General features: G+C 45.0%; 49 protein-coding genes (1 of these 49 running past the window's edge). 40 read left to right on the top strand and 9 right to left on the bottom strand.

The window, feature by feature from the left end; translation table 11 throughout:
• Positions 1–993: the 5' portion of a lipoprotein-releasing ABC transporter permease subunit gene (locus MJ764_RS07700; protein WP_239326003.1), read on the bottom strand. The gene continues 258 nt to the left of window position 1, outside the view; the window shows 993 of its 1,251 coding nt (coding positions 1–993); its start codon is at positions 991–993; its stop codon lies off the left edge, out of view.
• Positions 994–1,591: 598 nt separating this feature from the next.
• Here MJ764_RS07700 and MJ764_RS07695 point away from each other — a divergent pair.
• Together MJ764_RS07695 and MJ764_RS07690 are read left to right on the top strand one after the other, a co-directional pair.
• The gene (locus MJ764_RS07695) at positions 1,592–4,369 is read left to right on the top strand and encodes a flavocytochrome c (RefSeq protein WP_239326002.1); all 2,778 of its coding nucleotides are present in this window, start codon (positions 1,592–1,594) and stop codon (positions 4,367–4,369) included.
• A 59-nt stretch (positions 4,370–4,428) separates the two neighbouring features.
• The gene (locus MJ764_RS07690; RefSeq protein WP_239326001.1) at positions 4,429–5,379 is read left to right on the top strand and encodes an FAD:protein FMN transferase; all 951 of its coding nucleotides are present in this window, start codon (positions 4,429–4,431) and stop codon (positions 5,377–5,379) included.
• 62 nt (positions 5,380–5,441) lie between these two features.
• Here the strand turns inward: MJ764_RS07690 and hisC are convergent, their stop codons facing one another.
• The 5 genes from hisC to MJ764_RS07660 form a co-directional block, all read right to left on the bottom strand.
• Positions 5,442–6,503, bottom strand: coding sequence for a histidinol-phosphate transaminase (hisC, locus tag MJ764_RS07685; RefSeq protein ID WP_239326000.1), 1,062 nt, complete (start codon positions 6,501–6,503; stop codon positions 5,442–5,444).
• Between the two features lie 86 nt (positions 6,504–6,589).
• The gene (locus tag MJ764_RS07680) at positions 6,590–8,125 is read right to left on the bottom strand and encodes a SulP family inorganic anion transporter (protein ID WP_275415286.1); all 1,536 of its coding nucleotides are present in this window, start codon (positions 8,123–8,125) and stop codon (positions 6,590–6,592) included.
• A gap of 30 nt (positions 8,126–8,155) precedes the next feature.
• A complete protein-coding gene (locus tag MJ764_RS07675) occupies positions 8,156–9,343 on the bottom strand; it encodes a 5-(carboxyamino)imidazole ribonucleotide synthase (protein WP_239325998.1) in 1,188 nt (395 codons plus the stop codon).
• A gap of 482 nt (positions 9,344–9,825) precedes the next feature.
• Complete coding sequence (locus MJ764_RS11645; protein ID WP_420853942.1) at positions 9,826–10,434, bottom strand: ricin-type beta-trefoil lectin domain protein; 609 nt, start codon at positions 10,432–10,434, stop codon at positions 9,826–9,828.
• A 29-nt stretch (positions 10,435–10,463) separates the two neighbouring features.
• Complete coding sequence (locus MJ764_RS07660; protein WP_239325997.1) at positions 10,464–11,411, bottom strand: class I SAM-dependent methyltransferase; 948 nt, start codon at positions 11,409–11,411, stop codon at positions 10,464–10,466.
• Positions 11,412–11,825: 414 nt separating this feature from the next.
• Between MJ764_RS07660 and MJ764_RS07655 the strand changes: the two genes are divergently transcribed.
• From MJ764_RS07655 to MJ764_RS07620, 8 genes are all read left to right on the top strand, one after another.
• The gene (locus MJ764_RS07655) at positions 11,826–13,145 is read left to right on the top strand and encodes a DEAD/DEAH box helicase (RefSeq protein ID WP_239325996.1); all 1,320 of its coding nucleotides are present in this window, start codon (positions 11,826–11,828) and stop codon (positions 13,143–13,145) included.
• Positions 13,146–13,439: 294 nt separating this feature from the next.
• On the top strand, positions 13,440–13,580 hold the full coding sequence (locus MJ764_RS07650; RefSeq protein WP_239325995.1) for a hypothetical protein: 141 nt from the start codon (positions 13,440–13,442) through the stop codon (positions 13,578–13,580).
• A gap of 307 nt (positions 13,581–13,887) precedes the next feature.
• Positions 13,888–14,427: an RNA pyrophosphohydrolase gene (locus MJ764_RS07645; protein ID WP_239325994.1), complete on the top strand. Its 540-nt coding sequence runs from the start codon at positions 13,888–13,890 to the stop codon at positions 14,425–14,427.
• Between the two features lie 128 nt (positions 14,428–14,555).
• The gene (locus MJ764_RS07640) at positions 14,556–16,541 is read left to right on the top strand and encodes a DNA topoisomerase IV subunit B (RefSeq protein WP_239325993.1); all 1,986 of its coding nucleotides are present in this window, start codon (positions 14,556–14,558) and stop codon (positions 16,539–16,541) included.
• 680 nt (positions 16,542–17,221) lie between these two features.
• Positions 17,222–17,584 (top strand): roadblock/LC7 domain-containing protein, encoded by a 363-nt coding sequence (locus tag MJ764_RS07635; RefSeq protein WP_100091445.1) that lies wholly within the window; start codon positions 17,222–17,224, stop codon positions 17,582–17,584.
• A gap of 442 nt (positions 17,585–18,026) precedes the next feature.
• Entirely contained in the window at positions 18,027–18,530 is a 504-nt protein-coding gene (locus tag MJ764_RS07630; RefSeq protein ID WP_239325992.1) for a PAS domain-containing protein, read from the top strand.
• A 13-nt stretch (positions 18,531–18,543) separates the two neighbouring features.
• Positions 18,544–19,278, top strand: a complete 735-nt coding sequence (locus MJ764_RS07625; protein ID WP_239325991.1) for a phosphate/phosphite/phosphonate ABC transporter substrate-binding protein — start codon at positions 18,544–18,546, stop codon at positions 19,276–19,278.
• Between the two features lie 898 nt (positions 19,279–20,176).
• Positions 20,177–21,574 carry a DHA2 family efflux MFS transporter permease subunit gene (locus MJ764_RS07620; protein ID WP_239325990.1) on the top strand — a complete coding sequence of 466 codons (1,398 nt, stop codon included), beginning with the start codon at positions 20,177–20,179 and terminating at the stop codon, positions 21,572–21,574.
• A gap of 265 nt (positions 21,575–21,839) precedes the next feature.
• Here the strand turns inward: MJ764_RS07620 and MJ764_RS07615 are convergent, their stop codons facing one another.
• A complete protein-coding gene (locus MJ764_RS07615) occupies positions 21,840–23,234 on the bottom strand; it encodes a nucleobase:cation symporter-2 family protein (RefSeq protein WP_239325989.1) in 1,395 nt (464 codons plus the stop codon).
• 224 nt (positions 23,235–23,458) lie between these two features.
• Here MJ764_RS07615 and dapA point away from each other — a divergent pair, with 224 nt between their 5' ends.
• The 12 genes from dapA to MJ764_RS07555 all read left to right on the top strand — a co-directional run bounded on the left by dapA (position 23,459) and on the right by MJ764_RS07555 (position 33,858).
• Complete coding sequence (gene dapA / locus MJ764_RS07610; protein WP_239325988.1) at positions 23,459–24,334, top strand: 4-hydroxy-tetrahydrodipicolinate synthase; 876 nt, start codon at positions 23,459–23,461, stop codon at positions 24,332–24,334.
• 46 nt (positions 24,335–24,380) lie between these two features.
• A complete protein-coding gene (gene bamC, locus MJ764_RS07605) occupies positions 24,381–25,526 on the top strand; it encodes an outer membrane protein assembly factor BamC (protein ID WP_239325987.1) in 1,146 nt (381 codons plus the stop codon).
• Between the two features lie 874 nt (positions 25,527–26,400).
• Complete coding sequence (locus MJ764_RS07600; RefSeq protein WP_239325986.1) at positions 26,401–26,643, top strand: hypothetical protein; 243 nt, start codon at positions 26,401–26,403, stop codon at positions 26,641–26,643.
• Between the two features lie 198 nt (positions 26,644–26,841).
• Complete coding sequence (locus tag MJ764_RS07595; RefSeq protein WP_239325985.1) at positions 26,842–27,081, top strand: NGO_0222 family membrane protein; 240 nt, start codon at positions 26,842–26,844, stop codon at positions 27,079–27,081.
• On the top strand, positions 27,071–27,685 hold the full coding sequence (locus MJ764_RS07590) for a non-canonical purine NTP pyrophosphatase (RefSeq protein WP_100114554.1): 615 nt from the start codon (positions 27,071–27,073) through the stop codon (positions 27,683–27,685). The genes MJ764_RS07595 and MJ764_RS07590 overlap by 11 nt, the downstream gene beginning before the upstream one ends.
• Positions 27,678–28,877, top strand: coding sequence for a radical SAM family heme chaperone HemW (gene hemW / locus MJ764_RS07585; protein WP_239325984.1), 1,200 nt, complete (start codon positions 27,678–27,680; stop codon positions 28,875–28,877). The genes MJ764_RS07590 and hemW overlap by 8 nt, the downstream gene beginning before the upstream one ends.
• 43 nt (positions 28,878–28,920) lie before the next feature.
• The gene (locus tag MJ764_RS07580; RefSeq protein WP_239325983.1) at positions 28,921–29,307 is read left to right on the top strand and encodes a RidA family protein; all 387 of its coding nucleotides are present in this window, start codon (positions 28,921–28,923) and stop codon (positions 29,305–29,307) included.
• Between the two features lie 64 nt (positions 29,308–29,371).
• Positions 29,372–30,205 (top strand): symmetrical bis(5'-nucleosyl)-tetraphosphatase, encoded by an 834-nt coding sequence (locus MJ764_RS07575; protein ID WP_239325982.1) that lies wholly within the window; start codon positions 29,372–29,374, stop codon positions 30,203–30,205.
• Between the two features lie 239 nt (positions 30,206–30,444).
• A complete protein-coding gene (locus MJ764_RS07570) occupies positions 30,445–31,017 on the top strand; it encodes a hypothetical protein (RefSeq protein ID WP_239325981.1) in 573 nt (190 codons plus the stop codon).
• A 235-nt stretch (positions 31,018–31,252) separates the two neighbouring features.
• Positions 31,253–31,786 carry an ATP-dependent protease subunit HslV gene (gene hslV, locus MJ764_RS07565; RefSeq protein ID WP_100091456.1) on the top strand — a complete coding sequence of 178 codons (534 nt, stop codon included), beginning with the start codon at positions 31,253–31,255 and terminating at the stop codon, positions 31,784–31,786.
• 59 nt (positions 31,787–31,845) lie between these two features.
• Complete coding sequence (gene hslU / locus MJ764_RS07560; RefSeq protein ID WP_239325980.1) at positions 31,846–33,183, top strand: ATP-dependent protease ATPase subunit HslU; 1,338 nt, start codon at positions 31,846–31,848, stop codon at positions 33,181–33,183.
• An 84-nt stretch (positions 33,184–33,267) separates the two neighbouring features.
• Positions 33,268–33,858, top strand: coding sequence for a biotin transporter BioY (locus tag MJ764_RS07555; RefSeq protein ID WP_239325979.1), 591 nt, complete (start codon positions 33,268–33,270; stop codon positions 33,856–33,858).
• 103 nt (positions 33,859–33,961) lie between these two features.
• Here the strand turns inward: MJ764_RS07555 and MJ764_RS07550 are convergent, their stop codons facing one another.
• Positions 33,962–34,300 carry a P-II family nitrogen regulator gene (locus MJ764_RS07550; protein ID WP_239325978.1) on the bottom strand — a complete coding sequence of 113 codons (339 nt, stop codon included), beginning with the start codon at positions 34,298–34,300 and terminating at the stop codon, positions 33,962–33,964.
• A gap of 166 nt (positions 34,301–34,466) precedes the next feature.
• Here MJ764_RS07550 and purL point away from each other — a divergent pair, with 166 nt between their 5' ends.
• The 16 genes from purL to MJ764_RS07470 all read left to right on the top strand — a co-directional run bounded on the left by purL (position 34,467) and on the right by MJ764_RS07470 (position 52,715).
• Positions 34,467–38,402 carry a phosphoribosylformylglycinamidine synthase gene (gene purL, locus MJ764_RS07545; protein WP_239325977.1) on the top strand — a complete coding sequence of 1,312 codons (3,936 nt, stop codon included), beginning with the start codon at positions 34,467–34,469 and terminating at the stop codon, positions 38,400–38,402.
• A gap of 19 nt (positions 38,403–38,421) precedes the next feature.
• Positions 38,422–38,928 carry an S-ribosylhomocysteine lyase gene (gene luxS, locus MJ764_RS07540; RefSeq protein ID WP_239325976.1) on the top strand — a complete coding sequence of 169 codons (507 nt, stop codon included), beginning with the start codon at positions 38,422–38,424 and terminating at the stop codon, positions 38,926–38,928.
• A 387-nt stretch (positions 38,929–39,315) separates the two neighbouring features.
• Complete coding sequence (gene nrdA / locus MJ764_RS07535; protein ID WP_239325975.1) at positions 39,316–41,595, top strand: class 1a ribonucleoside-diphosphate reductase subunit alpha; 2,280 nt, start codon at positions 39,316–39,318, stop codon at positions 41,593–41,595.
• A 95-nt stretch (positions 41,596–41,690) separates the two neighbouring features.
• A complete protein-coding gene (gene nrdB / locus MJ764_RS07530) occupies positions 41,691–42,824 on the top strand; it encodes a class Ia ribonucleoside-diphosphate reductase subunit beta (protein WP_239326038.1) in 1,134 nt (377 codons plus the stop codon).
• Between the two features lie 61 nt (positions 42,825–42,885).
• Complete coding sequence (yfaE, locus tag MJ764_RS07525) at positions 42,886–43,203, top strand: class I ribonucleotide reductase maintenance protein YfaE (protein ID WP_239325974.1); 318 nt, start codon at positions 42,886–42,888, stop codon at positions 43,201–43,203.
• Positions 43,204–43,277: 74 nt separating this feature from the next.
• Positions 43,278–44,009 (top strand): pyridoxine 5'-phosphate synthase, encoded by a 732-nt coding sequence (locus tag MJ764_RS07520; RefSeq protein WP_239325973.1) that lies wholly within the window; start codon positions 43,278–43,280, stop codon positions 44,007–44,009.
• A 23-nt stretch (positions 44,010–44,032) separates the two neighbouring features.
• A complete protein-coding gene (acpS, locus tag MJ764_RS07515; protein WP_239325972.1) occupies positions 44,033–44,419 on the top strand; it encodes a holo-ACP synthase in 387 nt (128 codons plus the stop codon).
• Positions 44,416–45,204, top strand: coding sequence for an NUDIX domain-containing protein (locus MJ764_RS07510; RefSeq protein ID WP_239325971.1), 789 nt, complete (start codon positions 44,416–44,418; stop codon positions 45,202–45,204). Before acpS ends, MJ764_RS07510 begins: the two co-directional genes overlap by 4 nt.
• Before the next feature lie 93 nt (positions 45,205–45,297).
• Complete coding sequence (locus tag MJ764_RS07505) at positions 45,298–45,738, top strand: hypothetical protein (protein WP_239325970.1); 441 nt, start codon at positions 45,298–45,300, stop codon at positions 45,736–45,738.
• Between the two features lie 84 nt (positions 45,739–45,822).
• The gene (locus MJ764_RS07500) at positions 45,823–46,113 is read left to right on the top strand and encodes an accessory factor UbiK family protein (protein ID WP_239325969.1); all 291 of its coding nucleotides are present in this window, start codon (positions 45,823–45,825) and stop codon (positions 46,111–46,113) included.
• Positions 46,114–46,124: 11 nt separating this feature from the next.
• Positions 46,125–47,621: a YifB family Mg chelatase-like AAA ATPase gene (locus MJ764_RS07495; RefSeq protein WP_239325968.1), complete on the top strand. Its 1,497-nt coding sequence runs from the start codon at positions 46,125–46,127 to the stop codon at positions 47,619–47,621.
• Positions 47,622–47,719: 98 nt separating this feature from the next.
• Positions 47,720–48,427, top strand: coding sequence for an SPOR domain-containing protein (locus MJ764_RS07490; protein ID WP_239325967.1), 708 nt, complete (start codon positions 47,720–47,722; stop codon positions 48,425–48,427).
• A 33-nt stretch (positions 48,428–48,460) separates the two neighbouring features.
• Positions 48,461–49,156, top strand: coding sequence for a thiol:disulfide interchange protein DsbA/DsbL (locus tag MJ764_RS07485; RefSeq protein ID WP_239325966.1), 696 nt, complete (start codon positions 48,461–48,463; stop codon positions 49,154–49,156).
• Positions 49,157–49,264: 108 nt separating this feature from the next.
• Complete coding sequence (locus MJ764_RS07480; RefSeq protein WP_239325965.1) at positions 49,265–50,083, top strand: undecaprenyl-diphosphate phosphatase; 819 nt, start codon at positions 49,265–49,267, stop codon at positions 50,081–50,083.
• Positions 50,084–50,234: 151 nt separating this feature from the next.
• Positions 50,235–51,386 carry an ATP phosphoribosyltransferase regulatory subunit gene (locus MJ764_RS07475; protein ID WP_239325964.1) on the top strand — a complete coding sequence of 384 codons (1,152 nt, stop codon included), beginning with the start codon at positions 50,235–50,237 and terminating at the stop codon, positions 51,384–51,386.
• A gap of 36 nt (positions 51,387–51,422) precedes the next feature.
• Complete coding sequence (locus MJ764_RS07470) at positions 51,423–52,715, top strand: adenylosuccinate synthase (RefSeq protein WP_239325963.1); 1,293 nt, start codon at positions 51,423–51,425, stop codon at positions 52,713–52,715.
• A 205-nt stretch (positions 52,716–52,920) separates the two neighbouring features.
• Here MJ764_RS07470 and MJ764_RS07465 read toward each other — a convergent pair whose 3' ends face one another.
• Positions 52,921–54,063, bottom strand: coding sequence for a D-alanyl-D-alanine carboxypeptidase family protein (locus MJ764_RS07465; RefSeq protein ID WP_239325962.1), 1,143 nt, complete (start codon positions 54,061–54,063; stop codon positions 52,921–52,923).
• Positions 54,064–54,265: 202 nt separating this feature from the next.
• On the opposite strand from MJ764_RS07465, the gene ilvA reads away from it, so the two are divergent.
• Positions 54,266–55,801, top strand: coding sequence for a threonine ammonia-lyase, biosynthetic (gene ilvA, locus MJ764_RS07460; protein WP_239325961.1), 1,536 nt, complete (start codon positions 54,266–54,268; stop codon positions 55,799–55,801).
• Positions 55,802–56,393: 592 nt separating this feature from the next.
• A partial coding sequence (locus tag MJ764_RS07455) for a two-partner secretion domain-containing protein (RefSeq protein ID WP_239325960.1) occupies positions 56,394–57,671 on the top strand: 1,278 nt, incomplete at its 3' end.

Raw genomic sequence — 57,671 nt, 5'->3', positions numbered from 1 at the left:
GAAAAATCCGGCTACTGCCCCCTGAATCATAAAAATGCGCATTACGCCTCCCGGAGAAAGTCCCAGTGTGCGCAATATAGCAATATCAGCCTGTTTTTCAGTCACAGCCATCACTAAAGACGATACCAGATTAAAGGATGCTACAGCAATAATTAACAACAGAATAATGAACAGTATGCGTTTTTCCATCTGCACCGCATCAAAATAGCTGCGATTCTGGAAAGTCCAGTCGCGAATCCAGATCTCATTCCGTAGTTTTACCGGTACAAATTTTTGAACCATAAAGGGTGCATTCTGCGGATCAGCCAGCTTCAGGCGTACACCGCTCACATTATTCCCTAGCCGATACAGTTTTTGCGCATCGGTGATATGGGTTAAGGCAAGCGTATTATCCACCTCATAAATCTTCGTTTTAATCACACCTACCAAAGTAAACTGTTTTAAACGCGGCACCATGCCGGCTGGTGTTACATTGCCATCTGGCGTGATTACAGTAACCTTGTCGCCAATATTGGCACCAAGCCCGTCAGCGAGGTCTTTACCCAAAAGAATACCAAACTCACCCGGTTTAAGACTGGCAAAACCATTTTTAGGCATTCCCTGACCATAATCAGCAACATTACTTTCCTGTGCCGGATCAATCCCGCGAATTTGCACGCCACGTACTTCACCTGCATTAGCCAGTAATGCCTGATCAGCCACATAAGGTGCCGATCCCACCACCTGAGGATTATCTTTTACCAGCTTCTGTAAATCCTGCCAGTGCTGATCCAGACTGTTTTCATAAAATCCCATTTCAGCATGAGGAGCCACACTGAGTAATTGATTACGGATTTCTTTTTGAAAACCACTCATCACCGCCAATACAACAATTAATGTTGCTACGCCAAGCGCGATACCAGCAATCGATACCACAGTGATGAATGACATAAACCCATTACGTTTCTTGGCGCGTAAATAACGTAAGCCAATCCATGTTTCAAGAGATGCCATGAGTGCTATATTTCAATAGAAAAAACAGATTGTACCTGAGCACGGCAAGCAACGTCATGTTTGTGTCTCATTGTGCAATTGTTAATATTTGTTAGAAAAATAAACTCACTCTCTCTGCACATGTTAAAAATCATCTCATTACAGCCAAATAAATAATATAACCATATGAAATTTATATATTTTGAATATTTATATCAATATTAGCAAACTTAAAACCAATACTGCTACCCTTAGATGTAGCAGCAATATTCTTAATTATTTTATTCTGTCAGAAAGCGCCTATACATAGCCAGATATCAGAAAATGCATATTTCCAATGCAATATTACGCAGGATACGTCTGCTGTCCTAACCAGAAATCTAATCCTAGCAATCAATCAGCAGAAAGACATATATGACAATACCCAAAAATATATTCATTTATAAACTATCTACTTTACCAGATTTAACCAGCTAAATTTGACACGTATCAATACAATAAATTAAATACATGCCTTTGTTATATTTATACATTTTATTCAATAGATAAGCTCTCAGGTTTTACGCTACCATGCGCATATTTCTTTTTTATACCAAGTTTTGATTAATTAGCATTGAATATGAATAATCCATCTTCTCCCCTTTTTAATCCGCTTACCTTACCCAACGGTGTTGTACTAAAAAACCGTCTGGTGATGGCGCCCATGACTACCTGCTGTGGCTTTTATGATGGTACTGTTACTGATAACTTGATTGATTATTATCGGGAGCGTTCTGGCAGTATAGGCACAGTAATTGTTGAATGCGGCTATGTAGATGCACTAGGGCCAGCCTTTCCCGGTGCAATAGGTATTCACAACGATGACTGCATTGAAGGCCTGAGTCAGTTGGCCGCCGCCATAAAAGAACGCGGATCCAAAGCGGTTATACAAATCTATCATGGCGGGCGTATGGTAGAGCCCCAGCTAATCGGCGGCAAGACACCTATAGGTCCCAGTGCCATCGCTATTCCACGACCGAATGCAACTGCACCGGTAGCCATGACAGCCGGTGAAGTTGAAGACATGATTGGTAAATTTGGCGAAGCGGCACGGCGCGCAATTGCCGCAGGTTTTGATGGTATTGAAATTCACGGTGCCAACACCTATCTGATTCAGCAGTTTTTCTCACCTCATGCCAATCAGCGGCAGGACAAATGGGGCGGCAGCCGCGAAAACCGTACCCGCTTCCCGCTGGCAGTGCTGGAAATCAGCCGGCAGATGGCACAGAAACATGCCACTAGCGAATTTATTATCGGTTACCGGTTCTCACCGGAAGAACTGGAAGTGCCGGGTATTACCTTTGAAGATTCCCTATTCCTGCTAGATAAACTGGCTCAAGCCGGTTTAGACTATGTCCATTTTTCCATGGCGGCCACATTACGCCCATCCATTATTGACAGCAGCGATGAAACCCCATTAATTGATAAATACATGCAGCTACGTTCTGCCACACTGGCCAAAATACCGGTTATCGGCGTGGGTAATGTCGTGAATAAGACCGATGCAGAAACCGCAATGGCACATGGCTATGATCTGGTTGCGGCCGGAAGAGCCTGTGTAGCTTATCCTGACTGGGCTGAGCGTATTCAGAGCCAAAATGATTTACAGCTATCCATGAATAGCGACCAGCGGGCTAACCTGTGCATACCAGAACCATTATGGCGTTTTCCCCTTATTCACAGCATGGTACGTGAAATCAATACGAAAAAATTCCATGCCGGCACTTATCAGCAAACCGTTAGTGACGATTTTGACAATAAATTCGTTATCAATGTTGAGCTGGGACAGGACTTTATTAAAGACCTGTCACTGGTCAATACCGAACAACTGGATCACGTTTCCATTCGTAATTTTAATGAAATCAAAGAGCGTATTCTGGCCGCTAACAGCCCATATGTAGATGCAATCAGTGGTGCTACTTCACAATGTGATGCATTTAAAAAAGCAGTTACCAAAGCCATATCTACTTCTTACAAAGTGGCCACCATCGTCGAAGGTGGCGATGCTGATGACAAATCCTGTGATGTAGTTGTAGTGGGTAGTGGTGGAGCCGGTCTGGCCGCAGCCATTGAAGCACATGATAAAGGTACTTCAGTTATCATCATTGAAAAAATGCCGGTCACTGGTGGTAATACCAACAAAGCCTCAGCCGGCATGAATGCAGCGGAAACCCGTTTCCAGCAACAGGCGGGGATTATCGACCATAAAGAATGGTTCTATAATGAAACGCTTAAAGGCGGTAAAAACAAAAACAATCCGCAATTATTGCACTATTTTGTCGAACATGCTCCGGCAGCGATAGATTGGCTGGATGAAAAAGGAATTCAATTAAATAATTTAACCACTACCGGCGGTATGAGTGTAGACCGTACCCATCGCCCAGACAGTGGCGCAGCCGTTGGTGGTTATCTGATTAGTGGCCTGCTGAAAAACATCAATGATCGCGGCATTGAAGTAATGCTCGATACCTCTGTTACTGATATTGAAATGAAAGATGGCCGTATTAACGCAGTAATGGTGTGCGACGAAGAAGGCAATGAACAACGCATCAGCACCAAAGCAGTCATTGTCGCAACCGGCGGCTTTGGTGCCAATGCACAGATGGTTACACATTACCGGCCTGATTTAGCTAATTTTGTTACCACCAACCATAAAGGTGCCACTGGTTCAGGCATTGCACTGTTACAGAAAATCGGTGCCGGTACTGTCGACATGAATGAAATACAGATTCACCCCACAGTAGAACAAAATACAGCCTATCTGATTTCAGAATCCATTCGCGGTGGTGGTGCCATTCTGGTATCGCAGTACGGTAAACGCTTTGTCAATGAACTGGATACGCGTGACAAAGTTTCCAACAGCATTATTGCCCTGCCTGAACATTATGCTTACATACTGTTTGATGAACAAATTCGAACTGAAAACAAGGCAGCAGAAACTTATATCAGCAAAGGACTGGCAGTACAAGCTACCTCACTAGCAGAACTGGCCGATAAACTGAACATCAATGCCGAGAATCTTGCCAACACTGTAGAATGCTATAACCATTTTGTAGAACAGCAACATGATGAAGATTTCGGGCGTACTACCGGCATGCGCCACCCATTAAACCGGCCATCCTTTTACGCTATTCAGATTGCTCCGGGCATCCACCATACCATGGGCGGTGTAACCATCAATACCAACACCGAAGTACTGGATACCCGTGCACAGGTTATTGAAGGCGCCTATGCTGCAGGTGAAGTAGCTGGAGGCGTGCATGGTGGCAACCGCATAGGTGGCAATGCCATTGCCGATATCATCATCTTTGGTATTCAGGCTGGTGATCAGGCTGCCGCTTATGCTAAAAACCATTAATTATTAACACATAACTCATCACCATGTCTGGTTCATGTTACACCTATAGCCAACAGCTCATGGGAACAACTGTTTCCCTGCAACTGTTCGTTGAAAACCAGCTAGCAGTAGCAGCAGTTTTCAACACCATTCAGGTTCTGGAAACACGTTTAACCGTTAACCGTGACCATTCAGAAGTGATGAGCATTAACCATGCTGCCGGCAAACAGCCGGTAGCAGTAAGTCAACTGGTATTTGATTTAATCCGACAAGCAAAAGCAGCCAGCCTGCTGCCGCACAGCCGCTTTAACTTTGCCATTGGCCCAATAGTCAAGCTATGGAAAATCGGCTTTAATGGACACAGTATTCCTCCGGCAAAAGAAATAGCACACCGATTAACCCTGACCAATCCACATCTAATCGAGCTGGATCAGGCAAATCATACAGTGTATCTGGCCAAAGCTGGTATGGAAATTGATTTGGGCGCCATCGCCAAAGGCTATATTGCCGATATTACCAGACTAGTACTGGCTCAATATGGCATTCATCAGGCTATCATCAATTGTGGCGGCAATGTATTAACCATTGGCTGCTCACCGCTTACCTCCAATCAGCACTGGCATATCGGTTTGAAACGTCCCTTTGCCACTGCAGACAGCTTACTCGGCATACTGCATGTGCAGAACAAATCTGTGGTTACTTCTGGGATTTATGAGCGTTATTTTATTTTCAATAACCAGCTTTATCACCACATTATCGACCCGTTTACCGGCTATCCACTGGATAATGAACTGCAAAGTGTAACCATCATTTCAGATAATTCATTAACAGGGGATATCTATTCAACCATTCTGTATGGCTTTGGCGTCAGACTAGGGCTGAATGAACTGGAAAAACACAAAGATATGGGCGCCATATTCGTCACAAAAGATAAAAAAATATTTATCAAATCTAATCAGCATTTCCAGTTTGAATTACTGGCAGATGATTATGAACTCTGCCAATCATTCATACCAGCACAGACACAATAAACAGCTTTTGCCCACCCATATCAACTATCGTTATCCAGACAGTAAGACTGCTAAAAATCAGCTTATTGCGCCAGCATTTCCTCCAGCACCGCAATTAGCCGTTGTTGTTGTTCCTGCGTTCCAACACTGATGCGCAGAAAATTACTGATTCGTTCCTGCTGAAAATGACGTACAACGACACCATGCTGCCGCAAGAAGGCGGCAATCTGTGCTGCTTCTTTGCTACCATGGCGTGCAAATACAAAATTGGCTTCAGAAGGCAAAACCTCAAACTCCATTCGCTGCAACTGTTCAGTTAGCCAGATACGATTTTTAATCACCTTGGCACAAGTAAAATGGAAATAGTCATCATCAGTGAATGCTGCAATAGCAGCAGCCTGTGCTACCCGGTCAAGCGGATAGGAATTAAAACTGTTCTTAACCCGCTCCAGCCCCTCAATCAAATCAGCATGTCCCATTGCCAGACCAATCCGCATTCCTGCCAGCGAACGGGATTTAGACAGCGTCTGCACTACCAGCAGATTAGGATAATCATCAATCAGCCTGACTGCAGACTCACCACCGAAATCAATATAAGCCTCATCTACCAGTACCACACAATCAGGATTGGCCTGCAATATCAGCTCAATTTGTGCCAACGGCAAAATACAGCCAGTCGGCGCATTCGGATTGGGGAAAATCACCCCCGCCCGAGCACCATAATAATCGGCAGGATTCAGGGAAAAATGCTCATTCAGAGGCACATAACAAGCTTCAACATCATACAATTGGCAATATACCGGATAAAAACTATAGCTAATATCTGGCAACAATAACTGCTGTTTGCCCTGAAAAAAAGCAGCAAATGCCTGTGCCAGCACCTCATCTGAACCATTACCCACAAAAACCTGCTGTTTGTGCAAACCATAATAGTCAGCAATGGTCTGCTTTAAGTTATCCGCACTCGGATCCGGGTATAAACGCAAATCATCATTAATTGCTTTCCGCATCGCAGTCAGAACCATAGGCGATGGCGGAAATGGATTTTCATTGGTATTCAGCTTAACCAGATTGGTTAATTTAGGCTGCTCTCCAGGTACGTAAGGCTGTAAACAACTCGTTTTGTCACTCCAGAATTTACTCATTTCTCCCTCCCTGCCGACTACAATAAATATTCAATATAAATTAATCATACCTGACTACCGGCATCAGCAACAATAAACAGAATATCTTATAGCACCAAAGACTCACTCATATACTTTTGATATATCAATAAAGACTCAGCATCAAGTGTACTAAACTGCTCAGGCAACAAATAATCTAGTTTCTTGGCTATCAACGCCAAACATGCCTGCTCACTCAGACCACAAACAAACAACATTTTATTCTGCTGATGCAATTCACGAGCCAGAGCCTGTAAATAAACAAACACAGTAACATCAGCACGACAACCTGCACTCACATCCAGATACACTTTTTGTACATTTAATGTATTAACCAGATCGTGGCTACGCCGTAATAGCGTACAGGCATTAGCAAACAGCAAAACCTGAGGTAAAATAATGATAGCTTCCTGCGCCATAATCTGAACTTCGGGCAATAATACAGGCCAGGCATGCATACGCAGCGAATGCCAGCACATTACTATCAGTCCCAGCGAAATAACCAGCCATAAACCAGCATATATACCAAACAGAATAATCAGAATGGCTGAAGTACACAGCCACAGCAAATCAACCCATTGCCGATAATATAAACGCAATTCACCCCAATTTATCTGTACACAGATTATATACAGCGCAATAACCGCGAGCACAGGTAAAGGCACACAAGTCCACCACGACCAGCAATAAATCAGTGCCAGCAGCAATAGCGTTGCCATCAGAGTATTAATCCTGATTTTCACTGACTGATCAGCCACATATCCCACACTGACCACCATACCGCCAGCCACTGCTGCTAGTATATTGGTCAATCCCATAATACCAACACCACGCCGAAACTGATCGGGTAAATACTGGCAAATCTCCACATAAATTAACAGCGCTACCGTGGCACTTAAAAAAACCAGCAATGGCCAGTCAGCGTGCATCAGATGAAATAAAGGCCAGAGTTGCCAGCTTTGCTGAACAGGCGTAGCAATCCCGATAAATGAAAACGGCCATATATGACTGAGAATCCATACCAGCAGTAACACCCATAAAACCTTGGGCTGAGATTTGGCTCTCCACAGTATCAACAAAGCAAAGGTTAATCCAGCCAGAACCACACTTGGCCAGTTCCAGCTTTGCCAGTTAACCAAAAGTTCCCACTGTTCCAGCCATGAACTACTATTGGCAGAAACACCAAGAATAATTGGCACCAGCATCACCACCAAAGTCAGAGCAGTACCCGCACCAACACCATGCCACACCGGACGGGCAATCCAGCTCAGACAATGCCGGGGTAATACCATAGCCAGCAATAATAACCAGACACCAGTAAATAAAGTCAGCATACTGGCCACAGCAACCCGTTCCGTTACTGCTCCAGCATAATAGGCTATTGATGCCATAAGCATTAATGCTGAAAACGGCGATGGAGTCAGCAATATCTTCTCTCGGCCACAGAAAAGCACACTGCACAACAATGCACATATAACACCGGTCAGCACCATTGATATAGGTAGCCCGGCAATACCGGCACATGCCAGAGCCATCGGTAATACATACCCTAGCAATATCCAGCCATTTGAAAACCTTAGTAGCGGAGACAATTTTGTGCCCATCAATTTTAAAGTAATATTTTTTTGCCCATATCAACAAGATACATTTAGTGCAGTTGAGCAAAAATTTTGAGCATCATTGTATAGGTGAAGATGAAGAGACCGTGCCGTTTGCCATGCCTGTTCAGAATCTTCAGCCAGAACAGTAAAATGCCCCATCTTGCGACCCAGCCGTACCTGTTTTTTGCCATACAGATGTAAACAGGCAGTATTGTGATTCAGCACAGTGCACCAGTCCGGTTCCCCGTGTGCTGGCCAGACATCTCCGAGAATATTGGCCATACAGCAAGGCTGTAATAAATCAGTAGCTGCCGGTGGCAGACCACACATCAGCCGTACCTGCTGTTGAAACTGGTCAGAAATACAGGCATCTAAAGTGTAATGGCCTGAGTTGTGCGGTCGGGGTGCAATTTCATTGACAAGTAATTGCATTTCATTGCCCACAATAAACATCTCAACTGCCAGAACCCCTTTATAATCCATGGCATGAGCCAATTTTACTGCCATGTGTTCAGCCTGCTGCAATACAGGCTGGGGCAATCTGGCTGGTACTAATGAATAGGCCAGAATACCATTTTCGTGCTGATTTTCTGCCGGTGGAAAACAAACGGTTTGCTGTTCATTCAAACGCGCAACAACAACAGATATTTCCGCACGCAAATCCACCTTTTTTTCCAACACACAACGCACATTCTGCAATCGTGTAAAAGCCGCGCGCAACTCTTCAAGAGTGCCTACTTCTATCTGCCCTTTTCCATCATAGCCCAGAGTGGCCGTTTTCAGAATTCCGGGCAGTAACTCTTCCAGATGGCTATCAATATCAGACTCGGCACAAATAACCGAAAACGGCACAGTAGCCAGCCCAGCTTTAGCAATCCAGTCTTTCTCCTGCTGCCTGTCCTGTGCAATAGCCACACAATCACCAGATGGTGACACCTCAGTATATTGTGCCAGCCAGCGCATTGAATCAGCACTTACATTTTCAAATTCAGTCGTCACTGCCGCACATCTGGCCATATTCTGCAAGGCAACAGCATCATCAAAAGCCGCACATAAATGCACATCAGCATACTGAGCTGCTGGGGCATTCGGGTCAGGATCCAAAACTGTTACCTGATAACCCATTGTTTTGGCAGCAACAGTGAACATCGCACCCAGTTGCCCCCCCCCCAGAATACCCAACATTGCTGGCGGCAGAATACAGGAAGAAGAAAAAGACATAACGATATACAGTTACCTTACCTAGAATTATAGACAATATTAGCTTAAATCAAACATCCCTGCTGATATAGTTACTTGGCGTAAATCAAACGCAAAAAAACATACCAACAATTTTTTACCTTATAAATCAGACCAATAATCAAGCAACACTCCCTCAAAGTCACTACTTACTCAACTTGAACAGGCCTGATCAGCAGTCTGCACAGCAGCCAGTACAAACTTGTCTAGCCATCAATAAATTTAACTGTTGCATTTATGAATCTCAACATTAAAATCGCGCAAATTCACAAATGATATTAGCAAATATAATATTAACATAAATAAATAGATTATTACAAAAATAGCCAATACGTTTAAAGTTGTATTTAGTCGAAATAATTTTAATTATCCCAATAAAACAAATGACTATTAAAATCAGAAAAAATAAATAAAATATAACTATGCAACTTATAAAAAATATTCATCAAGAACTGTTAACAGCATTAATGAAATTGTTGGCTGATCACATTCCGGCAAGGCTGTAGCTGCAAACGTCCTTGTGCGCCATCCACACATAGATTACTGTTGCGATCACGTAACTGCCGCCCTGTCAATAACCAGTTATTTTCCCTATTGGGTGCACAAGTAACCGTTCCCACTGCATTATTTCTTACTGCCAGACAGCGATTATTCAGCCATACCTGTCCCTGATGGAAATACATAGCCTCACTGATTTCACCACCTGAACAGGAATCAAGCACAACTGACTGCCAGACAGATGAAATACCATCATTGTGCAAACAAACACGCCCCACCGGCCGTAAACTAATACTGGGAGACACAGGATAAACTGGAGGATATGGTAAAACAGTCGGATAAGACGGCACAGCCGGATAAACCGGCGTATCCGTGTAAATAACCGTTGCTCCTGCCGGTGCATCAATGCGCACAGTTTTATTAATGGTAGTGGTTGATGAAACAGGTAAATCAACAATAATATCGCGTTCACCATGCCCTGAATGATAAATTACAGCTGCATCAGCAACTGGCGCGAGTAAGCACAGCATACCAAATACACGTGCAACACGTTCTACTTGAGCCTTTCCAACCATCAACGTCTCCTGCAAATAAACCTAATTAACTAACTTTTCCGTATCTCCCAGCATTGGTGAATACGCGCATTACGAAAGTCTTCCGGTACCGTTTTTTTGGAAATATTACTTACCTGATAACGCTGCTCCAGAGCAGGATTCAGCGTAAAAGTGCGCAGATTATTCGAAAAAAACAAAATGCCCTGCGGTGATAACAAGCGCATAGCACCATCTATCAGCTTTTCCTGATCACGCTGAATATCAAGAATATCCAGCATCTTCTTACTATTAGAAAAACTTGGCGGATCCATTACAATCAAATCAAACTGCTTTCTTTCATCAGCAGCCATCTGCAAATATTGAAATACATCAGCCCGCACAATCTGATGAGCTTCCATATCTAGCCCGTTCAGTTCAAAATTACGCCGAGCCCATTGCAGATAAGTATTAGACAAATCAACTGTTTCACTAGACAAAGCACCACCAGTGCCTGCATATACCGAAAAACTGCCAGTATATGCAAAAAGATTCAGAAACCGTTTGCCCGCAGCCATACAACCTATTTTTTGGCGCGTGTTGCGATGGTCAAGGAACAAACCTGTATCCAGATACTTATCCAGATTTACCCAAAAAGCCCGTCCATATTCATGAATCACAAAATCCGTACCGTCAGCACCGGTTTTTTCATACTGCTCCTTACCTTTCTGACGCTGCCGCCTTTTCAAATGAATATGTTCTCTGGGCAAACCAGTTACAAATACAATTGCATCCATAACCCCCGTCAACCAGTCTTCATATTCCGATTTATGCATCAGCCAACCAGTATCGTACTCCTGTAAATGAACCTGATCCGCATAAATGTCCACCGCAAAGGGATATTGCGGCACATCTCGGTCGTACATACGCCACGCTTCTAGCCCCTGACGCTGTGCCCATTTACGCAAATGTTTAATATTTTTGCCAAGACGGTTGGCAAATGCACCTAAATCATCACTCATAAATAAAACTTTACATATCTGCCATAATCACGCTAACAGCCACATTGTAACGGAAAAACCATCTAATACCCCAGAGTATTCGTTACAGCTATCCTGCGTATCTAGTTGCTTAAAAAAACGATATATCTTATAATCAAACGAATAATTTGAAGCCATCGTTAGCAACCTAATTAAACACGGCGTACTCAATATCACCATATTACGTAACGCCGTATACCAACATCCGCAGAAATGCGTCCGTTGCTTGGTTGTCGCCGATGTATAAAATACCCAAACACACACGCTTACGACAACCAATTGCTATCTTTGATTATTTTCCTACTTGGCTTAAGCTAGCAACTGTTCTTCATAATCTAATTTATTTTTACAAACTAGATTATCACATTTGGTTGTTCGTTTAACCAAAGGAAAATCATGACATTGTCTTTTTCAGATTTAAACTTAGACAAACAACTCACTACCGCACTTATCGCTGCCGGTTATGAAAATCCTACTCCGGTACAACTGGAATCCATCCCCGCCGTTCTGGATAATCAAGATTTAATGGTTTCTGCCCAGACTGGTTCTGGTAAAACCGCCGCTTTTTTATTACCCACCTTACAAAAGCTGCTCAAACGCAGTGAAAAATCAGGCAAAGGCCCTCGGGCACTGGTTTTAACACCTACACGTGAACTGGCACAGCAGGTAGAAAAAAACGCCCAGATTTATGGTAAAAACATGCCATGGCTGCGCACAGTCACACTGGTGGGAGGAACAGCTTTTGGCCAGCAAATCCGAGCATTGTCGCGCCCGATTGACCTAATTGTTGCCACACCGGGACGACTGATGGATCACATGCGTCAGGGACGAATTGACTTTAGCCGTCTGGAAGTATTGATTCTGGATGAAGCAGACCGCATGCTTGATATGGGCTTCATAGATGACATAGAAACCATTGTTGCCGCCACCCCTGCTGAACGTCAAACCCTGTTATTCTCAGCCACATGGGATGGTATGGTTGGCAAACTGGCACAGAAACTTACCCATCAGCCACAGAAAATTGATATTGCCCGCGAAGAAAAACAGGGCAAAATTGATGAACAGCTGCTTTATTGTGATGACACACGGCATAAAAACCGACTGCTTGATCATATTTTACGCGACACCAGCATTGATCAAGTTGTGATCTTCACCGCCACCAAAGCCATGTCTGAACAACTGGCTGATGAACTGTATGAAAAAGGTTTTTCAGCCAACTGCCTACATGGCGACATGCCTCAGGGCTGGCGTAATCGTACACTGATGGATTTACGTAAAGGCCGAATTAAAATTCTGGTGGCAACTGATGTTGCTGCCCGTGGCATTGACGTACCAACCATTACCCACGTAATTAACTATGACTTGCCCAAACAGGCTGAAGACTATGTACACCGTATCGGCCGTACTGGTCGCGCTGGACGTACCGGTCTGGCCATTTCCTTTGCCGAAGTGAACGAGTACATCAAAGTACATAAAATTGAACGATATCTGAATCGTAAACTACCAGAACAGACCATCACTGGTATGGAACCTACCCGCAAACGTTCTAGTAAAGCAGCAGGCAAAGGCCGCCGCCCTTTTGGCAACTATAGCAAAAATGGCAACGCGGGCACAAACCGGCGTCAGAATGGTGAGCAGCAACCAAACCGCCCCCGTCAACGCAACAGTAACCAGCAGAAAAGACGTACTGGCAACAACAGCCAGCCCAAATCCTAATTTTCTACTCTTAATCAGTACAGTCATCAGGCAGCTACTGCTGCCTGATCTTTCCACAAATCAGCCGTATTCTCGGCAATCAATTACATTTCACCCCTAAAGGCAGCCAAAAAATACTGCCTTGCAAAAGTCTGCTATATCTTATATATTGTTAGTGAACAAATAAATAATCATGTTAAAACAATAACTGTACAGATAACTGATTTACTATTAACCATCAGTACAGGCTGTACAAACAAGCTATAAATGACAACAGTTGGTGCACAACACCGACAAGCGAGAAAGGATCTAATTATGCAACATCGTCGTAGACTACAAATTTTTCAGGCTGCTAAACGCGCTGCCTTTTATCAGCATGCCCAACCAGAAAATGGCAAAGAGCAAATTCCTGAAAACGAAAAAACTATTCATACTTTCGAACCTATTCATTCATAAAACTGATTAGATTAAACAAAATAAAGCCATATCTAAACAGATACGGCTTTATTTTTTAGATAAATCCAGTATAGCCAGCAAATCAACAATTAAAACAAACTTAACCATCCTGACTATCTAGTACATATATCAATCTTAATATTAACTGATAGATCGATTCCCTTTTAATCTACCTCAAAAAAATAACTGTATAAATATTTCATAATTATATAAAGTATAACTTAGCTGATATCCCTCCAATTTAATCCTTACTGGTCTCACACCTCGATTTGTGCGAAAATTCGATTTATTTATCGGGCGAACTACCATGTTAGACAGAGAAGGTTATCGCCCCAATGTCGGGATAATCATCACCAACGACCGTAACGAGGTTTTTTGGGGCAAACGGGTACACGAACATTCCTGGCAGTTTCCGCAGGGAGGCATCAAGCCAGGCGAAAGCCCGGAAGCGGCCATGTATCGCGAGCTGATGGAAGAAGTAGGTTTGTTACCACATCACGTCAGAATAATCGGGCGTACACGTGACTGGCTACGTTATGATGTACCTACGCATTGGATTAAACGCGAATGGCGAGGTTCCTATAAAGGACAGAAACAGATATGGTATCTGCTGCGTCTGACTGGACGGGAAAGCGACGTTCATCTGCGCGCCACCCATCATCCAGAATTCGATGCGTGGCGCTGGCATCAGTACTGGGCACCAGTAGACGAAGTTATTGAATTCAAACGTAGCGTCTATCTGAATGCATTGCTTGAATTGTCGCGCTTTTTGCAGGAGCTGCCAAGCTGGGCCGATTTTGTTCAAACCCGCCAGAATCATGATGATAAATATTCATTGGCTGAATAAATATCAGTAATCAACTCTTTACCGTATTTCCTTTCTACAGTATAAATCAGAAACAAATTACCGAAAAAATAATCTTTTTACGGTAATTTGTTTTATATTGCCATCGATACATCTCTAAAAATAAAACTATGAGCAAATCCATAACATACGATGAATCCAGCGTCACCGTTCTCAAAGGTCTAGCACCAGTTAAAGAACGTCCCGGAATGTATACCAGAACAGAAAGTCCTATCCATATTATTCAGGAAGTGATTGACAATGCAGCCGATGAAGCATTAGGTGGCTACGCACAAAACATTGACGTTACCCTGAATCAGGATGGTTCTGTTACCGTCAAAGACAATGGCCGTGGCATTCCTACCGGATTACATCCAATCGAACATGTACCCGTAATCGAACTAGTATTTACCCAACTACATGCCGGCGGTAAATTCAACAAAAAAAGTGGTGATGGTGCCTATGCCTTTTCAGGTGGTTTGCATGGTGTCGGTGTTTCTGTTACCAATGCTTTGTCTTCACGTCTGGAAGTCACCGTTAAAAGAAGCGGAAAAATTTACCATATCACCTTTGCAGGAGGCGATGTTATCCAGCCACTATCCGTAATTGGCAAATGTTCCAGTAAAGACAGTGGCACAGAAGTTCGTATCTGGCCAGACGGACAGTACTTTGATAACCCACAATACAATCTGGCCGAACTTGAACGTTCCTTACGTGCCAAAGCAGTTTTATTGCCCGGAGTCAGCGTCACCCTTACCCGCCATCTCAGCAACACTGATGAAGCACACATACAAAACTGGCACTACCCAAATGGCCTGAAAAGCTACTTACTTGACTTACTAGCCGATACCCAAACTGCAACCCCTATTTTTGCTAGCGAAAACTATTTAAGTGCCAATCACGAAACCGATTTTAATCAGGGCGAAGGTGCAGCCTACGCACTAACATGGGTAGAAGAAGGCCATGCGCCAAGTGAAAGTTACGTTAACCTGATTCCCACAGCCGCTGGCGGCACTCACGAAGCAGGCCTGAAACAGGCTGTTTTTCATGCCGTAAATAATTTTATTAACCATCACAACCTGCTTCCGCGCGGCGTAAAATTGCAGTCAGATGATGTTTTCTCGCGAGTTGCCTTTGTCCTTTCAGCCCGACTGCTAGACCCACAGTTTCAGGGACAGACAAAAGACAAACTAACCAGCCGTGATGCGCTCAAACTGGTTGCCACCATGTGCAGTGATCCATTGGAATTATGGTTAAACCAAAATATCGATACTGGTAAAAAAATAGCCGAACTGGCCATTCGTCAGGCTCAGGCTCGTATGCGCTCAACCAAAAAAATAGAAAAGAAAAAAGGTTCAGGCGTAGCCGTCTTACCAGGCAAACTCACCGATTGCGAAAGTGAAGATATTCGCGAAAATGAACTCTTCCTAGTCGAGGGTGATTCTGCCGGTGGTTCAGCCAAACTCGCACGCGACAAAAATACTCAGGCAATCCTCCCTTTACGCGGTAAAGTTTTAAACAGCTTTGAAATCCATCGCGATCAGTTGTTTGGCAACGCTGAAATTCACGACATCTCGGTAGCCATTGGTGTAGATCCACATGGAAAAAACGACAATCCTGATCTATCCGGCCTGCGTTACGGCAAGATTGCCATATTATCTGATGCAGATGTAGATGGCGCCCATATACAGGTACTGTTACTCACCCTTTTTTACACCCATTTTCCGCGCCTGATTGAAGCCGGTCACATCTACGTAGCCCAACCTCCGCTTTTTCGGGTAGATGTGAATGCTCAAGGAAAAAACAAACCGGCAAGAAAACTTTATGCTCAGGATCAGACAGAGCTTAATAGCATTCTGGAACGGCTGCAATTGGAAAAAGTTAAAGAAAGTGCCTACAGCATCAGCCGGTTTAAAGGTCTGGGTGAAATGAACCCGGATCAGCTTAAAGATACTACCATGAGTCCGGATACCCGCTGCCTGCTGCAAGTGCATATTCCAGATGAAGACAACAGCGAAACCCAGAATATATTTATCAAATTAATGGGTAAAGGTGAAGCAGCTTCCCGACGCGTCTGGATGGAAGCAGAAGGAGACAAAGTAGAAACAGACATTTGATTCAAACACACAACTCACAAATGTAACCTTTAAACAGCTCAAAATTTTTTAAACACCGTATTAATTAACTTTTATTCACCACTATTCACCACAGGTTGTTATCTGATAACAACCTGTTTAATTATGCTGCATCGACCCCTCTTTCTTTAGTCCCCAGCCTTATTTGGTCAGATAAGCCTATTTTCCACCCTCAACACTTTTTCCAATCACATCATGAATAGTCAGCTTAACTCAGCAGAATAATTAAACCCAGGCCAATACAATTCAACATTTATCGTCAATTCATAATCGTCAAAATATCTGGATATAAGACACCTAGTATATAAGCCACACCGATAGCAGTTAAGATTAATTAACCTCAACACCTACATTTATCTACCCTAGTCTGAATTTTATAACTTGATTCAAATTAAAAATCTCAAATAGAGCAATTTCCCCCAATAATTCGTTCTTCATAATGCTATAATTCATCGTTTCCCTAAAATATATGACCAACAAAAATAATACATAACTTAATTTTTGAACAACAAAAGTTTCAGATCGATGAAAATGAAATAACATAAATAAATATAGAAAATATAAATAAAGATAATTAATAAAATTTAATAACATTTTTTTGCAAAAAAACTCACTATTCTCTATAATTGATGGAGTTACAGCCAATTTTTAGAGGAATTTTCATGAAATATGATTTTATCGAAGGTGTGTTGAAAACACTAAACAGTACTCCCGACATTACTTCTTCAGCCGTTATTTCAACAGATGGTCTGCCAATTGCTTCAGCTTTACAAAGCGGCATGGATGAAGACCGCATTGGTGCTATGGCAGCCGCATTACTGTCTTTGGGTAACCGTTCCGCAAAAGAAGTTTTGAAAGGTACTCTGGATAACACCATTATTCATACCGACAAAGGCTACATGTTGCTGTTTCAAGCATCTGAAGCTATTCTGTTAACCATTACCACTACTCATGAAGCCAAATTAGGTTTGATTCTGTTCGAAGCTAAACGAGCATTGAAAGAACTGGCTGATCATTTTGATTAACAATTAGTTTGCTTAATCAAAAATAAACTCTGCCATTTAAATTCCCACTTATGCACAATTGTAATTACTTGTTTTAAATATACAATACTGTATCAATCAGACCAGATAGTCCAGTATTGCCGTTACTCCAGATTTCATGTAAAAATCTGGTAGAATTTAAGTCAGCCAAACCTGAAACAAACGAAAGCTGACTCAGTTGCATGAAAGGGCGTTTAAGTGTTTATAAATGTTTTTAATTGAAACATCGCGCACCTATAGATTGGGTAAATATCATTTTATTCCAATTGCATGGAAATTCAGAAGTTTACAGTAGCGATTAATGTATAAAACCACAAATAATTTAGGCTGCTGTAATTTTACAAAAATCTCTGAAATGCATCTCATTAAGCACACTCATCCTTTATATGATTCAGATTAAACCAAAATTGAAGGACAAATTAATATGGATATGAGTCGTTGGATTCAGCCAAAGCCAGAAAGCGAATCTTCTGAACACAAAATCAAACACTATCATCAAGATGGAGAATCAACTGTTTATGTAACCAATCAAGAATTCCCCTATCCGGATGGTGCTCTGATTGTATCCCGTACTGATCTTAATGGCATCATTACTCATGCAAATGACGTATTTGTTGATATCAGCGGTTGGACCCGTGATGAAATCATTGGTGCACCTCATTGCTTGCTACGCCATCCCGAAATGCCAAAAGCTCCATTTGCCGACATGTGGGCTACTCTGCAAAGAGGCGAACGCTGGTATGGTTATGTAAAAAATCTACGTAAAGACGGTGGCCACTATTGGGTATACGCCACTGTAATTCCTAATTTACGTCAAGGCAAAGTCATTGGCTACAGCTCAATCCGCCGCAAACCAAGCCGCGAACGGGTTAACGAAATGACCGCCAAGTATGCAGAAATGCTGAAAAACGAACAGGAAGGAAAATAATATGCTGAGTTTAATGGTTGTACCCGATTATCTACCTGATCAGTTCAGTACTTGGTATTTACTCAATAACTATCTGCAAAAGAAAAGTGACCAGAACATTTCCCTGCTTATGCCTCCTTCATTTGACGAAGTAACATCCCAGCAGGAAAAAGAAAAAGTATCCATGCTTTTCGTTAACCCGTTTTCAGCCGGTACTTACGTCCGTGAACAAGGATATTTACCACTGGTAAAACCAAAAAACAAATCAGATGAAATCGTGATTGTTACTGCTGCCGACTCAGATATCAATGCCATTGAAGATCTGAAAGGCAGTGTAGAACTAGCACTTTCAAACAATGAAGATGCAAACTTTATTGGTTTACGCCTGTTAGAACCAGCCAATCTTTCTGATGATGAATTGACAGTTAAACGCAAAGACAACTTCCTTATGGTAGCTTCCAGCGTTATTCGCCATCAGGCTCAAGTTGGTATAGTTCAGGCAGATGTATATGAAAGCTTTAACTCAGTTACCAAAAATCAGTTGAAAGTGCTGCTGAAGAGCCGGATTAATGAAGTGTCTCACGTGATGTTATATCATCCAGATGTTGCTGCAAAAGCTGAGCCTCTACAAGAAATATTGTGCAAAATGGCAGATGATCCTGATGGCGCAAACATCGTTAAAGCCTTAGGCTTTCCAGAAGGCTTCGCTGAATTATCAAAAGAAGATATGGAATTTATGATTGACGTTGTAGATACAATGCGCATGTAATTTCTCTAAATTTATACCTACCCGTGTGCCTCTAATTAAGGGCAGCACGGGTTGTTTTATATATAAACCTTTATCTGGAAACGAGATAAACCAAATCAGAGAGTTTTAATTTTTATAATATCATTTAAATTAAAACGCGTTTTACTTGCTACAAAACTATTTCAAACAAAAGCTCTTTAATAAAATTGCAAAATAATTATGAAGAAAGAGCGCTTGTTTGCCATGATATTTTTTATATAGCAATAAGGAAATCCGATAGTGAAAAAATTGTACAGAAAGGAAAAAACCTAAATATAAATTGCCAAACCAGCACTTGTGATGTTCACAGATATGGATTCAAAAATGATATATATAACATATATAAGAGATTCCTTAAATCATCAGCAATCAAAAAGATAATCCTATTATTTTGCATGAAGATGGTGCTTTTTCCTCTGAGATAAACAAATTTGCTACACTTTTAAATATCTACGAGGCTATGCAAATCAATCTACCAATTACAGGAAATTGATGACACAGTTAGCAAAATATGATTACCTTTATTAAAAAAGTTGTGATCCTCCAAGCTCTCAAGAACCAGCAGACAGCTTATTGCATCCAAGATAGATTATAGAGATTCAAAAATATTCGAACAATTAGAAAAAACATTAAGTAATACTCAATATATTTCAGATTTGTTTATCTCAGAGGAAAAAGCACCATTAATGCGCTTAATTTCATCTAAGCTGATTCTCCCAAGAGTAAAAAGCACTTTCAATCCAGAAATTATTTTATTAATTTATTATTTATTTGCAAATTAATAAAACATTACGTTGTAATTCATGCATTTATATTGATAAATAAAAGCTAAACATGATTCTGTTATAATAAATCAAACCATCATTAATAAATAACAATTATGGCTACCATTAATAACAGTAAACCATCACGCTTTTTGCCCTTATTACTGGCAATAGCCATCTTTATGCAGCAACTGGATGCAACTATCCTCAACACAGCCCTGCCCTCAATGGCTGCTGATCTGGGGCAATCGCCACTGAATATGCAATCGGCTATTATTGCTTATGCACTGACACTGGCCATCATGATGCCTTTGTCTGGTTTCCTGTCCGACAAATTAGGTACGCGTAAACTCTTTATGGGTTCCATGGTTATATTTGTTATTGGATCCGTCTTATGTGCAGCCAGTAACAATCTGGCTTTACTAGTGCTGGCCAGAATTATTCAAGGATTGGGTGGAGCCATGCTTACACCAGTAGCCCGTTTAACCATGATGCAGGCTTACGACCGTTCCAAACTGATAACAGTCATGAACTATGCCATTATGCCAGCACTTATCGGACCAGTACTCGGACCAATTATTGGTGGTTATCTCGTAGAGTATACAAGCTGGCACTGGATTTTTTTGCTGAACGTACCCGTCGGTCTGCTGGGATTGCTGGTTACTTGGTACATCATGCCCAGTTTTAATCGCCCGGCCAATTATTTTGATGGTTTAGGTTTCTTTCTATTTTCAGCATCGGCTTTTTGCATGACCCTGACCTTTGAAACCATGTCACATGCTAATAATATGCTTTTTGGTTGCATGATGGCTATTGCAGGCATTGGAGCGCTAATCGCCTATTGGGCTCATGCACGCCAAAACAATCGTGCATTGTATCCACCACATCTAATTCTGGTACGCACTTTTCGTCTGGGGCTGGCTGGTAATCTGGTTAGCCGTCTGGGTATGAGTGCTTTACCATTATTATTGCCGTTATTATTTCAAGTTGCTTTTCACTATAACGCAGTCAACTCAGGCTGGCTATTAATGCCATTGGCTTTGGCAGCCATATTTGCCAAACCATTTCTGAAACCATTAATGAATCACTTTGGTTATCGTAATACGCTGGCCTGGAACACTCGTATTATTGGTATATTGATAATGTCACTGGCTCTTTTTAGCGCCAGTACACCGCAATGGCTGATTCTATTGCACTTGTGCATTCTGGGCGCATGTAACTCATTACAGTTTACCGGTATGAATACCATTACACTGGCGGATTTGCGCCCCAATCAAGTCAGCAGTGGTACCAGCCTAATGGCTGTTAACCAACAGCTAGCACTGAGCTTCGGCATAGCAATTGGTGCCTTACTGTTACAAAATTTCAGTCGCGCCAGCTTTATAAATGACAATATCACCACAGCTTTTCGCCTCACATTTATTATTCTGGGTCTTTTTACCCTGCTCTCAAGCTGGATATTCGCACGTTTACACCCTATTGATGGTGAAAACTTGCTCACAAAGAAAAAATAAACATCCTTGTATAAATTTTTTATTATTCGGCAAAAAAGATAACAGCGAAGAAATCGTTTTGACTACCTGTTCTGAGAACAACACAGGAGTATTCATACCTTGGTTTATTTTCAAATACAGCCTCAAACGGCTTAATAAGATTTCTTCCAGATATAGAAATAGCCCTGTACATAATCGCGTAACAAATTGATCAAACGCATTTAATACAGAGCTAATATATAAGGCTGCCGGAATATTCAGGCAGCCTTTTTTTACCGTATATTAATTAATGCGGAATATCATCACTTAAATATACCGCAGGTTCACTTCTATCATGTGGTAACAACAGATTCAAGATAATTGCCACAATCCCGCCCATACAAATCGGATTTTGAAACAGAATAGGTAACTGGGCAAAAACTTCCGGTTCAAATGCTACACCCAGCCCGAGACCCAGTGAAGTAGCACAGATAACCGCTTCACGGCGGCGAATGCCGGCAGTAATAATAATCCGTATCCCAGCAGTCACAATCAGACCAAACATCACAACCATCGCTCCACCGAGAACCGGACTGGGAATAGTAGTGAAAACGGCACCAACCCAAGGAAATAACCCAAGTATAATCAAAATTACTGCAATATATTTTCCCACATGTCGTGAAGCAACACCTGTCATTTGAATCACACCATTATTCTGAGCAAATGTAGTTAATGGCAAAGAACCCAAAGCAGTAGCAATCACTGAAACCAGACCATCAGCCATAACCCCACCACGCAGACGGCTTGTGTACGATGGCCCGTCTACCGGCTGATTGGAAATCATGGCTGTGGCAGTTAAATCTCCAACTGCTTCAAACACACTTAATAAATAAATAGTGCTGGCTACCATAAATGCATGCCAGTCAAAAGCAAAACCATATTTGAATGGAATCGGAATAGTAATCAGTGGCAAGTCATGCAGATTGGAAAAATCAACAATACCCATAAAAATGGCAATTACATAACCGGATATCAACCCCACTGCAATACCAGCCATGCGCCACCATGCATTCTTGAAGCAGTTAAATAACAGCACAGTGAACAGCACAAATGTTGATAATGCCAGATTCGACCATGACCCGAAAGTATGATTAGCCTTGGCTGTGAGGCCACCGCCAAAATCGGTAATGCCAACATGAATCAGGCTCAGGCCTATCATCAAAACCACCACTCCGCTTACTGTGGGGGTAATGATTTTTTTCAGAAAAGGCAATAACCATGATGCACCAATTACTAAAAAGGCGCCTACAAAAGAGACGCCCAGCAAAGTAGAAATCATGGTATTTTCATTCATCCCGTTCTCTTTCATGCCCAATCCAAGCGCAATCATCACGGTAACAAAAGAAAAATTAACCGATTGAATCGATAGCAGCCCCGAACCAATGACGCCGAAACGGTGTACCTGAATATACGTACCTACACCTGAGGCAACCATGGACATAGACACCAGATAGGCTGTCATGTCGGCAGGCAGTTTCAGAGCTCCGCCAACCACCAGAGCAGGTGCCACCATGGGCACAAAAAGAGCAAGTAAATGGGTTAATGCACTGAGCAAACCATTAAAAACAGGAGGTTTTTCCTCCAGACCATAGACCAGATCAGAGTGTTCACTATGTGTACGAACAGAGGAGTTATCGGCCATGTCATCCTTCCTTATTTGCTTTATGCATGTGTTAAATGAATATAAAGCGGCGTATTTTAAGCGAAGCAGGGATATTTAATCCAGAGCAAGCTATTGAGCAATAAAATCTTTAACACAACCAAACTACTCTTATCAAAAATAATTCAATAACAGGCTATTTTCCACGAAAGGAAAAAATACGCTACAATCATCACATTTTCAGCTCACCTGCAAAGGGTAGAATTATGTTGACAGGCAGCCTTGTTGCCATCGTAACACCTATGCATACAGATGGCAGTATTGATTATGAACAATACAAACAGCTTATTGACTGGCACATCGAATCCGGCACCGACGCTATTGTCGCTGTGGGAACCACTGGTGAATCAGCTACACTTAGTGTTGATGAACACCTGACGGTAATTAAAACTGCTGTAGAACATGTAGCCGGACGCGTTAAAGTGATTGCAGGCACTGGTGCCAACAATACGCATGAAGCGATCTATTTGGCTCAGGAAGCACAGCAGGCCGGTGCTGATATGACATTATCAGTAGTACCTTACTATAATAAGCCCAATCAGGAAGGTATATACCGCCATTTCAAAACCATTGCTGAAGCCACCAGTATTCCCATGATTTTGTACAATGTCCCTGGCCGTACTGTTGCCGATATGCAACCAGATACCGCTTTACGGCTAGCAGAAATCGATAATATTGTGGGCATTAAAGAAGCCACTGGTAATATTAGCCGCGCATGCTATCTGTTTAAACATGTACCTGAAAATTTTGCGGTATATTCCGGTGATGATCCTACAGCTATGGCATTCCTGTTATGCGGTGGCCATGGTGTTATCAGCGTTACTGCCAATGTTGCACCCAAAATGTTTGCTGATATGTGTCATGCAGCCTTACGTGGGGACATTGCCAGCGCACGTACATTAAATGATAAATTGCAGCGCCTGCACGGTGATCTTTTCTGTGAACCGAGCCCGGCACCAACCAAATGGGCTTTGTCCAAACTAGGTAAAATCAACCCGGTTTGCCGCCTGCCAATTATCGAACTGTCTCCTACCGGACAAGCTACTATACTGGCTGCCATGCAGGAAGCTGGATTAATCTAAACACAAGCCAACATTGCCATAATAATGCACACAGAAAGTGGCCGATATGAATATAAGTAAAACCGTAGTTCTGACCTTGCTGGCAGCCAGCCTTACCGCTTGTGCCAGCAAAAAAGACAACCTGCCCAAACTGGATTATCAGTCAAACAATAAAAAAATCGTCCAACTGGATGTACCACCAGACCTGACTGACCCGAATCAGGGTAATCGTTTCAGTGCTCCGGGTAGTTCACTGATTAATGGTGCAGTACGTGCCAGCGATTTGAACAAGCCTGCCAGCAAATACCAAACCAGTACCAATACTCAGGTACTGACTCAAGTACCGGATATTCACTTTCAACGTGATGGCAGCATCCGCTGGCTGACCATTGACAATAAACAGGCTGCTGAATTATGGCCACTGCTGAAGGCTTTCTGGCAGGAACAGGGTTTTACTATTGAGCGTGAAGAACCGTCAATTGGCTTAATGCAAACCAACTGGGCAGAAAACCGTGCCAAAGTGCCTTCAGATGCCATTCGCGGCATTTTTGAAAAAGTGGGTCTGGGTGGCATTTATTCCAGCGGTGAACGTGATATGTTTACAATCCGTTTGGAACGCAACAGCAAGGGTGGTACCGATGTATTTTTCAGCCAGAAAGGCATGAAAGAAGTTTATACCAGCAAGGATGGGGACAGCACTGCATGGCAACCTCGTCCAAACGAACCTGAGCTGGAAGCAGCATTCTTGGCACGCTTCATGCAATATCTGGGGGCAGATGCCAAACAAGTACAGCAACAGATAGCCGACCAGAAGCAAAATCCGAATGAAAATGCACTGGCAAAGCTGGATGGGGACAGTGTTTATCTGCTTGGTTCGCAAGAGCGCAACTGGCGCCGTGTTGCACTGGCATTGGATCGTGTTGGCCTGAATGTCATCGGTGAAGACCGAAACCAGTACGTTTATCTGGTTGAAGTAGCAGCTGCTGAAGCCTCTTCTGTTTCGAATAAAAAACCGGGACTGTTTAGCCGCATGTTTGGACGCAGTAAGAAAGCTGAGCAACAACAGCTCAAACAGCAACCGCGTTTAATTGTATTGGCACAGCCACTGACAGAGGGTGGTACCCGTGTCAGTCTGGCCAATGAAGATGGTACGCCCTACACTGGCAAAGATGCCAGAAAATGGATTCAGCAATTGGATCAGCAATTGCGTTAAAATAAAAGCCTGCTCATGCAGGCTTTTATTTTTCCGGATTTAACTACTATGTACCCATCCAATATGATATAAAATTATCATGATATTAATTGTTTATAGAAAACAGCAAAAATCATGTTTACTTCATGCAGCTATACAATTAATGTTGAAAACAGTCTCAGTCATTCAGAACATTACACACTCTACCGGCAACATATTAATAACCAGAATCTGGTTATTATCTCCGCTACCTAAAATGGTGATTCAATACACTGAAATAAAAATAACAGATATAGTTGTACAAGTTCAGTGAAATCTTATTTATCCGGATTTGCTCTGGTAAATTGAAATTCAGCTAATATTTAATACTATAAAGCATGGTTGTAGGATCAATCGGCTTTGATTATTTGCGGCATCACAATTAAATGTTTTCTGGCCATTATGGGTATTTTTCGGGTTAAAATATTATTTTTAGCATTTATAACCCAATACTTGATATATATGTTCGGGATGCAAATAAACGGTTGATACAAACTTTAAATACTGATATTAAAATGCCAAATATGAAAAAACTGATTATAAATTATTGTTTTCTAGCAATGACTGTGATTACCACTCTCGTTATGGCTACCATCTTCTTTGCCGATATACGTTATCCTTTGTGGTACAGTATTTGCTGTTTTATCATTGCTGCCATTGGATTGATAATAATAATACCTTTTACGATTAAGCTAATTAAAATCAGCCGGAATTCAAATTAATCACCAGCGACTGCAAACAGAAATTCATTTATAGCTCAAAAATAGATATTGATTAAAATTTTATTGTAAAATAGTGAAAATCTTACAAAACTGATCTTCATTAATAGCTTTCTTCCTTAAAGGGAACAACACTAATGAAAAAACTGATTATTATCTACATTGTTACATTTTTACTATTTATAGTATCCATCAATACCGGTTTTTTACTATATCGAAATGAACACCAGCTTTCTGCTTATAGTACAACATGTTTTATTATTGGTTTGATTATTGCAATTGCTGAAATACCATTAATCATCAAAATAACCAAAATGAAACAGAATAAAGAACAGACACCAGATAGCACTACAGATTTTACCTCGCTTGGAAAAAAATAAATTTTTACATCTGAAAATACGAATAAGTATATTGAATTGAAGAAACTGAATCTCATTTAAATCCGGATGATAACTAATGATTAATTCATTTTATATTCTGTTGCATTCTGAAAACCATAATCTGCTATAAACTATAGTGATTTACCTAATTACTGTAGCCGGCTTCAAGCCATACCATTTATTTTTGAGCATGCCAATATGACTAAACTCAAACTGTTATTACTCATTCTGGCTTCATGTACCTTTATGTTTATTGGCTGGGTGGTATTAGGCTGTTATTATTGGGTGCATCAACAGCACACTATTGCGATAATTTGCTGTTTACTTGCTTTTGTCAGTGCACTGGGACAATTTGCAGCGCTGGCGTTTACACTACGCGAACGCGCCTCCCAGCAAATGTATCAGGCCTTATCCTCCAACGATATTAATCATGAATAAAATTGTTCTTGCCAGTAACAATCAAGGCAAACTGGCTGAATTCAGCCGTCTGTTTAGATCATTGAACATAGAAATTGTGCCGCAGTCGGTTTTCAACATCACTGAATGCCCAGAACCCTATGTGACTTTTGTAGAAAATGCACTGGCTAAAGCTCGACATGCCAGCCGCCATAGCGGGTTACCAGCACTGGCCGATGATTCCGGTATTTGTGCCAATGCCCTGCATGGCGCTCCCGGCGTACATTCTGCCCGCTATGCGGGTACAGAACCAAAATCTGATGCCGCCAACAATGCCAAACTGGATGCCCAACTGCGCCAAAATAGTGACAAAAGCGTATTTTACGTATGTGTACTGGTACTGGTGCGCCATCCAGACGACCCGCAGCCACTGATTGCCGAAGCAAACTGGCCGGGGTTGTGGCAGTCATCTGCAGCCGGAAATAATGGTTTTGGCTATGATCCACATTTCTACTTACCTGAGCAGCAATTAACCGCAGCACAAATGAGCCAAGAAGAAAAAAACCGCATCAGCCACCGAGCGCAGGCACTGCATATTCTCATGGCAAAACTCCAGCAACAATACGGCCTGAATTCTAATGCCTGAGTATCCTGTTTCATTACAAACACCACAGAGTCATTCTCCACATCTGTCCAGCTTACCGCCATTATCGCTGTATATTCATATTCCATGGTGTGTACGTAAATGCCCGTATTGCGATTTCAATTCGCATCAGTTGAAACAGGAGTTGGATGAACAAGCCTATATTGCTGCCTTATTAACCGATCTGGAAACGGAACTGCCCTATTTCTGGGGCAGGCCGGTGCATACGATTTTTATCGGTGGCGGTACCCCCAGCCTGCTTTCGGCAACTGCTTTTGAGCAGCTGCTAAGTGGTATTCGTGCGCGGGTTAATCTGTTGCCAGCAGCGGAAATCACACTGGAAGCCAATCCGGGCACATTCGAACGCAATCGTTTTGCAGCTTTTGCGGCAGCGGGCATCAACCGCCTTTCAATCGGCGTGCAAAGTTTTGCCGACGATAAACTAGCAACTCTGGGGCGTATTCACAACCGTGATGAAGCGCTGAGTGCAATTGAATCCGGTTTAACTTTATTTCCCAAAGTGAATGTAGATTTAATGTATGCCCTGCCCGGACAAACAGTCACACAGGCAAAGGAGGATATTCATACAGCCATTGCAACTGGCGTACAGCATATCAGTGCCTATCAGCTGACACTGGAACCAAATACACCGTTTGCCCATACTCCTCCGCCACAATTGCCAGACGATGACCACATCGCTGATATCGAAGAAACCGTGCATACAGCATTACATCAGGCCGGATTCACTCACTACGAAACTTCAGCTTTTGCCCAGCCTCAGCAGGCATGTCAACATAATCTGAACTACTGGCAATTTGGTGACTATATCGGCATTGGTGCCGGTGCCCATGGTAAAATATCCACTGCTCAGGCAATTGAGCGCACAACCCGCAGCCGGCATCCAAAAGACTATTTGCAGGCTATGCAACAGCAACCGCAGCGCGCAATTACCCGTCAACAGGTATCGGCACAGGATTTACCGTTTGAATTTATGCTCAATGTCCTGCGACTGACTGCCGGCGTGCCCAGTACATGGTTTAGTGAACGTACCGGCCTGCCACTGGCTTTGATACAGCATGCCATCACTCAGGCAGTTGAACGCGGTTTACTGGATGCAAATCCGCTGTATTTACGCCCCACGCCACTGGGACGCAGTTTTCTGAATGATTTACTGGCTTTATTTTTAAAAACCTGATTATCTGATAACCTTTTTTTCTTTAATGCAAAGGAGTAGCAACATGAGTAAAAATATTATTCATACTGATAAAGCACCAGCCGCCATCGGCGCTTATTCTCAGGCAGTACGCGCTGGAAACACCGTATACCTATCCGGCCAAATTCCACTGGTAGCCGAAACCATGCAGGTAGTAGAGGGCGGCTTTGCTGAACAGGCACACCAGGTATTTAAAAACCTTCAGGCAGTTGCAGAAGCTGCCGGCGGCAGCCTGAATGATCTGGTGAAAGTAAACGCCTATCTAACCGATTTAAGCAACTTTGCTACCTTTAATGAAATTATGGCGCAATACTTTACTGCTCCATATCCTGCACGTGCTGCTGTTGAAGTTTCTGCCTTACCCAAAGGTGTACTGGTTGAAGCAGAAGGTGTTCTGGTTCTGGACAATTAAGCAGACAAATTCAGGGCTGGCAGTCAAAATGACTGTTTGTTCCTGAATTGCTGGGAGGTTGAATATGGCGCAATACGTGATTGGTGATATACAGGGATGTCTGGCAGAATTTCAGCACCTGCTGGCCAAAGTGGACTTTAATCCCGGTACCGATACTTTATGGCTTACGGGTGATCTGGTCAATCGTGGCCCACAATCACTGGCTACTTTGCGTCTGGTTAAACAGCATGATGGCTGTATGCAAACTATTCTGGGCAATCATGATTTGCATTTACTAGCACTGCATTACGGCTATGGCAAACTCAAACGTGCGGACACAATCAGTGACATTCTCAACGCGCCCGACAGAAAAGAATTAATTGATTGGTTATGCCAGCAACCTTTATACCGCCAACAGGCAAACTATGTACTGGTGCATGCAGGTATCTGGCCAGAGTGGACGTGTACACAAGCACAACTGCTGGCACAGGAAGTGGAAACGGTTTTACAGAATACCCCAGAACAGTTCTTTGCCCTCATGTACGGCAATAAACCTGATCAATGGAACAACGGCCTCAGTGGCGATGAAAGACTGCGTTTCATCACCAACAGCTTCACACGGATGCGTGCGCTCACCGATAAAGGTGCCATGGATTTTGACTATAAAGGCACACTTAGTGATATGCCGGTACATTATTTACCATGGTTTAAAGCTCCGAACCGACAAAATACAGATAAAACTATTTTATTTGGTCACTGGTCGGCATTGGGTCTGTATGAGGCAAATAATGTTGTCTGCGTGGACACTGGAGCATTATGGGGCGGCAGCCTGACTGCATTTAATCTGGACGACAAAAGCGTGGTACAGACACCAAGTCAAACAAAGTTAAATTTTGAAAATTTAATGCACAAAAAATAATGACCATTACGTGCAAATGTTTAATCGATAAAGCAAATATTCTATTTAAACATCACATTGTGCGGAAATTTCCATTCCTGCACTCTTAAAACAATAACAATAACGTTTATTTGGTATTTTTAATACTAACCAACATTAGATAAAAAAGAATAAGATACATCCATTGCATCTTTACCTAAGCCAAGTATGATGGTTTATGTTATCTAAAGATTCATTCATAAATGCTTGAAGGAGTTGTCATGAAAAAAGTTCTTGTCCCTGCTGTAATGTTAATGCTTGCTCTGACTGGCTGTGCATCTAAACATCATCACAAGGCACCTGTTACCCAGTCAACCACAACTACGACAACAGCTACTACTGCTGATGTACAGATTGACGGACGTAAAGAAGTATCTTACCTGTGTGGTACCGGCAACGCTAGAAACAGCTTACGTGTAATGTATGGCTTGCAAGGCCAAAACGTAGTGGCAGCTCAGGTAAATTATATGGGCAAACTGTCTCCAGTAATGATGCGTGATGCCCGCGACGTAAACTATAATACTTTTGTTTCTCCTGAAGGCATCGCTTGGAAAACAGCTCTTGCTACCAGCGACACTGTAGATACAGTCGATGCTCTGGGTCTGTTGCAGCCTAGCAAACAGGTTGTTAATGGTCAGGAAAGAATTGTTCCGCAAATCGTTACCCAAAATTGCGTAGTGGATAATGGCACAATTGGTACAGTAGCAAGTGCTCCTGTAAAAACCAAAACCGTCAAAACCACCAAAACCGTTACCACTAAAAAAGTATACAAACACAAAAAAACAAAAAAATAAGTAACCCTGTTTGAAAAACGGCAACCTTTCCGGTTGCCGTTTTTTCTATATGAATTAAAAAAGCAGCCATTCGAAAAATATTATACAAATTAGTTATTTATATTTAACAATATACAACATCCCTGCTGAGCAAGCGGCATATAAACTTGAAAGCGAGCCAGACTGCCCTTATTTAAAAGCAGTTATTTTTTTCCGACAGTTATTGTGGCTGTTGGTCAACAAAGGATCACGAGACATGCAACAATTCGACGGCACCACCATTATTTCCGTTCGGCGCGGCGAAAACGTCGCCATCGGTGGCGATGGTCAAGTGACATTGGGGAATACCATTATTAAAGGCACCGCACGCAAAGTGCGTAAACTGTATAACAATCAGGTGCTGGCCGGCTTTGCCGGTGGTACAGCCGATGCATTCACCCTGATTGAACTATTTGAAAGCAAATTGCAAAAACATCAGGGGAAACTAATGCTGGCAGCGATTGAGCTGGCTAAGGAATGGCGTACTGACCGAGCTTTGCGTCGTCTGGAGGCAATGTTAATTGTAGCCGACAAAAAAAATACACTGGTGATCACCGGTAACGGCGATGTACTTGAACCAGAGCAAAGTATTGCTGCCATTGGTTCCGGTGGTGCTTTTGCCCAGTCTGCCGCCCGCGCACTGATGGAAAACACCGAACTGGAACCAGCCGTAGTAGTTAAAAAATCACTGGAAATCGCCGGTGATATCTGCATTTATACCAATCAGAGCCACACTATCGAAACCTTGTAATTACCTTGGTTGGTTAATTTAAATTATCAATAACGGTCAAACCTCAAGATTGGAACAAGATGAGTACAGCAGTAATGACCCCGAGCGAAATCGTTCATGAACTGGATAAACATATTATCGGCCAGACTCAGGCCAAACGTGCGGTAGCAGTAGCACTCAGAAACCGTTACCGGCGCAGTCGTGTTACCGAACCATTACAAAGTGAAATTGTCCCGAAAAACATTCTGATGATTGGCCCTACCGGCGTGGGTAAAACTGAGATTGCGCGCCGTCTTGCTCGTCTGGCCAATGCACCGTTTATCAAGATAGAAGCTACTAAATTTACTGAAGTAGGCTACGTTGGCCGCGATGTGGACAGCATTATTCGCGACCTGATTGAAATTGCGCTGAAAAACATTCGTAGCCAGACAATCGCTAAAAATCGCGACCGTGCACAAGATGCTGCCGAAAACCGCATTCTGGATGCCCTACTGCCACCACCACGCAGCGTAGGTTTTGCTGGCGAACCACAGGAAGCACAACCAGAAAATCACACCCGGCAAAAATTCCGCCAGATGTTACGTAAAGGCGAACTGGATGATAAAGAAATTGAAATCGAAGTCGCCGCGTCTCCTTCTCCAACCATGTCAGTAATGGGCCCCCCGGGAATGGAAGACTTTACCAATCAGTTGCAGGACATGTTCAGCAGTATGGGACAGGGTAAAACCAAGGCGCAGAAAATGAAAGTAAGTGCTGCCATGAAACTGTTGCTGGATGAAGAAGCAGCCAAACTGGTAAGTGAAGAAGAATTACGCGAGCAGGCCATTAAAGCAGTTGAGCAAAACGGTATTGTATTTCTGGATGAAATCGACAAAATCGCTACAGATAACAACCGTCATGGCGGAGATGTGTCGCGTCAGGGTGTGCAACGTGATCTGTTACCGCTGGTTGAAGGCACAACAGTACAAACCAAGTATGGCATGATTAAAACTGACCATATCCTGTTTATTGCTTCTGGCGCATTCCATCTCAATCGCCCGAGTGACCTGATCCCAGAATTACAGGGACGCTTCCCGATCAGAGTTGAGCTGGATAACCTGAGTGTGGATGACTTCAAGGCCATCCTCACCACCACACATGCCAATCTAACTGAGCAATATACTGCCCTACTGGCTACTGATGACGTCAATCTGCAATTTACTGATGACGGTATCGCCCGTATTGCCGAAATTGCATTTCAGGTCAATGAAAAAACAGAAAATATTGGCGCACGTCGCTTGCATACTGTTATGGAAAAACTGCTCGAAGAAGTTTCCTTCGAAGCTCCTGCCGGTGACATAGCCATAAATGCGGCTTATGTAGATGCACGATTGCAGGATATTGCTGAACGTGAAGACTTGGCTCGCTACGTACTGTAACCTAATATTCAAGCGGCTTCGGCCGCTTTTTTATTTGTCTGCCGTGTGTCTTTTCACCTAATTTTATTCTGTTTAAGGCTTTCCATGAATTCCACATTATTGCGTCCCTATCAGCCTTATCTGCTGCAATACTGTTCTTTAGTCCAATGGCAACGCAAATTACTGGCAACCACAGCCGCACCACTGATAATGGCCTTATCAGCCAATATCAGCATTCCCCTGCAACCTGTGCCTTTATCTCTGCAATCTCTGGCTGTTTTACTGATTGGCGCCGGTCTGGGGCGCAGACTTGCCGTATTGGCCATGCTTGAGTATTTAATATTGGGTGCTTGCGGCCTGCCTTTTTTTGCCGGAGGCCATGGCGGGATAAATGTCCTGACATCGGCTTCTGCCGGCTATCTGTATGGATTTGTTGTCAGTGCCTATATAGCAGGCATGGCGGCGGAAAGAGGTTACGACCGGCATTTTCTTAGCGGACTGTGTGCCTTTGCCCTTGCTCACCAGATTATATTTGTCTTTGGGGTTGCCTATCTGGCCCTCTATCTGCACACTGATATCTATCAAGCCCTGCAACTGGGCTATCTGCCATTTGCCGGCTTTGATTTACTCAAATTTTTTATTGCCACTGTGATGATGCTGGGACTGTGGCATCGCTCAGCGCCCAAACGGCATTAATATTTCATAGGCACAGAAAAACCGTCTGAATACAATTGATTGATACATTAAAGTATTCTATTCTAGTTGCATTCAGACGGTATAGTGTTAATCTGGCTTGCGTTTAAATTGCCGACTCATTCTGCTCACCAGTACGAATGCGCACCGCCTCTTCCACCGGTAATACAAAAATTTTACCATCGCCGATTTTGCCAGAGTGAGCAGCAGCCACAATGACTTCAATTGCCTGCTCTACTCTCTCATCAGGCAATACCAGTTCGATTTTCACCTTGGGTAAAAAATCTACCGCATATTCGGCACCACGATAAATTTCCGTATGCCCTTTTTGGCGTCCAAAACCTTTGACCTCAGATACAGTCATTCCACTAAAACCTACATCAGACAAGGCCTCACGTACATCATCTAGCTTAAACGGTTTAACGATTGCTTCAATCTTTTTCATATCAGCACTTCCCTTTTTACTGTATCCATACAATTAAAAACTACCATATCCTTATCTGAAACTCAAACCACTCCTACCCGACAACATAAAATCAAGCATAACACCTGTTTTTCGCGTAAAATTGCGCCTCTGCCCAAACCCACTATCGAAGTGAGCTACCCCCATCATGTCAGTTGTACTGTCACTATGCGGCGAGGCCGCACTTTCCCCCTTTCGCATTGAAAAACTATTACAGCAGGCTGCAAAACTGCAACTAGACTGCAATATTCAGATAAACAGCGAATTTCGCTATTTCGTGGCTTCAGCAACCGCACTCAATTCAGACAATCAGCAAAAATTACTTGAACTGTTGCGTGCCACGCACCTGAACAGCAATACTGTGCCCGATACCCAGCTACTGGTTATCCCACGTTTAGGAACCATTTCACCTTGGGCATCCAAAGCCACCAATATTGCTCACAATTGTGGCCTTACCATGATTGAACGCATCGAACGCGGCATTCTGTATACCTTTTCGCGCCAGCTTAGTCAGCAAGAACAAGATAGCTGGCAGGCAATATTGCATGACCGCATGACTGAAAGCGTACTTGCTGCTGTTGCAGATGCAGCACAACTGTTTCACGCTACAGCAGCGCAGAGTTTTGCCTGTATCGATGTACTGGCAGAAGGTAAATGCGCGCTGGAAACGGCAAACCAGCAAATGGGGCTGGCATTATCCGCAGATGAGATAGACTATCTGGTGGAAAATTATCAGCAGCTTCAACGCAATCCTACAGATGTAGAACTGATGATGTTTGCTCAGGCAAACTCCGAACATTGCCGCCACAAGATTTTTAATGCCAAATTTATCATTGATGATGAAGCCAAACCCAATTCCCTGTTTGGCATGATTCGTGCCACTCATCAGGCTCATCCCGAAGGCACACTAGTAGCTTATAAAGACAATTCTTCCATTATTGCCGGTGCCAATATTGAACGCTTCTATCCTCAGGCGAATCAACAACAGCAATATCGGTTTAAGGCAGAAGAAACCCATATTCTGATGAAAGTGGAAACCCATAATCACCCTACTGCGATTGCACCTTTTGCCGGTGCGGCTACTGGTTCCGGAGGCGAAATCCGTGATGAAGGCGCAACAGGCAAAGGAGCACGCCCCAAAGCGGGTTTAAGTGGTTTCAGCGTTTCCAATCTTTCCATACCCGAATTTATCCAGCCATGGGAACAATATACTGCTACCCGTAATCAGTATGGCAAACCGGCACACATCAGCAGTGCACTGGATATCATGCTGGACGGCCCGATTGGCAGTGCGGCCTTTAATAATGAATTTGGCCGTCCCAATCTTCTCGGTTATTTCCGCACCTTCGAAGAATTATTCAGCGGTACCATGCGTGGCTTTCATAAACCCATCATGATAGCCGGCGGACTGGGTAATATTCAGGCACAGCAAGTTTTCAAAGACAATATTCCTACCGGAGCATTACTCATTCAGCTCGGTGGCCCCGGCTTGCTAATCGGTCTGGGTGGAGGAGCTGCATCCAGTATGAGTACCGGAGCCAATCATGCCGATCTGGATTTTGACTCAGTACAACGCGGCAATCCAGAGATTGAGCGTCGCGCCCAGGAAGTTATCGATCGCTGCTGGCAACTGGGTACAGACAATCCGATTATTTCCATTCATGATGTCGGTGCTGGTGGTTTATCCAATGCCTTTCCGGAACTGGTAAACGATGCCGGCCGTGGGGCTGTGTTTCAGTTACGTCAGATACCACTGGAAGAACATGGCCTCAATCCACTGCAAATCTGGTGTAATGAAGCGCAGGAACGCTATGTATTAGCCATACTGCCAGAAAATCTGGAAATTTTTCAGGCTATCTGCCAACGTGAACGCTGTCCGTTCGCCGTTGTTGGCACCGCTACAGATGACGGACAATTACAGCTGCGTGATGACTTGTTTAACAACAATCCGGTGGATATCCCACTGGACGTATTACTGGGCAAGCCCCCCAAAGTTACCCGTAGCGACTATACCATTAACGAAGAAATCGCCCCCTTTGATGGCAGCAAACTGGACATTCGTGAAAGTCTTTACCGGGTATTACGTCTGCCAACAGTAGCCAGCAAGCAGTTTCTGATTACCATTGGTGACCGCAGTGTTGGCGGCCTTACCCACCGAGACCAGATGGTTGGACGTTTCCAGACACCGGTGGCAGACGTCGCGGTTACCAAAATGGGCTTTAATAGCCTGCTTGGTGAAGCCATGAGTATGGGTGAGAAATCACCTCTGGCTTTATTTTCCGGTGCAGCATCTGGACGCATGGCCGTTGGCGAGGCATTAACCAACATCGCCGCTGCCGACATCGGCACACTGGGCAAGATTAAACTTTCTGCCAACTGGATGGCTGCCTGTGGTTTTGCTGGTGAAGATGCACGTCTGTATGAAACAGTAGAAGCTGTATCTGAGCTATGCCAGAAATTGCAACTAAGTATTCCCGTTGGCAAAGATTCCTTGTCAATGCAAACAATCTGGCATGATACCGGCGAAGAAAAAAGAGTGGTATCACCGCTGTCTGCGGTTATCACTGCTTTTGCACCGGTAAACAATGTTTGCCATACCGTCACGCCCGAACTACAGAATATTGCGGACACTACCCTGCTGGCCATCGACCTTGGGCAGGGCTGTAGCCGCATGGGTGGCAGTGCCCTGCAACAGGTATGGAAAAACCTCAGTGGCCGTGCACCTGATGTAAATACACCCGCACTACTGGCTGATTTTTTCCAGCTCATACAATCGTTAATCCGCGCACAGAAAATTCTGGCGTATCATGACCGCAGCGATGGTGGTCTGGTGGTGACACTGGCAGAAATGATGTTTGCCGCCCATATAGGCGTAACCATTAACATCGCCTCACTTATCCAGCAAACCAACCTGCACAGCCACAACCAGAAGCTACAGGACGCGGCTGTGCGTAGCCTCTTTACTGAAGAGCTGGGTGCCGTGATTCAGGTACACAATGCAGATGTTGCCAGTATTCAAGCGGCCTTTGCTGCGGCCGGCATGGCTGATACACTGCATATTCTTGGGCACATCAACACCACCGACCGATTAATGGTTCATCACGGTAACACAGTTCTACTCAATGAGAATCGGGTAGACTTGCAAAAGAGCTGGAGTGAAACCAGTTATCACATGCAACGCTTACGCGATAACCCATGCTGTGCCGACAGTGAATTTGCCTTACTGGAACAGGAACGCTTAGCCGGATTATTTGCCGAATTAAGTTTTAACCCTGCCGAAGATATTGCTTTGCCCTATATTCATCGTGGTGAGCAACCTAAAGTAGCTATCCTGCGTGAACAGGGCGTAAACGGACAGCAGGAAATGGCAGCCGCATTCACACGTGCCGGCTTTGCTGCCCATGATGTGCACATGAGCGATTTGCTGGCCGGACGGGTAACACTGAAAGATTTTCATCTGCTGGCGGCCTGCGGTGGTTTCAGTTATGGCGATGTACTCGGTGCTGGTGAAGGCTGGGCCAAAAGCATTTTATTTAACCAGCAGCTTCGGCAACAGTTTGCTGAATTCTTTGCCCGTCAGGATACGCTAACTCTGGGAGTGTGCAATGGTTGCCAGATGCTCAGCAATCTGGCTGAGATTATCCCGGGTACAGATACATGGCCACGTTTCCACCGCAATAATTCCGAACAGTTTGAAGCACGCCTGAGTATGGTTACCGTCCCCGCCTCACCATCATTAATTCTGGCGGATATGGTTGGCAGCAGCTTGCCAGTTGTAGTAAGCCATGGTGAAGGACGGGCAGACTTTACCCATTTATCCGAAAACAGCGTGCCGTCAGAGCTGGCCATTGCGCTACAATATGTGGACGGCCATAATCAGGTAACGGATATGTATCCGCTCAACCCGAATGGTTCTCCCGCCGGTATTGCTGGTGTCAGCAGTCAGGATGGTCGTGTCACCATCATGATGCCGCATCCGGAACGAGTATTTCAGACAGCACAAATGAGCTGGGCTCCACGAGACTGGCCGGAAATGTCTGGCTGGTACCGGCTGTTTGCCAGTGCCCGGAAAGTTTTAGGCTAACAACTACCAAGGAATCATCATGCCATTACTGGATAGTTTTACTGTAGACCATACCCGCATGCATGCACCAGCAGTGCGTGTAGCCAAAAACATGACAACGCCCAAAGGGGACGACATCACCGTGTTTGATTTGCGTTTCTGCAAACCCAATCAGACCATTCTGCCAGAAAAAGGCATGCATACACTCGAACATTTATTTGCTGGTTTTATGCGCAACCACCTTAACAGCGACAAAGTGGAAATAATCGACATTTCCCCCATGGGCTGTCGCACCGGCTTTTACATGAGCCTGATAGGAACACCTGATGAAGCCACAGTGGCCAAGGCCTGGGCAGCGGCCATGCAGGATGTGCTTGCCGTAGCCGACCAGAATCACATACCCGAACTGAACCGTTATCAGTGTGGCAGCTACACCATGCATTCGCTTGAAGAAGCCCAAGCTATTGCTCAAAAGGTACTGGACAGCCAGATTAGCATTAATTACAACAATGACTTAAAACTAGATGAGTCACTATTGCAACACTAGAGCCCAGTATCTGTAATTACTGTCTAAAATTAAGTGACAGCCCTGCCAAGCTTATATTTTAGGCAGTATATCTTTTTCCCAGTAAATGTAGCCAGATACAGCGCAGATTTATCCCCCGATATAAAAAAACTAATAAAACTGAAAAATTAATAATTTTTTTTACTGTTTCATTCAAAATGAGACAAATCAAACCAAACTGTTTGTGAATCAACAAAAATCATTACACCGCTTAACCCACCCATTATGAAGAAGCGGATATAGTCAGTTTTGACAAGTCTTTTTTTTAGAGCAAAAAACCAGTATATTGTGTTCAGAATAACAGTTGACCACTACATTTTGTGTCGTCACTGTTTTTTTCTGCTTTACTTGTGCTAGAAAGAATCACTCATGAATGCGGTAGCCAATCTCAAAGTAACCAAACGTAACGGAAGTTTGGAAGACATCAATCTGGATAAAATTCATAAAGTTGTTACCTGGGCGGCAGAGGGGCTGGATAATGTATCCGTATCTCAGGTAGAAATGCGCTCACACATCCAGTTTTACAATGGTATTCGCACAGATGACATTCACGAAACCATTATCAAGGCCGCAGCCGACCTGATATCTACCGAAACACCAGACTATCAGTATCTGGCTGCCCGTCTGGCTATCTTCCACTTACGCAAAATTGCTTTTGGCCGGTTTGAACCGCCACATCTGTATGACCACGTAACCAGCCTGACTGAATCAGGTAAATACGATGAACACATATTACAGGATTATTCACGGGCTGAGTTTGATCAACTGAATGCCTGCATTGACCATAATCGCGACCTAACATTTTCCTACGCAGCAGTCAAACAACTTGAAGGCAAATATCTGGTACAAAACCGAGTTACCAGACAAATCTTTGAAAGCCCACAGTTTTTATATATGCTAGTAGCGATGTGTCTGTTTGCCCGCTATCCGCAGACAAGCCGACTGGAATATGTAAAAAAATTCTATCACGCCATCAGCACCTTCAAAATTTCCCTGCCCACACCAATTATGTCTGGTGTGCGCACACCAACACGCCAGTTTTCTTCCTGCGTGCTGATTGAATGCGATGACAGCCTTGACAGCATCAATGCCACCACCAGCTCGATTGTCAAATATGTATCCCAGCGAGCCGGCATTGGTATTAACGCTGGCCGTATTCGCGCCCTAGGCAGCGAAATACGCGGTGGTGAAGCCCAACACACCGGCTGCATCCCGTTTTATAAAATGTTTCAGGCGGCGGTTAAATCATGCTCACAAGGAGGTGTACGCGGCGGAGCAGCCACCCTGTTCTATCCCTTATGGCATCTGGAAGTAGAAAATCTGCTGGTACTGAAAAACAACCGTGGCGTGGAAGAAAACCGTGTCCGTCATCTGGATTACGGCGTACAGATTAACCGCCTGCTGTATACCCGCCTGATTAAAGGTGAAAACATCAGCCTGTTTTCACCCTCAGAAGTACCGGGGCTGTATGACGCATTTTTTGCTGATCAGGACGAATTTGAACGCCTTTATGTCTTATACGAAAAAGACAGCAGCATTACCCGTCGCAGCATTCCTGCTGTTGACCTGTTCTCACTGTTAATGCAGGAACGCGCCGGTACCGGACGTATATATATCCAGAATGTCGACCACTGCAATACCCACAGTCCGTTTGATCCCAAACTGGCACCGGTGCGCCAGTCCAACCTGTGTCTGGAAATTGCCCTGCCCACCCGTCCACTGAACGACATCAATGACCCGGATGGAGAAATTGCCCTGTGTACCCTGTCGGCATTCAATCTGGGCGCACTGGAAAATCTGGAAGAGCTAGAAGAGCTGGCCGAGCTCGCTACTCGTGCTCTGGATGCCTTACTGGATTATCAGAACTATCCCATCAAGGCTGCCGAACTGGCCACCATGAACCGGCGTACACTAGGTATCGGGGTTATCAACTTTGCTTACTATCTGGCCAAAAACGGCGTGAAATACAGTGATGGTTCAGCCATCGGCCTTACCCACCGTACATTTGAGGCCATCCAGTATTACCTACTCAAAGCATCGGTCAAATTGGCAAAAGAGCTGGGTGCCTGTCCTAAATTCAGCGACACCACCTATGCACAAGGCTTACTACCAATTGATACCTACAAAAAAGATTTGGACAAAATCTGTCAGGAACCACTACATCTGGACTGGGAAGCCTTGCGTGCCGATATCGTCAAACATGGCCTGCGCAACTCCACCCTAACAGCACTGATGCCTTCAGAAACATCCAGCCAGATTGCCAATGCTACCAATGGTATTGAGCCCCCGCGCGGACTGGTATCCGTAAAAGCATCCAAAGACGGCATTCTCAAACAGGTTGTGCCAGAATTTGAACGCCTACAGCACCAGTATGAGCTGCTGTGGGACATGCCAAACAATGAAGGCTACCTACATCTAGTGGGTATTATGCAGAAATTCATCGACCAATCGATATCAGCCAATACCAACTACGACCCACAACGCTTTGAAGGACAAAAAGTCCCGATGAAACAACTAATCAAGGACTTGTTGACAGCCTATAAATTCGGCCTGAAAACCTTGTATTACCAGAATACCCGTGATGGTGCCGACGACATGCAAACCAGCATTCAGGATGACGGCTGTGCCAGCGGTGCCTGCAAAATCTGATTCCCCAAGGGTGCTCAAGCACCCTTTTATTCCCCTATTCCCCATCTACGTCAATTTGAATAAAGAGTATCGCCATGGCCTGTGAGCATCTGTCAATGAACTACAGCACATTCTGTCAAAAACCGAATAATGCCCTGACAGAACCTATGTTCTTCGGTCAGCCCGTCAATGTAGCCCGTTATGATCAGCAAAAATTTGATATTTTTGAAAAACTGATTGAAAAGCAATTATCCTTCTTCTGGCGCCCAGAAGAAGTGGACGTATCGCGCGACCGCATCGACTATGCCAACTTACCCGAACATGAAAAACACATCTTTATCAGCAATCTGAAATACCAGACCCTGCTTGATTCCATACAGGGCCGTAGTCCTAATGTTGCCTTACTGCCTCTGGTATCCATTCCCGAGCTGGAAACCTGGATTGAAACCTGGTCGTTTTCCGAGACTATTCATTCACGCAGCTATACCCATATCATTCGCAATATCGTCAACGACCCGTCCATCGTATTTGATGACATCGTACAAAACAAACACATCATTGCCCGTGCCGAAGAAATTGCCTGTTACTACGATGATTTAATCGAATATACCCAATACTACAACTTACAGGGCGTAGGCAAACACCAGATTAACGGCAAAATCGTAGAAATCAGCCTGCATGAGCTGAAGAAAAAACTCTACCTGTGCCTAATGTGTGTCAACGTGCTCGAAGCAATCCGTTTTTATGTGTCATTTGCCTGCTCTTTTGCTTTTGCCGAACGCGAGCTAATGGAAGGCAATGCCAAAATCATCAAACTGATTGCCCGCGATGAGGCTTTGCACCTCACCGGCACGCAGCAAATACTCAACCTGATGCGTACAGGTGCAGATGATCCCGAAATGGCTCAGATTGCGGCAGAAACCGAAGAAGAATGCTTCCAGCTCTTCCACCGCGCTGCCATGCAGGAAAAAGACTGGGCTGAATACCTATTTAAAGACGGATCCATGATTGGCCTGAATAAAGACATTCTTGGCCAGTATGTCGAATACATCACCAACCTGCGCATGCAGGCTGTAGGTTTACCTCCTGCTTTTGAGCATGCCAAGCAAAACCCGATTCCTTGGATTAATGCCTGGCTGTCTTCAGACAATGTACAGGTCGCACCACAGGAAGTCGAAGTCAGCTCATATCTGGTTGGCCAGATTGATGCCGAGCTGAATGAAGACGACTTAAGCGATTTTGAACTTTAAATCCGTACCATCCAGTCTGGCGAAAACCACAAACACTAACCGGAATGCAGCAACGCTGAAAATGAGCCTAATCACCACCTGCGACAAAACGTTTACCCTGCAACAGGATGAAACCCTGTTAGAAGGGCTGGAACGCACCGGACACGAAGTTGAATACCAGTGTCGCAGTGGTTATTGCGGCTCCTGCCGCCTCAAACTGCTTTCCGGACAAGTGAGTTATCCAGAGCAGCCACTAGCCTTTATCGCGCCGGGTGAAATACTGCCCTGCTGCTGTCAGACAGACAGCGATGTGCATCTGGACTGCCATCTCAGAAGCGACGCCCCAGAGCATAATCCTGATCTTTTTGATAACGATTTATTTGCAGCAAAACAAAGTTAAATCAGTTTATCTTTACAGCCGGGCAAGGGTAAAGTATCGTGACATATCATTTAACCAGCATTAGGTAAAAGCTTATGCTACTTGGCGTAAACATAGACCACGTTGCAACTGTGCGTAATGCCCGCGGCAGTATTTATCCCAGCCCACTGGAGGCCGCACTCTTAGCCGAAACGCATGGTGCTGATCTGATTACCATGCATCTGCGCGAAGATCGGCGTCATATTCGTGATGCTGATGTATTCGCTGTCAAAAACGCCATTAGCACCCGCCTCAATCTCGAAATGGCGCTTACCCCAGAGATGTTGGATAACGCGCTGTCCGTTCAGCCAGCCGATGTATGCATCGTTCCAGAAAAACGACAGGAAATCACCACCGAAGGTGGGCTGGATGTGCTGTCACAGCAGGACAAAGTAGCAGAATATACCCAGAAACTAACTGCTGCCGGCATTCGCGTATCACTGTTTATCGACGCTGACAGCCGGCAAATACAGGCCTGTCATGAAGTCGGCGCATCAGTCATCGAACTGCATACCGGTGCCTACGCCGAGGCCGCAGACACACAGCAGCGTCAGCAGCAACTGGCTCGCATCGAAGATGCCGCTCATCAGGCCAGCGAAATGGGCATAATCGTCAATGCCGGACATGGACTGAATATTCATAATGTCGCCCCCATTGCCAAAATTCTGGCCATTCATGAACTCAATATCGGCCATGCATTGATTGCCCAAGCCATTTTCATCGGATTGCCCCAAGCCATTGAACAAATGAAAACCGCCATTTTTCGTGCGCGCAGCATTCCTTATTAATCTTTACCAGCAAAAGGAAAAAAATGATTTACGGCATAGGTACAGACTTAGTAAAAATTGACCGCATCGCCAAAATGTGTAAAACCTACGGAGCCAATGCCGTGGCTGAAAAAATGCTGTCACGGATCGAAGCACTGGAATGGCCTTCAGCCAATCAGCCTGTCGAGTTTCTGGCCAAACGTTTTGCAGCCAAAGAAGCTTTTGCCAAAGCCGTACATACCGGTTTGCGCAGCCCAGTTACTCTACGTAACATCGGTATTGGTCACAATGAATTGGGTCGTCCTGAATTTATTGTTGAAAAGCCTTTGGCACAATGGCTCAAGCAAAAAAATATCGGGCGTATCCACCTGAGTCTAACTGATGAAGACAATCATATCGTGGCCTTTGCTGTAGCCGAGTATGCTCAATGAGTGATAACAGCCTGATTGAAGTTGTTGCCGGCGTTCTTTATAACCAGCAAGGTGAATTTCTGCTCAGCTCGCGCCCGGCAGGCAAAGCCTATGCTGGCTACTGGGAATTTGCCGGCGGTAAAGTTGAAGCAAATGAAAGCCGTCTGGCCGCATTACAGCGCGAATTTGCCGAAGAGCTGGGCATAGAAATCACCACAGCCACCCCATGGCTAACCAAAATTCACCATTACGAACATGCCCATGTTCACCTGCATTTTTATCGCATTGCTGCCAGCCAGTGGCATGGACAATTAACCGCACGTGAACAGCAAAGCTGGCGCTGGCAAAAACCGGGCAATCTCACAGTTGCACCTATGTTGCCGGCAAACGCGCCTATTCTGGCTGCATTAGCCATTCCCACCAACATGAGAGGCCATTCAAATACAGGCTTTCATACCGCAACACCACAACAACCAGCATTACAGATACTGCCCTATCAGCCCGGTATAGCTACAACAACAGTTGTTTATGTACCAGCCGGCCAACTGCTGCAACTGACAAACCAGCATCCCACAGCCAACATCTGGGCTGTCTGTCATAACCGTGAACAGTGGCTACAGGCACAAACAGCGGCAGCTATTATCTGGCCTGTAGCCAGCAGTGAAGACATCCAGCTACTCCTTACCCTGTTACAGCAACATCCCTCTGGCGTACCAATTATGGCTTTACTACAAAAATCCAGCCAGCCTGTGGCCCAGCCCGACTGGTTTTCACTAGGCGTGCATGGCATCATTCAGGAGCAATAATAGTCAACGTCAGCCTGTGCCTTTATCCATCATATTCTGCCCGACAACTACCAAACACTGACTCCTTAACTTACACTACCGCCTGCCAACACCATGACTCAGCCTGCCAAAAATTCAACCGCCGTCATCATCGGCCTACTTATCTTTATCATAGCTGTCCCCAGCATCATTGGCATTGTTCTTTGGCAAAACAGCCGTACAAATGCACAAAGTACACTTAGCAAGTGTGACGTGCGCACTGGTTGTGTACTGCCCGGTGGCGCAGTAATCCAATTTACCCCACCGGCAGATATTACCAAACCCTTTGACATCAGCATGCGGCAGGTACCGGCATCGATACAGCGAATCAGCATCCATTTCACCATGCGCAATATGGATCTAGGCTTTAACCGTACCGATTTCAAACCTCAGGGACAAGGCATCTGGATGGCACATCATGCCGTACTGCCAGTATGTGTTGACGAACGCAACGATTTTCTCGGCGATTTAACCCTTGACGGCAAGCACTACAATATTGTGTTTTCTGCTCCCTGAACAACACATAAGCATTGCATTACCAACTGTTTCACCCGTACAATCACAGACATTGATTACCTTGCTATCAAAAGGATTCAGGTCATGCTCAGCAAAAAAATTTTTGACGACATCAGCGATAAACTCAGTGATACCATCAGCAACAGCCCCATCAAAGACATGGAGAAAAATGTCAAATCCATGCTTGGCAGTGCTTTCAACCGGATGGATCTGATTACACGCGAAGAATTTGATATTCAGCAGCAGGTGTTACTGAAAACCAGAGAGAAACTGGCCGAGCTGGAAACACGGGTAATTGCGCTGGAAGCATTGCTGGCACAAAACAGCAACAACCCTGCTTCTGCACCAGAGAACAATACCGATTCGCCTGCCTGAGGAATCAACCCATGTCATGGGCAGTTGTTTATAGTCGTGCCCTGACTGGCATGGCAGCACCACTGGTAGAAGTAGAAGCTCATCTGGCCAATGGCCTGCCTGCATTCAGTATCGTTGGCTTACCGGATACCGAAGTCAAGGAAAGCCGGGATCGGGTAAGGGCTGCCATTATTCAGTCTGGTTTCGATTTTCCGGCCAAAAAAATTACCGTTAATCTGGCACCGGCTGATCTGCCCAAAGAATCAGGTCGGTTTGACCTACCAATAGCCATCGGCATACTGGCAGCCTCCGGCCAGATAGACTGCACCACTCTGCATCAGTATGAGCTGGCCGGAGAACTCGGCCTATCCGGCCAAATCAGGCCAATCCGTGGTGCCATCGCCATGGCAGAAGCTGCTCGGCAACATCAGCGTGCCTTTATTCTGCCACAAGACAACGCTTTTCAAACCGCCTTACTACCGCAAACATGCGTATATGGAGCCTGCACATTGGCTGCTGTAGCTGCCCATCTCAACCAGCAGCAATTACTTAGTGCCGTAGAGGCACAACACCTGCAACAGCAACCGGCCGAAACAGCCTATCCCGATATGGCAGATGTGCGCGGACAGCAAACAGCCAGACTGGCACTAGAAATAGCCGCAGCCGGTGGTCACAGCTTATTGATGTCAGGACCACCGGGAACAGGCAAATCCATGCTGGCGCAGCGCCTGCCCGGTATATTACCTCCGTTAACCACAACAGAACTGGTAAGCGTCTGGTCTTTACAGTCACTTTTACCGCACGGGCAACAACAATACCAGCAAATACGGCCATTTCGCTCCCCTCATCACAGCACCTCAGCCGTTGCGCTGGTAGGCGGCGGTTCCGATCCCCGACCTGGTGAAATTTCTTTAGCGCATCACGGCATTTTGTTTCTGGATGAGCTGCCTGAATTTGACCGCAAAGTACTCGAAGTACTGCGGGAGCCACTGGAAAGTGGCGAAATTCACATTTCCCGTGCCGCACGTCAGGCTACCTATCCAGCCAAATTTCAGCTTGTAGCCGCAATGAATCCCTGCCCATGTGGTTATCTTGGGCATCCGGTCAAGCCATGCCGCTGCACACCGGAAGCCATATCCCGTTACCGAGATAAAATTTCCGGCCCCCTGCTCGACCGCATAGACCTCATTATCGACGTACCCAGCTTACCGGCCAGTGATTTAATACAACAAGCTAATGGCGAAAACAGCAGCAGTATTCGTGAGCGTGTCAACGCAGCCCGCGCGCGCCAATATCAGCGTCAGGGTAAAATCAACGCACAATTAAGCAACCGTGAACTAGACAATATCGCCCGAATCAGCACCGAGGCCAAGCAGACTCTGGCCAGTGCCATGGAAAAACTGTCCCTGTCAGCACGCAGCTTTCATCGCATTTTGCGTATTGCCCGTACACTGGCGGATATGGCGGATACTCATGACGTTGAAACCAGCCACATTTTGCGCGCCATAAGTTTCCGCCGTGCTTTATAATATCAACAGGGCAAAAAATGGGCGTCATACCCATATGGATAACAATCCGGTCCTGAACAGATTTTGCCGTATACAATGCCAACATAAAGGCTTTCAACATGCATATAAACACACCTCTTCGTCAGGCAGGTAAAGGGCTCGTCAGCTTTATCGTCGGTTTGCTGATTGCAACCATCGTTATTGCTGGCATCCTGTTCTACCTGAACAAAAGCAAGTCCGACTTCAAAACGCCTACCAACTCTGCAGCTTCTGCGCCGCCACCGCCAGAAATACTCACACCAAATGGTGCTTCACCAACCCAACCATTTATACCTGATACCTCTGCACCTACAGTCACAGCCAGTGCACCAGTTGCCTCACAGCCGGTTAACATGGGTGGCATCGAAGACGAGGTCATTGACGAAGTCATTACAAACCACTCACACACACACCAGCCAACCGAACCGCATAAAAACCCAGACAAAACACCCCAAAAAGCGCCGGCTGCACCCAAACATGCACATGTCACCCCAGAACAGATACTCAATAACGGCAGTCTGGAAAAAGCCCAGCAAGCTGCAGAAAAACAACATACTGACGGTACCGTCTATCTGCAAATCGGTTCCTTTAACAATCACACCGATGCCGATGCACAACGCGCCAAACTGGTAATGCTTGGCATCAACAGCAGCGTACACAGTGCCAAAGTCAACGGTACAACCAAATACCGTGTTCAGACCGATCGCCTGACTCAGAATCAGGCTCGCGAAATTAAAAAAACCTTGCAACAACACAATATCGACAGCCTGACCAGAGCAGCATCCTGAGTCAGCCAGCTTTCATGAGAACAGGGAATCAACATGCTTAAAAAAATCATTACCCTCATGGCCACCACACTGGCATTCGCCAGTGGTTTGGTACAGGCAGCATTAGTTAACGTAGACTACATCGTACTCGACAAACCCATTCCACAACTGCACAACAACAAAATTGAAGTGCTGGAATTTTTCTCCTATAGCTGTATCCACTGCTCACATCTCGAACCATACATGCTCAAGGAAATGAAATCCTTCGCCCCCGATACCTATCTACGCCCAGTGCACGTAGTGTGGGATGATAGTGTCTACTACAACCTGGCTCGCGTCGCCGCAGCAGTAAACAGTACCGGAATGAAATTACAGGCAGACCCGCCAATTTTTGATGCCATCTTTAACAAACACATCGAATTATGGCGGCCTGAGGTATTCAACAAATGGGCAGTACAGCAAACTACATTTGATGGTCAAAAACTTGTCAAAGCCTACAACAGTCTGGAAAACGCTGCTGCGGCTACCAGCATGCGCAAATTGAGTGAAAAATACGACATCCAGTCCACACCAATTGTTATCGTTGGCGGCAAATACCAACTTAAATTTCCGCGAGGATTTGAAGCGGGAATGAAAACATTAAATGAATTAATTGAAAAAGTACGCAATGAGAATAGCACAGGTGCTGCAACTACACGTAAACTACCCAAAAGCATAGGTGCCTCACTGGCTGCTTCTGCAAATCGATAGATTTCAATCTACAACTAAAACAATAGTGTGTTTACCCCTAAACACACTATTGTTTTGCTGTTTTGCGTAACAATCATGGCATCAATACACAAAGCACAGTAAATAAAAATGGATATTATCTTATTTCTAAAAGCCCTGATACTGGGCATCGTCGAAGGCCTAACCGAATTTTTGCCTGTTTCCAGTACTGGCCATCTGATTGTTGTCGGCAACCTGCTCAAATTCCAGACCACAGGCGAAGTATTCGACATCACCATTCAGCTAGGGGCAATCCTTGCTATTGTTTTTGAATACAAACATCGCTTTGCCCATATCATCACCCATATCGGCAAAGAGCCTGCCACCAACCGCTTTGTTCTCAATCTGGCCATCGCCTTTATTCCCGCAGCCATCATGGGATTACTGTTCAGCGAACAAATCAAACACTACCTGTTTAACCCCATCACCGTAGCTACCGCCCTCGTCATCGGCGGTCTGCTCATTCTCTGGATCGAAAAACGCCAGAGAAGCATCGCACCCAAAGTCACAAGCGTAGAAGAAATGCGTCCGCGCGATGCACTGGTAGTGGGGCTGGCACAAATTCTAGCCCTGATTCCCGGCACCTCTCGCTCCGGCAGCACCATTATGGGCGGCATGCTGTGGGGTATTGAGCGCAAAGCAGCCACAGAATTTTCCTTTTTTCTGGCCGTACCAGTAATGATTGCCGCCACCGGTTACGACATGCTCAAGCATCTGAATGAATTTACCCGGGATGATTTACTCCTGATTGCAATTGGTTTTGTAGCAGCATTTCTATCCGCACTCATAGCCGTTAAAGCATTGCTGCGTTTTGTGGCTCACAAAAACTATATTCCCTTCGCCTGGTACCGGATTATATTTGGCGGCATCATTTTGCTTACCTGGGCTACAGGCTGGGTAAAATGGTAATCCAGCCATAATTGTCACTGGTATAAAAACGTTAAATTGTGATAAAGTGATGTTGTAACAAATTTCAGGCATAGCATTCACCTGCCTTTTCATGTCCACGTCACACTGTTCCAATAAGTTCAGTGTGGCTTGTATTTTGTGAGGAATCCCAATGCAGTCTTGGCAATTGCCCGCATACATTGCCGACATTCTTCCTTCTGCGGCGCGCCAGCTAGAAAGCGCCAAAGAACAACTGTTAGCACTTTATCGCGTTCACGGCTACGAATTTGTCAGCCCTCCTCTACTTGAATACAGCCAGTCCTTACTTACCCGTATCGATGAAGGTCTGTCCCTGAAAACCATCCGCGTTGTCGACCAGCTCAGTGGCCGTCAGCTTGGGCTACGTGCAGATATCACCCCACAAGTTGCCCGCATTGATGCCCATCTGCTTTCAGCCAATAGCGGCGTGAACCGCTTGTGCTATGCCGGTTCGGTACTGCATGCACGCCCCGATGGCTTCTTAAGCACACGTGAACCTTTACAGATTGGTGCAGAACTATACGGCCATGCCGGCATTGAAGCAGACATTGAACTGATTGATTTAATGCTGAAAAGCCTGGCAATCGTCAACGTACCAGAGCCAACCCTGTCATTGGGTCACATAGGAATATTTCATGCACTGGCCAAAGCAGCCAGTCTGGAAGCACAACAGGCAACCACCCTATTGCAGCTCATGCAAGCTAAAGACGCCGCCGCTGTACAGCAATGTGTACAGCAATGGCAGCTTCCAGAACAATGGATTAATGCATTCGTCGCATTACCCACACTATATGGCACCCAAAAAGTATTGCAAACTGCCATAGCCACATTGCCCGACTTACCAGAAATACAGCAGGCATTACAGCAACTACAGCAAATCTGCACCGCTTTTGCCAACTACAATATATTTATCGATTTAAGCGAACTGCGAGTAGACAACTACCATACCGGATTGCTGTTTGCCGCCTACAGTGAAGACTGGCCAGATGCACTGGCACGTGGTGGCCGCTATGATGGTCTGGGTAAATACTTCGGCCGCAGCCGCCCCGCTTCCGGTTTCAGCTTCGACTTACGTGATTTAATCGGGCATCTGCCTCCAGTAGAAAAACTGCGCGGTATAAAAGTCAGCGTGCACGATGCCACCGCTGCAAAAAACGAAATAGAGCAACTGCGTTCAGCCGGTGAGTGCGTCATCATCGACTACACGCCTGAATGCAACAATGTCAAAGGATGTGACCGCCAGCTAGTATGGCAAAACCAGCAATGGCAGCTAATTCCTTTGTAGCAATAATTAACCCTTAGTATGAGCAGGTAAAACCATATGGCAAAAAACGTCGTCGTTGTCGGCACCCAGTGGGGTGATGAAGGCAAAGGTAAAATTGTAGACTGGCTAACAGAGCGAGCCTCCGGCGTAGTACGCTATCAGGGCGGGCATAATGCAGGCCATACCTTGGTAGTGAATGGCAAAAAAACCGTCTTACGACTGATTCCCAGCGGCATTCTGCATACTGGCAAACGTTGTTTTATTGGTTCCGGCGTTGTTGTATCACCTGAAGCCTTACTCAGCGAAATGGCAGAATTACAGCAGGCTGGTATTGATGTAACCAAACAGCTTACCATTGCCCCAACCTGTCCACTGATTCTGCCCTACCACATAGCACTGGATCATGCCCGCGAAGCAGCCAAAGGCGATAAAAAAATTGGGACAACCGGCCGCGGTATTGGCCCGGCCTATGAAGACAAAATTGCTCGGCGTGCAGTACGCGTCATGGATCTATTCCAGCCAGATGTATTACAGCAAAAAATCAAAGATGCTGTAACCATCTATAACTGCCAGCTCACCGGCCTGTATGGTCAGCAAGCACTGGATGCTGAACAAATCTATCAACAAACTCTGGAACTGGCCGAACAGATACGCCCCATGGTTGGGGACGTTTCCCGCGAGCTGAACGACATGAATGCCCGTGGCGAATCTCTACTGTTTGAAGGTGCACAGGGTACATTCCTTGATATCGATTACGGCACCTACCCTTATGTTACCTCTTCTAACTGCATTGCCGGTGCCGCAGCCGTTGGTTCAGGTGTAGGCCCCACCAAACTCGATTACGTACTGGGCATTGTTAAAGCCTATACTACCCGTGTCGGCTCCGGCCCATTCCCAACCGAGCTTTTTGACAGCGTAGGCGAAGGTCTGGCACAACGTGGTAACGAATTTGGTGCAGTAACCGGGCGCCCGCGTCGCTGCGGCTGGTTTGATGCAGCACTAATGAAACGCTCCATTCAAGTCAATGGCATCTCCGGCTTATGTCTCACCAAACTGGACGTCATGGATGGCATGGACAGCATCAACATCTGTGTAGGCTATGATTACAACGGCGAAAAAACAGATATTCTGCCCTGTGGTTCAGATGCCGTGTCTGCCTGCACCCCCATCTACGAAACCATGCCAGGCTGGCAGGAAAGCACCTACGGTTTGAAATCATATAATGCCTTACCGGATAATGCCAAAGCCTATCTGAAACGCATTGAAGAAATCTGCGGCGCTCCGATTGCCATGATTTCTACCGGTCCAGACCGTGAAGAAACCATTTTACTGCAACACCCGTACGAATAATTAATGCAAAAAAAAGAAACCCATCTACAGATGGGTTTCTTTTTAAATAAAATTCATCCAAAACCGTAATATATACCATTTAACCGTTTACCAACCCAATCCATATCACTGACAAGCTGAATCAGTCACAGTAACCCAAATCAGCAAGCACCTCAGGCCGGCCGGAAATATCAACCTACTTACTTGTCTGCATCACAGAGTAACATCAGCTAAAAAGACTGCGCCACCACAAAGACACAGCATCCAGCCAGCGGCTAAACCAGCCGGCCTCACCTACATCATCCAGTGCTACCACATCCTGCTGCGCAACTACCTGCTTACCAAGCAGCAATTTCAACGTACCCATACCCTGCCCTTTACGCACCGGCGCTACCACCGGCTGCACCGCTTCCAATTCAATTGACAACTGCTGTGTCCCATTAGATGGCAAAGTAACATAAGCATCACGCAAAAAACCCACAGCTACCTTACCATACGCCCCCTTATAAACAGCGATATCTGCCACCTTGTGGCTGGCAGGATACACTCTGGCTGTATTAAAAGAAGTCAACGCCCAGCTCAATAACTTACTGCCTTCAGCCGCTCTAGCCTCACTGCTATCCGCACCTACCAGTACCGCAATAACCCTACGCTCATTGCGCTTACTACTCACCGCCAGATTGTAACCGCCATTAATAGTATAACCCACCGCCAACCCATCCACCTGATCATCCCGGAACAACAGCAAATTACGGTTTAACTGAGTAATCCCATTATAAGAAAATGACTTTTTAGCAAACCAACCCTGATATTGAGGAAAATCGCGCACCAATGCCTGTGCCAGCAGCAACAAATCACCCACACTGCTATATTGCCCTTCTGCCGGCAAGCCTGTGCAATTAACAAAATGGGTATTTTCCAGCCCCATTTTCTGTGCTTCCGCATTCATACGCCGTACAAACGCCTTCTCTCCCCCGCTAACCGCTTCAGCCAACGTAATCGCTGCATCATTGGCAGAAACAACCAGCATACCTTGCACCACCGTTTCAACATTTACCGCTACACCCTGCTGTAAAAACATGCGGCTACCATCCGTGTGCCAGCCAGCAGTTGAAATCTTCAGCGGTTGCTGCGCTTTCAACTTACCACTATGCAAAGCATCAAAAACCAAATAAGCAGTCATCAGCTTTGTCAAAGCTGCCGGCTCAATCCGCGCATCCTTATCCCGGCTGGCCAAAATCATGCCACTTTGCTCATCAGCCACCACATACGCAGCAGCATTGATTTCAGGCAAACTCACCGCCTGCGCTAATGGCAGAACACCCATCAGCAAAGCCGTATAGAACCAACGAAAAAAATTTCTCATCATATCTACTATCTAATTTAAATCCGGATTAACCCATATTAACCACATACTGTACCCATCATTATAAACAGTTGCCTACCCATAATAAGTCATATTGGCAAATTTACTTGCATAAAAAAAACAGCCGCGTTATCGTTAATTTTAGATTAATTCAGTTAAGCAGATAATCTGCATAATAAAATCAGGCTTTCTCTCACTACATACCATGAACAATCACGCAAACTACCTTACTCGTATTCTTACCGCCACTGTTTACGATGTGGCCATCGAAACTCCTCTCGATTATGCTGCCAACCTGTCCGACCGCCTGAACAACCACATCTGGCTGAAAAGAGAAGACCTACAACCCGTATTCTCCTTTAAAATCCGTGGTGCCTATAACAAAATGGCCAAACTGCAAAGCAGTGCCCTGAAAAAAGGCGTGATTACCGCATCTGCTGGCAATCACGCCCAAGGAGTAGCACTTTCAGCACAGAAACTAGGTTGCGAAGCTACCATCGTCATGCCCCAAACCACCCCACAAATAAAAATAGATGCCGTCAAAAAACGCGGTGGCAAAGTAGTACTGGCGGGAGAATCCTACAACGATGCCTACAACCATGCCATGCAGCTAGTTGCTCAAAGCGGCCTAACCTACATTCCGCCTTTTGATGACCCAGACGTAATTGCTGGCCAAGGTACCATCGGCATGGAAATACTGCGGCAGCATCCCAAACCAATAGACGCCGTTTTTGTCGCTATCGGCGGTGGCGGCCTCGCCGCCGGCATAGCAGCCTACATAAAAAACGTACGCCCTGAAATCAAAGTTATCGGCGTAGAAACCGAAGACGCCTGCGCCATGAAACAATCCATTGCCGCAGGCAAACGCATAGAATTGAAAGAAGTCGGCCTATTTGCCGATGGCACCGCCGTTAAACTAGTGGGTGAAGAAACGTTCGCCCTATGCCGAGACCTGCTTGACGACATCATCATAGTAGACACCGATAGCATCTGTGCCGCCATAAAAGATATATTCGATAATACCCGCAGCATAACCGAAACTTCCGGCGCACTGGCACTGGCCGGCCTGAAAGCCTATATTGGCCGTAATCAGTGCCAACATCAAAACCTGATAGCAGTAACCAGTGGCGCAAACATAAATTTTCACCAGCTACGCCACGTATCTGAGCGCTGTGAACTATCAGAAGGCCATGAAGGCATCTTTGCCGTTACCATTCCAGAAAAGCCGGGCAGTTTCCGCCACTTTATCGACTTAATTGGCAACAGAAGCATTACCGAATTTAACTATCGCTATGGCGACGACCACAAAGCCCATATCTTTGTCGGCATTCAAAGTAATGACATCGCTGACTTACAGCACATTGCACAAGAACTAAACAGCAATGGTCTGCCCACGCTCGATTTAACCCATAATGAAATGGCCAAACTGCACATCCGCTATATGGTAGGCGGACGCACCAGCAAAGTAGCCAACGAGCATCTGATAAGCTTTGAATTCCCCGAACGGCCAGGCGCATTAAGACGCTTTTTGCTTCATATGCAATCAGACTGGAACATCACCCTGTTTCACTATCGCAACCATGGCGCCGATTTCGGCCGCGTACTCGTGGGTTTGGACATTCCCCCAGCAGATACAGAAAAATTCCAGATTTTTCTGGATAATGTAGGCTACACCTATCAGGAACAAACCCACAATGCTGCTTATCACCTATTTCTGGGCGCGCCAGCAGATAAAAATTAATATCTTTATCTGAATTGTTCATGAGTAATACCATAACTGATTACCCCAATAACCGGTTTATTAACTAATAGTTGAAAAACCGGTTAGCACCATCAGTAGCTGGCTGGCCTCACAAACAAAAATCACATTGTTATTCATAGCATTAACCACCAACTCAAACCTGATTAATGCCCAAACTCATTACCCAGCATTACCTGACTCAGCCCCTCCTAGCCATACCCAATATCATATTTATATAGCATAATATCCAATATATTTTATCTATCTATATTAGCAAATTGTTAAGAAATAATAATAGTAAAGCATTAAAAGACTAATTATAATTATAGAATCTTTACAATCCTATCTTACCAACATGAATCAATATAGATATTTATTAGCATTGATTTAGCTTAAACAACCTGCCTATAAATATAGTTAACTTACCGTAAATACCACTTATTACACCCAGCCACTACCAACTTGTAGCACCACTAGCACAGAATTTTGCCGGTTAAACCAAAGTGTAATAATCCCACGTGAACTATAGGCAGTGTTAACAAAAAACCACACTCATCAGTCAGCATTTTAAATTATCAAAATAGGTATAAAAATGAACAAAAACCGCTACAAAGTCATCTACAACAAACACCGCGGACAAATGGTGGCCGTTGCCGAAAACACCACCAGCGCCGGCAAAACCAGTGCCGACCGCACCAGCAGCGGCAGCAACATCATCAATAGCCTAATGGCCAAACTCCCCCTATTAACCGGTTCCATCCTGCTTGGACTGGGTTTATGCGTATTGGTACAAAACAACGTCATAGCAGCCGAAATTCATGCCGACCCATCCGCCCCCAAAAACCAGCAGCCAACCATCCTGCCAAGTGCCAACGGCACCCCGCAGATCAACATCCGCACCCCGAGCAAACGCGGCGTCTCCATCAACCAATACCGGCAGATGGACATCGACCAAAAAGGCGCCATCCTCAACAACAGCCGCAAAAGCACCCAAACCCGTCAGGCTGGCTGGATACAGGGCAACCCGTGGTTAGCGTCTGGCGAAGCCCGCATCATCGTCAACCAGATTAACAGCAGCAATCCCAGCCAGCTTAACGGCTACATCGAAGTAGCCGGACGGCGTGCCGAAGTCATCATGGCCAATCCGGCCGGTATCAACATCAACGGTGGCGGCTTTATCAATGCTGCCGGCGTCACCTTAACTACCGGCAAACCCCAAATCAGCGATGGCCAAATCAACGGCATCCAAATCAACCAAGGCAACATCAGCATCAACGGCCAAGGCCTTGACAGCAGAGACAGCGATTACACCCACATCCTCAGCAAAGCCGCGCAAATCAACGCCGGCATCTGGGCTAATAACCTCAACATCATCAGCGGCAGCAACCACATTGATGCCGAAACTCAGCACATCACCCCCACCCAAAGCAACAGCGACACCAAGCCCAGCATCGCCATTGATACCGGCAAACTGGGTGGCATGTATGCCGGTAAAATCGTCCTGATCAGCAACGACAAAGGCGTTGGTATCAACAACGCCGGCCAAATCTTTGCCGGTGCTGGCGGCGTTACCATCAGCGCCGATGGTCATCTGGATAATAGCGGCAGCATCATCGCAGCCGACAACAGCACCAATGCAGCCGACAAAGCCGCCACCACCGTTAAAACCAACAGCATCAACAACAGCGGCACCCTTTCCAGTCAGGGCAAACTGCAACTACAGAGCCAGCAGCTGAGCAACAGCGGCCTGCTGACCAGTGCCGACGAAGTGCATATCCGCAACCAAAACAGCCTGAGCAACAGCGGCGAAATCAACGGTGGCCGCCTTGACATCATCAGCGGCAGCATCCACAACCACAATGGCAAAATC

Origin of the sequence: Snodgrassella gandavensis (assembly GCF_914768025.1) — a bacterium.
In the GTDB taxonomy this organism is placed as follows: domain Bacteria; phylum Pseudomonadota; class Gammaproteobacteria; order Burkholderiales; family Neisseriaceae; genus Snodgrassella; species Snodgrassella gandavensis.
Note: the sequence above shows the minus strand (reverse complement) of the source record. Positions and strands in the feature narration are given on the sequence as shown.

Coding starts and splice junctions, on each gene's coding strand:
- MJ764_RS07650 (WP_239325995.1), top strand. CDS start 13,440: ATGCAACATCGTCGTAGACTACAAATTTTTCAGGCTGCTAAACGCGCT.
- MJ764_RS07600 (WP_239325986.1), top strand. CDS start 26,401: ATGAAAAAACTGATTATTATCTACATTGTTACATTTTTACTATTTATA.
- MJ764_RS07510 (WP_239325971.1), top strand. CDS start 44,416: ATGAGTGATAACAGCCTGATTGAAGTTGTTGCCGGCGTTCTTTATAAC.
- MJ764_RS07595 (WP_239325985.1), top strand. CDS start 26,842: ATGACTAAACTCAAACTGTTATTACTCATTCTGGCTTCATGTACCTTT.
- MJ764_RS07485 (WP_239325966.1), top strand. CDS start 48,461: ATGCTTAAAAAAATCATTACCCTCATGGCCACCACACTGGCATTCGCC.
- ilvA (WP_239325961.1), top strand. CDS start 54,266: ATGAACAATCACGCAAACTACCTTACTCGTATTCTTACCGCCACTGTT.
- acpS (WP_239325972.1), top strand. CDS start 44,033: ATGATTTACGGCATAGGTACAGACTTAGTAAAAATTGACCGCATCGCC.
- MJ764_RS07655 (WP_239325996.1), top strand. CDS start 11,826: ATGACATTGTCTTTTTCAGATTTAAACTTAGACAAACAACTCACTACC.
- MJ764_RS07555 (WP_239325979.1), top strand. CDS start 33,268: ATGAATTCCACATTATTGCGTCCCTATCAGCCTTATCTGCTGCAATAC.
- hemW (WP_239325984.1), top strand. CDS start 27,678: ATGCCTGAGTATCCTGTTTCATTACAAACACCACAGAGTCATTCTCCA.
- MJ764_RS07505 (WP_239325970.1), top strand. CDS start 45,298: ATGACTCAGCCTGCCAAAAATTCAACCGCCGTCATCATCGGCCTACTT.
- MJ764_RS07660 (WP_239325997.1), bottom strand. CDS start 11,411: ATGAGTGATGATTTAGGTGCATTTGCCAACCGTCTTGGCAAAAATATT.
- MJ764_RS07695 (WP_239326002.1), top strand. CDS start 1,592: ATGAATAATCCATCTTCTCCCCTTTTTAATCCGCTTACCTTACCCAAC.
- purL (WP_239325977.1), top strand. CDS start 34,467: ATGTCAGTTGTACTGTCACTATGCGGCGAGGCCGCACTTTCCCCCTTT.
- MJ764_RS07475 (WP_239325964.1), top strand. CDS start 50,235: ATGCAGTCTTGGCAATTGCCCGCATACATTGCCGACATTCTTCCTTCT.
- MJ764_RS11645 (WP_420853942.1), bottom strand. CDS start 10,434: ATGGTTGGAAAGGCTCAAGTAGAACGTGTTGCACGTGTATTTGGTATG.
- MJ764_RS07520 (WP_239325973.1), top strand. CDS start 43,278: ATGCTACTTGGCGTAAACATAGACCACGTTGCAACTGTGCGTAATGCC.
- MJ764_RS07570 (WP_239325981.1), top strand. CDS start 30,445: ATGAAAAAAGTTCTTGTCCCTGCTGTAATGTTAATGCTTGCTCTGACT.
- MJ764_RS07625 (WP_239325991.1), top strand. CDS start 18,544: ATGGTTGTACCCGATTATCTACCTGATCAGTTCAGTACTTGGTATTTA.
- dapA (WP_239325988.1), top strand. CDS start 23,459: ATGTTGACAGGCAGCCTTGTTGCCATCGTAACACCTATGCATACAGAT.
- hisC (WP_239326000.1), bottom strand. CDS start 6,503: ATGAGTAAATTCTGGAGTGACAAAACGAGTTGTTTACAGCCTTACGTA.
- MJ764_RS07500 (WP_239325969.1), top strand. CDS start 45,823: ATGCTCAGCAAAAAAATTTTTGACGACATCAGCGATAAACTCAGTGAT.
- MJ764_RS07465 (WP_239325962.1), bottom strand. CDS start 54,063: ATGATGAGAAATTTTTTTCGTTGGTTCTATACGGCTTTGCTGATGGGT.
- MJ764_RS07575 (WP_239325982.1), top strand. CDS start 29,372: ATGGCGCAATACGTGATTGGTGATATACAGGGATGTCTGGCAGAATTT.
- MJ764_RS07620 (WP_239325990.1), top strand. CDS start 20,177: ATGGCTACCATTAATAACAGTAAACCATCACGCTTTTTGCCCTTATTA.
- MJ764_RS07630 (WP_239325992.1), top strand. CDS start 18,027: ATGGATATGAGTCGTTGGATTCAGCCAAAGCCAGAAAGCGAATCTTCT.
- MJ764_RS07635 (WP_100091445.1), top strand. CDS start 17,222: ATGAAATATGATTTTATCGAAGGTGTGTTGAAAACACTAAACAGTACT.
- MJ764_RS07490 (WP_239325967.1), top strand. CDS start 47,720: ATGCATATAAACACACCTCTTCGTCAGGCAGGTAAAGGGCTCGTCAGC.
- nrdA (WP_239325975.1), top strand. CDS start 39,316: ATGAATGCGGTAGCCAATCTCAAAGTAACCAAACGTAACGGAAGTTTG.
- MJ764_RS07495 (WP_239325968.1), top strand. CDS start 46,125: ATGTCATGGGCAGTTGTTTATAGTCGTGCCCTGACTGGCATGGCAGCA.
- nrdB (WP_239326038.1), top strand. CDS start 41,691: ATGAACTACAGCACATTCTGTCAAAAACCGAATAATGCCCTGACAGAA.
- MJ764_RS07615 (WP_239325989.1), bottom strand. CDS start 23,234: ATGGCCGATAACTCCTCTGTTCGTACACATAGTGAACACTCTGATCTG.
- MJ764_RS07690 (WP_239326001.1), top strand. CDS start 4,429: ATGGGAACAACTGTTTCCCTGCAACTGTTCGTTGAAAACCAGCTAGCA.
- MJ764_RS07675 (WP_239325998.1), bottom strand. CDS start 9,343: ATGTCTTTTTCTTCTTCCTGTATTCTGCCGCCAGCAATGTTGGGTATT.
- hslV (WP_100091456.1), top strand. CDS start 31,253: ATGCAACAATTCGACGGCACCACCATTATTTCCGTTCGGCGCGGCGAA.
- MJ764_RS07645 (WP_239325994.1), top strand. CDS start 13,888: ATGTTAGACAGAGAAGGTTATCGCCCCAATGTCGGGATAATCATCACC.
- MJ764_RS07680 (WP_275415286.1), bottom strand. CDS start 8,125: ATGGGCACAAAATTGTCTCCGCTACTAAGGTTTTCAAATGGCTGGATA.
- MJ764_RS07550 (WP_239325978.1), bottom strand. CDS start 34,300: ATGAAAAAGATTGAAGCAATCGTTAAACCGTTTAAGCTAGATGATGTA.
- MJ764_RS07580 (WP_239325983.1), top strand. CDS start 28,921: ATGAGTAAAAATATTATTCATACTGATAAAGCACCAGCCGCCATCGGC.
- bamC (WP_239325987.1), top strand. CDS start 24,381: ATGAATATAAGTAAAACCGTAGTTCTGACCTTGCTGGCAGCCAGCCTT.
- yfaE (WP_239325974.1), top strand. CDS start 42,886: ATGAGCCTAATCACCACCTGCGACAAAACGTTTACCCTGCAACAGGAT.
- MJ764_RS07470 (WP_239325963.1), top strand. CDS start 51,423: ATGGCAAAAAACGTCGTCGTTGTCGGCACCCAGTGGGGTGATGAAGGC.
- hslU (WP_239325980.1), top strand. CDS start 31,846: ATGAGTACAGCAGTAATGACCCCGAGCGAAATCGTTCATGAACTGGAT.
- luxS (WP_239325976.1), top strand. CDS start 38,422: ATGCCATTACTGGATAGTTTTACTGTAGACCATACCCGCATGCATGCA.
- MJ764_RS07480 (WP_239325965.1), top strand. CDS start 49,265: ATGGATATTATCTTATTTCTAAAAGCCCTGATACTGGGCATCGTCGAA.
- MJ764_RS07640 (WP_239325993.1), top strand. CDS start 14,556: ATGAGCAAATCCATAACATACGATGAATCCAGCGTCACCGTTCTCAAA.